Raw genomic sequence first — 57,671 nt, forward strand, 5'->3', positions numbered from 1 at the left:
GCACAGGAAAATGAAATTGCCCTAAATTGATCGAAATGACTGAACACAAAATATTCCTGCAAAATTTCCGAAATTTTTGAAAAAACCAGTGAAATACAGTTGGATAACTGCAAGAGTTGTGAAAGCGGTTTCATAAATTCTGCGAATTTAGCAATTTGTTGTCTTTTGAAAACGCATGAAAAATATGGAACCGCTTACACAAACTTGTATGGAGTAGAAAGCGAGATCAAAATAAATTAGGCAAGATGCACAAACCGAAAACCAATGACAAATTTGGGTAAAAAACCGAGTATAGGCTATTTTTGTTGTTGACATTCACAAAAGAGGGTGATAAAATCACAAATGCAAACAAAATGATATACCGTGTTTTTGTAAGATGCACCAAATACAAAGCAAATCGTTTAACTTGTTTTGTTCGTGTCTCTTTTTCTATGGCAGCGGTTCCACAGAAAAGGGGACAAGTTTCGGTATGTTTCAGCGTCACGGGGGAAACCTGTTATTCGGATGTTGCCTCGGGCAAAAACAGCCTTGTGCTTTCTTATTGAAAGCGCGGTCATCACAATATTTTTAGGAGGTTATACCGTATGGCAGCAGCAGCTAAACCGGCAAAGCCGGCGTATGAGCTGAGCGGCTGGGAGCGCTTTAAAAAAGATGTTGTCCGCGACAAGTGGCTGTATCTTCTGATTCTTCCCGGCATGCTTTTCATGCTCATCTTCCGCTATATCCCGATCTTCGGCAATGTGATTGCTTTTATGGACTTCAACCCCTACAACATGTGGAACAGCACATGGGTAGGCTTTGACCAGTTCATCAAGCTTTTCAATAAGCCGGCGTTCATGCAGACTTTCTACAACACCCTCTACATCTCCATTTTGAAGATGGTATGTGGCTTCCCGATTCCGATCATCCTCGCTTTGATGATGAACGAGATGCGCAACATGCAGTTTAAGAAAGTGGCGCAGACACTCCTTTATCTGCCGCACTTCATTTCTTGGGTTGTTATGGCCGGTCTCATCATGAATTTCCTCGATCCGTCCACGGGCCTCGTTACCGCGCTCCTCAAGAGCATCACGGGCAAGGACCTGCAGGTGCTTACCGACAAGGCACTCTTCGTCCCGATGCTGATTATCACCGACATCTATAAGACGATGGGCTGGGGCACGATTATTTACTTCGCGGCGCTGTCCGGTGTTGACCCGCAGCTTTACGAAGCAGCCGAGATTGACGGTGCACGCAAGTGGAAGCAGATGATCAACATTACGCTGCCGGCGATTACCCCGACGATTGTTATCATGCTGATCCTCAACTGCAACAACATCGTAAACGCAGGCTTCGACCAGATCTTCATGCTGTATTCCGCACTGGTTTATGACGTAGCCGATATCATCGATACGTATGTGTACCGTATCGGTATCCAGAAGGCAGACTACTCCTTCTCTACCGCAGCGGGCATGTTCAAATCCATCATCGCTCTCGTCATGATCCTCATCGTCAACTTTGTTGCCAAGAAGACCGGCAACGAGGGTATTTGGTAAGGAGGTTATGAACATGGAAAAGAACAAAATCAAAACCTCTACAGGCGAAAAGATCTTTACCGTATTCAACTACGCGTTCTTTACGCTGCTCTGCCTCGTCATGCTGTATCCGTTCTGGCATGAGATTATGCTTTCCTTCAGCTCCCTTGAAGCATCCATGAAGGGCGGCATCTTCCTCTGGCCGAAGGGCTTTAACCTGGATACTTATAAATCCGTATTTAAAAACCCGAACATCTACACGGGCTTCCGTACCACGATCATCGTCACGATTGCCGGTACGGCACTGGGCACGCTGCTCACCGCTATGACCGCTTATCCGCTTTCTAAGTCCAGACTGCGCGGCGGCAAAGTGTTGATGACGCTTGTCCTCTTCACCATGATTTTCTCCGCCGGTATGATTCCGAGCTTCCTGCTCATCCAGAATATCGGCCTTATGGATAATATCCTCGCGCTGATCCTGCCGGGTCTCGTAAGCGCATACAACTGCATCATCATGAAGAGCTTCTTCCTTTCCATTCCGGAAAGCCTTGAAGAATCTGCCCGCATCGACGGTGCAACCGACCTGCGCATCTTCTTCTCCATCATCCTGCCACTTTCCAAGGCGACCATCGCCACCATCGCGCTGTTCACGGCGGTTGGCTACTGGAACGACTACTTCTCCACGGTCCTTTATATCCGCTCCGTTGATAAGTGGGCTCTGCAGGCGGTTCTGCGCAACATGCTGACGAATACACAGCAGGCAATGCAGCAGGCAGGCGTCAACGTCATGGCGCAGACGAATACCAACGCACAGACGATCAAGGCCGGTACCATCGTGGTTTCCACGGTGCCGATCCTCATCGTGTACCCGTTCGTGCAGAAGTACTTCGTTAAGGGTGTTATGATCGGCGGCGTTAAGGGCTAAGCCCGCACTCTTTTGGGTTGTCCCGAAGCATGGCTTCGGAAAACTATATTATCATCATTTCCAAAGAAAGGATTTTAGTCATGAACATGAAGAAAATCGCATCCGTTGTTCTGGCACTTGCACTGAGCGTAAGCGTATTTGCAGCGTGCGGCAGCAACGGCAATTCTTCCGCAAGCTCTACGGCTTCCACCGAGAGCAGCACTGCTTCTACCGACAGCAGCGCAGCTTCTACCGACAGCAGCGCAGCTTCTACCGACAGCAGCGCAGCTGCGACCGGCGATAAGATCGACGTTCTGAACCAGAGCGAAACGATGGACGTTTCCGTTGCAGTTATGACCGGCTTCACCGCAGCTGACAGCCGCGTTCAGAAGGAACTTGAGGAAAAGTACAACGTTAAGTTCAATCTCGTTGTTCTCCCGGGTTGGGCTGACGGCCAGTCCCAGATCTCCCTGCTGATGGCATCCAACGACATGCCGAACATCATGTGGTGGTGGACCATGGATACCGAGTACAACAAGTGGGTGAAGGCAGGTCTGTTGGACGATGTCTCCGCTTACATGGATAAGTACACCGTTATCCGCGACTACTACAACAAGATGGACCCGAAGACCCTCTTCTATGCATCTGAGGCCGACGGCTCCATTTACAGAATCCCGGGCGACGTTGCTGAACCGTCCTGCGAGAACCTCTGGATCCGCCAGGATTGGCTCGATAACCTGAATCTTAAGGCTCCGACCACGATCGAAGAGCTCAACGAAGTGCTCCGCGCTTTCACGGAGGACGATCCGGACGGCAACGGTCAGAACGACACCTACGGCCTCGGCGGCGACGGTTACGACTTCCGTTCCTTCTGGCCGTGGATTCAGTCCTATGACCAGACCCATTACAGCCGTTTCTGCGTAGATGACGACGGCGTTGTCACCTACGGCCCGGCTAACGAGGGCACCAAGAACTGGGTTAGCGACGTTGCTGATCTGTATGCAAAGGGCTACATCACCCCGAACATCACGCAGGATACCGACCGTGACGAGCAGATGGCAAACGGCGGCTTCGGCGTAACGTACAGCTGGTGCGCATGGAACAACCCGGACTCTGCTCCGATGATGTCCTTCTATGCTTCCAACCCGGATGCTAAGTGGGTACCGATCGACATGGTCAAGGGTTCCAACGGCAACCCGCAGGAAGACCCGGCTACAAGCGCTGCTTGGGCATATTTCGCAATCACCAACACAGCTTCCGATCCGGAAAGACTGTATGCAACTTGGGATGACATGTGCGATTCCGATAACTACATCGCACGCCGCTTCGGTATCGAAGGCACCGATTACAAGTACGACGAGAACGGCCAGTATGTCGCTATCGTTGGCCCGGACTCCGAGGAGAACACCTCTAAGAATATCGGCCTCAAGCTGTTCGATAACCTCATGAACCGTAAGGACGAGTGCAACATCTCCAATACTCCGGAGACTACCGCTCTGTTCAACAAGTCCGGCGAAAACAGCCGCTATGCTGCTGCTCACCTCGTTGAGTGGAAGGATCCGGCTTCCTTCGAGTCCTGGACCGAGTGCAGCGCTGACATCGAGGATGAGAAGGATCAGTACCTCTGGGGTGTCATCGCCGGTCAGGAATCCATCGACGATTGGGACAACTATGTTGCAACGCTGAACAGCCTCGGCCTCGAGGACGTTCTTGCTGAAGCAAACGAGGACTATGCAGAGCTCAGCGCTCAGATGGAAGAGTACCTCGCTGCTCACGGCGAAGCGTAATCGACTGATCGGATCTCGATTAAAATGTATACAGATGGGGGAAGCTTTCGGGCTTCTCCCATTTTGTTTCTTATGCAAAAATAATCCGCGAAAAAACTGTGCATGTTTACAAGAAAATGTGCGTTTTTTTCTCTATATGAAATTTGCAAAAAGCTATTGAATTCTCGCTTTGCATCGGCTACAATGCAAAGAAAGGCAAATATACGCCTATGCAAATCCCCCGAAGGAGTTGTAAAAAAATGAGCAAACTGTCTCTTGCCGGCGCGTGGAAGCTGCGCGGCGAATTTATGGACGTTACGGCAGAGCGCTACAACGAAGTGCTGCGTAAAATGGACGCAGCCCCCGTGCGCGCAACGCTGCCGGCATTCTTAAAGCTTGAAGACCTTTCCGAAGAAGAACAGGCAGAGTTCTTAAAAGACCCGAACCCGCATTTTCACGTGATGACGGATAAATCAAATCATGCGTTCCCTTCTAAATACGGCTTTATCCCCATGACCGTGCCGGGCGACGTCACCACCGCCCTCATCGAAAACGGCATCGCAGAAGAACCTTTTTTGAAGGAAAACACAAAGAAAAACCAGTGGATCAAGGATCTTTCCTGGTGGCTCGTCCGCGATTTTGACGTCACAGAGGAGATGCTGAACGAAGATATCGTGCGCCTCAACATTGAAATGCTCGACTTCAACGCGGATATCATCGTAAACGGCATGCCCGCCGCGCACCACGAAAACGCGTTCTGCGCGTTCAGCGAAGACATCAAGCGCTTTTTGCACGTCGGCAAAAACCAGCTCGTTATTCGCCTCACCTCCGGCATGGAGCTGCACTACCCGCGCGACGCCGTTTCGTTCTACTGCGCAAGTGAAAACGCCATCTGTGACCAGCGTGTCTACACCCGCAAGCCGCAGTTTACCTACGGCTGGGACTGGTGCCAGCCCGTGCCCACCTGCGGCATCGGCCGCTCCATCGAGATTGAAGCGTTCAGCGGTGCGCAGGTCATCGCGTCCCGCGTCGATACGTTAAAACTCGACGGCGATGACGCCGAAGTGGAGTTCCACTTCGAAATCGAAAAATCCGACATGGTCTCAAGCGCCGAGTGCGAGCTCACCTATACGCTCGAATTTGAGGGTAAAACCGTTTATACCGGCAAAAAAACGCTCATGCTCGTCGGCGGCGTGAACTTCGCCGAGGAACGCGTCACAATCAAAAACGCGAAACTCTGGTGGCCGAACGGCTACGGTGCGCAGAACCTCTATACCTTTAAAGCCTGCTGCGTCACAAAAGGCATCCTGCACGAGATGCAGCCGAAGAAGATCGGCATCCGTACCTTGGAGCTCGATACCTCTAAGCTTGAAGACGGCAGCCGCAACTTCTTCTTTAAGGTGAACGGCGTGCGCATCTTCTGCAAGGGCGGCAACTGGGTGCCGACGGATTCCCTTTATCTGCGCACCCCGAAGGAAAGCTACGAGACCCTCGTGCGCGAGGGCGCGGCGGCGCACTTCACCATGTTCCGCATGTGGGGCGGCGGCACGTATGAGCCGGACTGCTTCTATGAATATTGCTCGGAGTACGGCATTTTGCTGATGCATGACTTTATGTACGCCTGCGCGTTCTACCCCGACCACAAAAACGATTTCCTCTTTGAGGCGGAGCGCGAAGCCGAGTACCAGACAAAGCGCCTTGCACATTATCCCTGCATGGCCATCTGGACAGGCAACAACGAGATTGCGGAATCCTACACCGATTGGTTCCCGGCGCCCATCAAGCCGGAGCGCTTCTATGGCGAGAAGATATTCAACTATATTCAGCCGCGTGCCGTGCACCGCAACAGCCCGCTCGTTCCGTATATGCCGTCCTCGCCGTACTTCGGCGACCGCGCCAACGAGAGCGAACAGGGCGACGTACATGCATGGTCGTTCTTCGGCCGTCACCCGAAAACGAAGTTCAAGTTTGTCTATGAGCTTGAGGCGTTCGACCGCATCCCGGCGCGCTTCTCCAGTGAATACGGCTTCTTCGGCGCACAGATGGAAAGCACCGTTCGCCGTTACCTCGACGGCACCGAAATGCGCTTCGATAACCCCATCTGGAAGCACCACGGCGAGTTTGACCGCAAGCGCAGCAACATCGACGGCGCGATTGACCGCCATTTGACGGAGTTCAAAGCCCTCGATGAACACGGCTATCTGCTGTACAGCGGCATCATGCAGGGCCTTCTGTACGCCGAGCTTGCCGAAGCTATGCGCCGCAAGCCGTACGGCGCAGGCGATCTCATCTGGATGTACAACGATTGCTGGCCGGAGACAGGCTGGACGATCATCGATTATTACCTGACGAGAAAGATCTCGTTCTATTTCTTAAAGCGCGCGTTTGCAACGAAAAAGCTCATCATCCGCGCGTGTGAGGGCGGCGCAGAAGTGACTGTCATCAACGAAACGCCCGAAGCGTTCACGGCGGATATTCACTGCGGCTACATGACCTTTACCGGCGAGACCGACAGTCTCTGCACAAAGACGCTCAAGGTTGCTCCGCACTCCATGCAGCAGTTCCACATTTCCGTCTGCAATGATTTGAAGCGCGGCTTCTTCTTTGCAAGCGCCGAGGGCTTCGACACCGCCGACAGCCTGCGTGCGTATTATCGCGATTACGTCTTCCCGGAAAGCGACGCAAAGATTGAAAAGGTGGAGCAGGACGGCAACGATCTGCTCGTGACGATCCGCGCGAGCGTGTACACGCCGTTTGCGTACCTCATGACGAGCGACGACCGCGTGCATTATGATGATAACTACGTTACGCTCTACCCGAACGAGCCGAAGACGCTCCGTGTGGAAAACTGCACGGAAACGCCTGTGCTGCACGTTGCCGCACCCGCCCCGAGCGAAGAAACGAAAAAAGCCAGCTATACGGATTCCTGGTTCTGATACGTACTGAAATGCTGCCGCATAGAGCCCCGCTTTGTGCGGCATGCTTTCTATAAAATAACGAGTTTTGAAAGGAGTTTCGCATGAAATACCGTTTTCAAGATAACACCCTGCCGTTTGAAGAGCGCGCAAAAGACCTGCTCTCCCGCTTAACGCGCGAAGAAAAGGTCGGCATGATCACGTCGCAGCTCGATGCTATTCCGCGCCTCGGCATTCAAAAGACGCATATCGGCACCGAGATCGCGCGCGGCGTTGTAAACCGCGACCAAAAGCGCGAGACCACCATTCTGCCGCAGCCGTGGGGCATGGCGGCCATGTTCGACGATGCCCTCATGGAGCAGCTTGGCGACATGGCAGGCGACGAAACGCGCATCACGCACGATATGGAAGAAAGGCCGTCCTCTCTGGAGCTTTTCGGACCCACCATCGATATGGAGCGCGACCCGCGCTGGGGCAGAAACGAAGAAGCCTATGGCGAAGACCCGTGCCTTACGGGTAAAATGAGCGCCGCCTACTGCCGCGGCCTTACGGGCAAGGACGAGAAATATTTGAAGACCGCGCCTTTGCTCAAGCATTTCTACGCCAACAACTACGAAAATGAACGCCAGACGACGAACGCGAACATCACCCCGCGCTTAAAGCACGAGTATTACTTAAAAGCGTTTGAGCCCGCCGTGCGCGAAGGCCGCGCGCCGGGCCTTATGACGGCGTACAACTGCATCAACGGCGTAGAGGGCGTCAACAACCCGGACGTTTCGGAAATCTGTAAAAAAGAGTGGGGCATGACGTTCGCTGTCAGCGACGGCGGCGATTTCGGCCAGAACGTCGCCGCGCACCGTACATATGAACACCACGCGCAGTCTATGGGCGACATCCTCGGCGTCGGCGCGGATATGATGCTCGACAGCCGCTCCATGGTTGACCCTGCCGTGCGCGAAGCGCTCGAAAAAGGCTACCTCACCGAAGAAAACCTCGATAAAGCCGTGTATTCCACGTTATTGCTGCGCTTTAAGCTCGGCGATTTCGATGAAGACCACCCCTATGCGCACATTGACCCCGCAAAGCTCGCAAGCCCCGCGCACAAGGCGCTCGCCGTAAAAGCGGCAAAGGAGTCCGTCATCCTGCTTGAAAACCGTGGTATGCTGCCTTTAACCGACGACGGCAAGTGCACCGTCGCGGTCGTGGGCCCGCTCGCAAATGAGAACTACACCTGCTGGTACTGCGGCTATGCACCGAACCAAACGCCGGTCGTCAAGGGCTTCAGAGAAAAGCTCGGCGAAGACCGCGTACTGTTCGATGAAGGCTTTGACCGCGTGCGTATCCGCTCCGAAAAAACCGGCAAGTACCTGCGCATCGCCGAAAACGGCGCGGTATATGCCGATGCCGACGAGAACACCGCCGACCTCTTTGAGCGCGCGGATTGGGACTTCGGCGCATGGACGCTGCGCAGCGTGCGCACCGGCAAGTACCTCACCGAGGACAAAAATTTCTTCGACGAGACCCCGCAGGACGAAAACGCCGTCACCATCGACCCCGGCATGAACTGTACGGCAGACGTGGTGTTCGGCTGGTTCGTGAAAGAACTGCTGTATGCCAAGGAAGAAGACGGCGTTTTGTACCTCGATACCTGGCAGCACCGCGCTGTGGCCGTAAACGACGAAAATAAGCTCGTTGCAAAGGCCGGCTCCGGTGACTGCCCCTGCAAGCAGTTTACACTGGAAGTCGTTTCCTCCGGCGCAGAGCGTGTGGCAGAGCTCGCGCAACGCGCCGACCACGTCATCGTCTGCGCGGGTAACCAGCCGCTCATCAACGCGCGCGAGGAGTATGACCGTCCGGATATCCGCCTGCCGAAAGCCCAGACCGCGCTTCTGGACGCCGCAGCAGCTGCAAATGAGAGTACTCTGCTGTACCTCGTCACGGGCTATCCGTTCGCCATCAACAAGGAGAAGGACACCGCCAAAGCCGTGCTGTGCTCCACGCACCTCGGTCCGTGCCTCGGCCATGTTGCTGCTGCGACCGTCTTCGGTGAAAACAATCCCGCCGGCCGCACCCCGACCACGTGGTATCGTTCTGTTCGTGATCTCCCCGCGCTTGACGATTACGACATCGCGAAAAACCATGTGACGTACCTCTATTTTAGGGGCAAGCCGCTCTACGCGTTCGGCTACGGCCTCAGCTATACGACTTTTGCATACAGCAATCCGACTGTTAAGCAGGAAAACGGCGAAGTCATCGCGACTATAAACGTGCAGAACACCGGCGCTCTTGACGGCGACGAAGTGGTGCAGCTTTACATGAGCCTGCCGAGCTCCCTGCGTGTGCGTCCCATCCATGCACTCAAAGCTTTCAAGCGCGTGCACATCCAGGCGGGCGAGACCGTCACCGTTACGCTGAATTTCAAGATCGACGACCTTGCCATTTGGTGCAACGGCAGAAAGATCTACACGGTCGAAAGCGGCGTGTACAAAATGGAAGTCGGCGCGGCGAGCGACGATATTCGCCTTACCGCCGACGTGGAGATTGCAGGCGAAGCGTTCCCGGGTCGACCGGGCTTCTTCAAGCAGGAAGCCATCGATGCCGATGATTACAGCGGCGTCACGTTCCTCACGGATAAGCGCGACGGCGAAACGTATGTGGAAGCGAAGGATTTCCGCAGCTTCCTCGTGTATAAGAACATGGATCTCACCGGCTGCAATGCGTTCGAGTGCGCCATGAGCGCGCCCTCCGGCGACGTGGAGATCCTCCTTGCGGATAACAAGACCGGAAAAGTTCTCGGCAAAGCGGGCGGCACAGGTACCGGAAGCCTCACAAAGTTCACATCGTTTACGTGCGATGTCACCGCCGAAGCCGGCCTCACCGAGCTGCGCATTGTCTTCACGAAACAGACGTCCTTAAAATGGTTCCGCTTTTACACGGTGTGAGTTTTGAACCGATTTAAATTCAAAAGTTGAATACTCGAAAAGGGATAGCGCTGTGCTGTCCCTTTTTGCATGTGTGTCTTTCTAACGGTCGCTTTGCTTGCCGTTTGGGAGACCCGGTTTTTTCAGTTGCATTTGAAACCATACGAAAAAGGTATACTATGCCCGAAAAGCATGTGGTTCAATCCATTATAGGTATTTGACATTTTACCCCATCACGGGTATACTAAACTTCAAGTAAAGTACAGGGCGTATATTTATATTGAAATTCGTTTTCAGAAAGAGGGAAGAACAAAAGCTATGTTCAGCGGACGTTTATGGGAGCTTTTTATAGACTCCTTTCCGAAAATTCTCATCCCCGGCCTGACGGTCACCATTCCGCTCACTGTCATTTCGTTCACCTTTGCACTCATTATCGCGGTCATTATGGCGCTGGTGCAGTTCGCAAATGTGAAGGTCTTAAAGCAGATCGCGCGTTTTTACATTTGGATCTTCCGCGGTACGCCGCTGCTCGTGCAGCTGTTCGTTGTGTTCTTCGGCCTTTCCCGCGTCGGCATTTTGCTTGATCCGTTTCCGGCGGCAGTTATCGTGTTTTCCCTGAATGAGGGCGCGTATTGTGCCGAGACCATCCGCGCTGCGCTTGAATCCGTGCCGAAGGGTCAGCTTGAAGCCGGTCAGTGCGTGGGGCTTACCTATCTCCAGACCATTTTCCGCATTGTGCTGCCGCAGGCCATGCGCACGGCGTTCCCGCCGCTTTCCAACTCGCTCATCTCCATGGTCAAGGACACCTCCCTTGCGGCGAACATCACCGTAACGGAAATGTTCATGGTCACACAGCGTATCGTGGCGCGCACGTATGAGCCGCTACTTTTATACCTTGAGGTCGGCCTTATATACCTCATTTTCTCTACGGTGCTCACTTGGGTGCAGCGCTTTGGCGAAAAGAAGCTCGCGTCTTACGGACACAAGGAGGGCTGAGTTATGCTGCAAATTCTGGACATTAAAAAATCCTTCGGCGAGCTGCATGTGCTGCGCGGCGTCGATCTCGACGTGGAGCAGGGCGATGTGGTCGCCATCATCGGCCCGTCCGGCTCCGGTAAAACAACCCTCCTGCGCTGCATAAACTTCCTCGAAAAAGCCGACAGCGGCACCTTGATTTTTGATAACGAAAAATTCGAATTCGATAAGATCACCAAAAAAGAGATTGCGCGCCTGCGCCGCAAAACGGCGTTCGTGTTCCAAAACTACAATCTGTTTTTAAACAAAACAGCGCTGCAGAACGTCACAGAGGGTCTCATCGTCGCCCGCAAAATGCACAAGGCGGAAGCCGTTGAGATCGGCAAAAAAGCGCTCGACAAGGTCGGTCTTTCCGACCGTTACGATTATTACCCCTCGCAGCTTTCCGGCGGCCAGCAGCAGCGCGTTGCCATTGCCCGCGCCATTGCGACAAACCCGGAGATTATCTTCTTCGACGAGCCGACGAGCGCGCTTGATCCGGAGCTCACCGGCGAAGTGCTTTCCGTCATGCGCGACCTCGCAAATGAGGGCATGACGATGCTCGTCGTCACACATGAAATGGGCTTTGCCCGCACGGTCTCAAACAAGGTCATCTTCATGGAAGACGGCGTTATCGTCGAGCAAGGCTCCTCGAAAGAATTTTTCGAGAACCCGAAGGAGGAACGCACAAAAGCGTTCCTGCGTACCATTCAGGGAGACATGGATTGATTTTTGTCAGTCCGTTATCCATATTTATCCTACTTAAGCAAAGGAGTAAGAGAACATGAAAAGAACACTTTCTTTACTTATGGCTGTGCTGATGCTCACGGCAGTCGTGCTTACGGGTTGCTCCTCGGGCGGCACAACGTCCGGTGCGGCAAGCAGCAGCGATGCTTCCTCTGCATCGAGCGAAGCAGAAAGCGAGTCTTCCGCAGCGGAAGAAAACGACCTGCTCGCGCAGATCAAGGAAAAGGGCACCATCACGGTCGCGATGGAAGGCACTTGGGCGCCGTGGACATACCACGATGCCGATGATAACCTTGTCGGCTATGACGTAGAAGTTGCGCAGAACATCGCAAAAAAGCTCGGCGTAGAGGTCAACTTTGTCGAGGGCGAGTGGGACGGCCTGCTTGCCGGTCTTGATGACGGCCGTTATGACATCATGGTCAACGGCGTAGGCGTCACCGAAGAGCGCGCGGAAAAGTACAACTTCTCTACCCCGTATGCATATAACCGCACCGCTGTTATCGTGCGCGGCGATTACGATGAGATCAACTCCATGGAAGATCTCGAGGGCAAAACGACCGCCAATACCATTTCCAGCACCTACGCAACGCAGGCAGAAGCCCACGGCGCAACGGTCACGGGCGTGGACGACCTCAACCAGACCATCGAGCTCCTGCTCTCCGGCCGTATCGATGCGACCCTGAACGCAGAAGTCGTATTCGCAGACTACGTAAAGGAGCACCCGGAAGCGAACATCAAGATTGCTACGTTCTCCGATGAAGTCGAAAAGGTCGCCATTCCGATCCGTAAGGGCGACGACACCGCAACGCTGCTCGCAGCCGTCAACGACGCGCTGAAGGAAATGAGTGAGGACGGCACCCTTACCGCTCTCTCCGAAAAATACTTCGGCACCGACATCTCCAAAGAGTAATTTAAAGTAAATTCAGCAAAACAAAGCTCCTACCCGCGTTTCTGAACAGAACCAGTAAAACAGGACAATAGACAAAATCCCCCCTGATGTAGGATAATAAGTACATCAGGGGGGATTCATTATGAGCAAACGAAGATACACCAATATGCAGGTTCTACTACCGACCATAGAAAAGATGTTAGAATCAGGGAAGAACCACAGGGAAATCGAAGCGGAACTTGGCTTGGAGGGAGACCGTCCGGTTCACAATCTGCTGAAGCGGCAACGCAAAAAAGCCGCCAAGGGTGCGCCGAAGTTTCGTGGCAGGAAGCCTGCAAAGACGCTGCAGGAATATAAGTATGAGAATAAGCGGCTCAAGATGGAAGTGAAATTACTGCAGGATTTTCTGCAGTCCACAGAAAGGAAGTGAGGCCAAAGGCAAAGTACGCCGTCATTCACCGTCACCGGGGAGAATACCCAATATCTGTTATGTGCAAATTCTTCGGGGTATCCAGAAGTGGTTACTACTGCTTTAAAAAGCGTCTGGGAGAGACGGATCGCGATGCTGTTGTGGCAAAGGAAATCGAGGAATGTCAGCGCAGGACAGATAAGACCTATGGCTATCGACGTGTATGGAAGTGGTTAAAAGGCAGAAATATTCAAAGAGATCCGAAGACTGTGCTCAGAATCATGAAAAAATATGGATTATTGTCTGAGGTTCGCCGACGCCGCCAATGGGTAAATCTTGGTCAGCAGGTACACAAATACGAAAATCTGTTGAACAGACAGTTCCGGGCGGTCAGGCCAAACGAGAAATGGGTCACGGACATTTCTTACATCCACACAAAAGAAGGCATTTTATATCTGTCCATGATCCGAGATCTGTATGACAACAGTATTGTGGCCTACAAGACTGCAAGTCGGCAGACTGTGAATCTTGTTCTGGACACGATTCGTCTGGCAATGAAGAAAGAGAAAGTCGCTGCGGAGTTGCAGCTCCACAGCGACCAAGGCTTTCAATACACATCGCAAGCATACTTCAAGCTAACACAATCTTACGGCATAACGCCGTCCATGTCAAGGAAAGGAAATCCTTATGACAATGCCATGGCAGAAAATTTCTTCTCCATTCTGAAAACAGAGTGCATCTACCGCCACAAGCCAAAGACGTTCCAAGAAGCAAACGAACTGATCGACAGGTATATTTACTTCTATAACCACGAACGCATCCAAACAAAAACGGGAGTGGCACCGCTGTCGCTGCGCCACTCTGCTTAAAACTCAATATCCTACATGGGGGCTTTTTGTGCTGTCCGCATAATCTGGTGCGGTTCATTCACTGCGGGCAGGGGCTTTTTGCATATTCACGATTGCTGCGGTCAACTTCGTTTATGTAATCAACAATGTCCATGAAAACCGCCTGTCCATGCTCAAAAACGAACAAAATTTCGATTACAAATCCGACATTTTTCGATAATCGGTAGAATATCCCCGAAACGCTTGACTTTTCGTCCTAAATTGCTTATGCTATATCCTGTTGCTGTACGCCCATTTGTGCAGCACGGTCAGTCGTGACATCCTGACCTTAAACAAAACTAGCGCGGCCGGGGCGGCTCCCGGACCGCGGAAAGGAATGCTGAAATGAATAAGAAAACCTCAAAAGTCCGCTTTCTGGCGCTCAGCGCCGTGATTGCGGCGCTGTATGCTGTCCTCACTTACGCCGCTGCCGCCATGAATCTGGCGTTTGGCGCGGTGCAGTTCCGCTTTTCGGAAGCCTTAACGGTGCTCCCGGCCTTTACGCCGGCCGCCATCCCCGGGCTTGCCGTCGGCTGCCTCATCTCGAACCTTGCAAGTCCGCTCGGCGTCGTAGACTGGGTGTTCGGCACGCTTGCAACGCTGCTCGCGGGCATTTTTTCTTACCTTGTACGCAACATTCGCTGGAAAGAGATCCCGGTTTTGGCGCCGCTGCCGCCGGTCATTTTCAACGCCCTCATTGTCGGCTTTGAAGTGGCTTGCCTTGCGGATAACGGCACGTTTGCTTTCGGCAATCTCTCCCTTGCAGGCTTCATCGCGGGTGCCGCTTCGGTCGGCATCGGCGAGCTCATCGTCTGCTATGTGCTCGGTGTGCCGCTGATGATGGCGTTGCGCCGCACAAAGATCAGCGAACTCATGTTGGCATAAATCTGTTCCGGGCGCGCCCGGAGAAAGTCGGTCGGAGTTTATGAAAACGAGCAGATTACAAAAAATAGTAAAGCGTACGTCACCCACGCGCATGTTCGTCGTCAGCTTTGTGATACTTATTTTTATCGGCACCGTGTTGCTCACGCTGCCGATCTCGGCGAAAAGCGGGCGGTTCACAAACCCTGTGGACGCGCTTTTCACGGCGACCTCCGCCGCGTGTGTCACGGGCCTTTCCGTGTATGACACGTTTACATACTGGTCGTATTTCGGGCAGGGCGTTCTGCTTGTGCTCATTCAGTGCGGCGGCCTCGGCCTTGCCGCGTTTGCAACGGGTCTCACGCTGCTCGTCCGCCGCCGCATCGGCATTCGCCACCTTGTACTCGCCCGCGAAAGCGCCGGCGGCAGCAATTTGGATGTCATCTCGCTGCTGCGCATCGTGGTCGCGTTTACGTTTGTGGTGGAAGCTCTCGGCGCGCTTTTACTCATGGTTCGCTTCGTGCCGCTCTATGGCGGGCTCGGCGCATGGGCCTCGGTGTTCGTCTCCGTCTCGGCGTTCTGCAACGCCGGCTTCGATATTTTAAGCTTCATCCCCGGCAATTCGAGTTTATCGGCCTTTAACGGCGACCCGCTCGTCACGCTGACGATTTCCATGCTCATCATCATCGGCTCCACGGGCTTTGTGGTGTTTCAGGATATTTACCGCAAGAAAGTCTCGACGCGCCTGCACCGGCAGCACGTGGAAAAGCTGAGCTTTCACGCGCAGGTCTGTCTGCGTGCATCTTTGACGCTTCTGGTTTTCGGCACGGTGATGCTGTTTATTCTTGAGTATAACAATACATACCGTGATTTGAACTTTTTTGAAAAGCTGAACGCGGCGTTTTTTCAGTCGGTGAACACGCGCACGGCGGGCTTTGCTTCCGTCAGCATTAAGCAGGAAACGGATGGTGCAAAGCTCCTCACGTCGTTCTTGATGTTCATCGGCGGCTGCCCGGGCTCCACGGCGGGCGGCATTAAGGTGACGACGCTTGTGGTGCTGTTTGCGGCGGTGAAATCCACTCTTTGCGGCGAAGACACCACTACGTTCCTGCGCCACCGTTTTGACCCCGGTATGGTGTACAAGTCCCTTACGGTCGTGGCGTTCGCCCTTGTGGTCTCCGTTTTGAACGTGAGCCTCATTTTAGCGCTGCACCACGGTGTTTCCATATTGGATGCGATAATTGAAGCCGTTTCCGCCTTTGCGACGGTCGGCCTCAGCGCAAGCCTGACCCCGACGCTGCATCCGCTTGCAAAGCTTGCCCTGACGCTGACGATGTTCATCGGCCGCGTAGGCCCTGTCTCATTCGGCGTGGCGATTTTAATGCGCAAAAAGAAAAGCGGTTCCGTTCTGCCGGAGGGCAGAATGCTGATCGGGTGATTTTGGATCCTCTGTGCGTTTTGCACAGGGGATCTTTGCTTTCATCGCGCACATTTTAAGCCCGTTTCCTTGCGAAACAGGGGGAAAGTATGGTATACTATTTTGTACGTATTTTGTGTGCTGTTCAGGCTTCCTAAATGCGTTTCAATGCGGCAATTTACGATTTTGATACAGGAGTGATTTCAATTTGTCTCAGAAGACGGAACAGAAAGGACAAAGCTTTTTAAAGGGTACCGCAATTTTGACGGCAGCGACGTTTATCGTCAAATTCATCAATATATTTTTCTCTATTCCGCTTGCGAATTTCCTCGATGATGAGGGCATGGGGCATTTCAACACAGCGTATGACATTTTCGTGTTTTTCAGTGTTTTGGCATCTTCCGGCACGCCGGTCGCCATTTCGCGCCTTGTCAGCGTGGCGTATGCACAGAACCGCAAGCGTGAAGCGGATAAAATTTTCCGCGTGGCATTCACACTGTTCTCCGGCATCGGTCTTGTCGGCTGCATCGTCATGGCGGTGTTTTCCCGTCAGTTTGCGATGCTCATGAACCAAAATGACCGCTCCATGTACGCCATTGCAGCCTTGGCGCCGATGTGCTTTTTCATGTCCGTTTCGTCGTGTCTGCGCGGCTATTTCCAAGGGCGTTCCAACATGACGCCGACGGCGGTCTCACAGGTTTTGGAGTCGCTCATTAAACTGTTTGTCGGTATTGCGCTGGCACTGTATTTCCTGAAGACCACCGGCTTGCCGGAGCTTGGCGCGGCAGGCGCAATCCTCGGCGTTTCCATCGGCTCGTTCTTCGCGGTTTTGTACATTCTTCTGTATTACTTCCGCAAATCGCGCGATACGCGCTATTCACCTTTTGAGCCGAAGGTTTCGAGCGTTAGTGAAATTTTGAAATCTATCCTGACCTTCGCGGTGCCGGTCATCATCGGCTCTGCGTTTTTGAGCGCGCTCGACATTGTGGATTCCTCCGTGATGATGTACCGTTTGCAGGGCGCTGCCGGTGTGGACGCGAACTCCGCCATCGCTATGAAGGGCTGGCTCGGCACGGCGCGCAAGTATTTCGACCTGCCGAACGCCGTTATCGTGCCCATCTCTACCATCGTGCTGCCGATGCTTTCCGGTGCGATCGCAAAAAAAGAAAAGCGCGAAATCAACCGTATTTCCACGCTCTCCCTGCGCATGACGCTCATGGTAGCCATCCCGTCTGCCGCGGGTTTGTGCATTTTTGCAAAACCCATTTGCGCCCTGTTGCTTTACAGCCGCCCGGAGTTTGCGGCAAATACCGCGCCGCTGCTCGCCGTTATGGCGCCGGCGGTCATCACGGCGAGCTTGCTTTACACTACGAACTCGATGATTCAGGCGGTCGGCAAGGTATACGTGCCGGTCATCAATATGATCGTCGGTACGGTGGTACGCATCGGCGTTGTGTATGTGCTGTGCGGTATCCCGGAGATTAACGCCATGGGCTCTGCTGTCGGTACGTTCGTTTCGTATCTTGTTATGATTATTCTGAACCTTATCGCGCTGCACCGTATGCTGCCGGAAATTCCGAGCGTGGTGCGCATGGGCATTCGCCCGCTCCTTGCTTCTGTCATTATGGGCGCGGTCTCGTACCCCGTATATCTGCTGCTCACGCGCTTTATGAGTGAGAAGTTCGCGGTCATTCCGGTTATTCTGCTTGCAATCCTCGTTTACCTCGTGGCGGCGGTGTTTACCAAAGCCATCACGCGCGAGGAGATCGTGCAGCTGCCGAAGGGCGAAAAACTGGCGGATAAACTGCATTTGAAGTAACTTCCTGTCTTGTAAAGGCCATGTGCCTGTGATAAAATAAAATTATAAGTTTTTGGGGAATTTCGCGGTGCGGAAAACGGTTTTGCGCCGATGAAAGAAAGGATGGGTATTGTGGAAGCAACTGTGACAAATAAGGGCAAAAAGGGTCTTATACGCCGTTTTGCGCCGTACTTTAAAAAGTATCTGTGGATTCTCATTTTCGACCTGTTCTGCGCGGCGCTGACGACCGTGTGTGAGCTGGCGCTGCCAATCATCGTGCAGCAGATCACAAACCGCGGCATCAATGACCTGGCGTCTTTGACGCTCAGCTACATTCTGCGCATCGGAGGGCTGTACATTTTCTTAAAGCTCGTCGACGTGGGCGCGACGTTCTTCATGGCGTCTATCGGCCACATCATGGGCACAAAGATCGAGACCGACATGCGCCGCGACATGTTCGCACACCTGCAGAAGCTCTCGTTCTCGTATTTTGACAACACGAAGATCGGTCAACTCATGTCCCGCATCACGACTGACCTGTTCGACATCACGGAGTTTGCGCACCACTGTCCGGAGGAATTTTTCATTGCGGGCATCAAGATCATCGGCGCATTTGTGATTTTGTGCACGATGAGTGTGCCGCTGACGCTGATTATCTTTGCGGTGCTGCCGTTTATGCTGGCGGCTGCCATGTTCTTCAATAAGAGAATGCAGGCGCAGTTCCGCAGCCAGCGCCAACAGCTCGGCGAGATTAACGCGCAGGTGGAAGACAGCCTGCTTGGTGTGCGCGTGGTGAAATCCTTCGCGAACGAGCCGCTTGAAGAAAAGAAGTTTGAAGAGGGCAACCAGCGCTTTTACAACATCAAGCGTCTGCGCTACATGTATATGGGCGGCTTTGAAGCCTCCAATAAATTCTTTGACGGTCTCATGTATATCGTGGTCGTCATTGCGGGCGCCATCTTCATGATGAACGGCGCCATCGACCCCTCGCAGCTTGTGGCGTACCTTTTGTATATCACAACGCTCATCAATTCCATTCACCGCATCGTGCAGTTTACGGAGCAGTTCCAAAGCGGCATGAGCGGCGTGGAGCGCTTCTTTCAGGTTATGGACGCGCCCATCGAGATCAGCGACGCGCCGGACGCCAAAGATATCGGCATTGTCAAGGGCGACGTGACGTTCGACCACGTAAGCTTCAAGTATAACGACGACGGCATCGAGGTGCTTTCTGACATCGACCTCGACGTAAAGGCGGGCGAGAACATCGCGCTTGTCGGCCCCTCGGGCGGCGGCAAAACGACGCTGTGCAACCTCATTCCGCGTTTTTACGATACGACTGCCGGCTCCATCCGCATCGACGGCAAGGACATCCGTACAGTGACGCTGAAATCCCTGCGCGACCGCATCGGCTTTGTGCAGCAGGACGTGTACCTGTTCTCCGGCTCGGTGTTTGAGAACATCCAGTACGGCAAGCCGGGCGCTTCAAGGGAAGAGGTCATCGTGGCCTCTAAAATGGCGGGCGCGCATGAATTTATCGAGGGGCTTTCAAACGGCTACGATACATACGTCGGCGAGCGCGGCGTGAAGCTTTCCGGCGGCCAGAAGCAACGCATTTCCATTGCGCGTGCGTTTTTAAAGAACCCGCCGATTTTGATTTTAGACGAAGCGACGAGTGCGCTCGATAACGAAAGCGAGCGTATCGTGCAGGCGTCGCTTGAAAAGCTTGCGAAGGGCAGAACGACGTTCACGATTGCGCACCGTTTGACGACCATCAAGAACGCGACGAAAATTCTGGTGCTGACGGATAAGGGCATTGAAGAAGCCGGTACGCATCAGGAGCTTATGAAGAAAAAGGGCATTTACTTTGACTTATATAAAAGCTATCAGGAAATGACGGCGGACACGGAATAAAGCCCAAAGGAAATTTTCGGGTATGTATATTTTGAAAGGACGGGAAAACTATGAAAACAGTGACACTCGGCAATACCGGCATCACGGTCAATCGCAACGGCTTCGGCGCGCTGCCCATTCAGCGCATTTCCGTTGAAGAAGCGGGCAAGCTGCTGCGCAAAGCATACGATAACGGCATCCGCTTTTTCGACACCGCACGCGCGTATTCGGATAGCGAATATAAGATCGGTCAGGCGCTTGCCGATGTGCGCGACGACATCATCATTGCGACGAAAACGGCCTCGACAACCGTTGAAGGCTTTTGGAAAGACCTCGAGACGAGCCTTTCTATGCTGAAGACCGACCACGTGGATATTTACCAGTTCCACACGCCGTCCTTCTGCCCGAAGCCCGGCGACGGCACAGGCCTTTATGAGGCGATGCTGGAAGCGAAAGCGCAGGGCAAGATCCGTCACATCGGCATCACGAATCATCGCCTGCATGTGGCGCGCGAAGCCGTGGAATCCGGCTTGTATGAAACGCTGCAGTTCCCGTTCTGCTACCTTGCGAGCGAAAAGGACATTGAGCTCGTGAACCTATGTAAGGAGAAGAACGTCGGCTTCATCTGCATGAAGGCGCTTTCCGGCGGTCTCATCACGCGCAGCGATGCGGCGTATGCGTACCTTGCGCAGTATGAGAACACGTTGCCCATTTGGGGTGTACAGCGCGAGAAAGAGCTTGACGAGTTTCTTTCCTACAATGATAACCCGCCGGTGATGACGGACGAGCTTGCGGCGTTCATCGAAAAAGAGCACGAGTCCCTCGCGGGCGATTTCTGCCGCGGCTGCGGCTACTGCATGCCATGTCCCGCCGGTATTGAGATCAACCAGTGCGCGCGCATGTCGCTTATGCTGCGCCGCGCTCCGTCCGCCGCATGGCTGACGCCCGAGTGGCAGGCGAAAATGGAGCTGATTGAAAACTGCAAGCACTGCGGCCAGTGCGTGAAGAAATGTCCGTATACCTTAAACACCCCCGAATTGCTCCGCAAGAATCTGGAGGATTACCGCACCTTTTTAAAATAAAGGAGAAAGTTCCGAATTATGACAGCAAACGAATTTTACGCGTCTCTTTCCGGCAAGCGCATCACGTTTGTCGGCGTTGGACGCTCCAACCTGCCGCTCATTGAGCAGTTTAAAGCCCACGGTGCAGCCGTTTCGGTGCGCGATAAGCGCAGCGAAGCGGCGCTGGGCGAAGACGGCGAAGCGCTGAAAAAGCTCGGCGCAAAGCTCATCTGCGGCGAAGACTACCTTGAAAGTATCGACGAAGACATGCTGTTCCGCGCGCCCGGCGTGCCGTATCTGCTGCCCGAGCTGCAAAAGGCCCGTGCAAACGGTGTTGCCGTGACGAGCGAAATGGAAGTCTTTTTCGACCTGTGTCCGTGCAAAATTTACGCCGTGACGGGCAGCGACGGCAAGACGACCACAACGTCCGTCATTGCCGAAATGCTGAAAGCGGCGGGCAAGACCGTGCACCTCGGCGGCAACATCGGCCGCCCGCTTCTGCCGGAGATCCGTGATGTAAAGCCTGAGGATGTGGCGGTGGTGGAGCTTTCGAGCTTCCAGCTTATCTCCATGCGCCGCAGCCCGAATGTCGCGGTCATTACGAATCTGTCGCCGAACCACCTCGACGTGCACAAGGATATGGACGAGTACGTGAACGCGAAGAAGAACGTACTTTTGCACCAGAATGCGTTCGGCCGCACGGTTTTGAACGCGGATAACGCCCTGACGGCGGCCTGTGCCGCTGACACGCGCGGCATGACGTACATGTTCTCCCGCAGAGAGAAGACGAACGGCGCGTGGTGCAGCGCGGACGGCAAAATCTACTTCGGCGACGAATATATTATGGAGGAAAGCGACATTCGCATTCCCGGCAAGCACAACGTCGAAAACTACCTTGCGGCGATTTCTGCCGTGTGGGGCGATGTCTCGAAAGAGGTTATCAGGACTGTCGCGAAAGAATTCAACGGCGTCGAGCACCGCATGGAGTTCGTGCGCGAGCTGGACGGCGTGAGATGGTATAACGACTCCATCGCAACGAGTCCGTCCCGCGCAATGATCGGCACGCTTTCGCTGTATGATTTCAAGATCGTTATGATTGCGGGCGGTGCGGACAAAAAGGTGCCGTTTGACGAGCTGGGCAAGGTCATTTGTGATAAGGTGAAGACACTCGTGCTGCTCGCGCCCGAAAAACCGCTTGAGGGTTTTAAAACGCCGGCCGCGGGGAAGATCGAAGCTGCGGTGCGCGGTGCCGAAAACTACAAGGACGGCGCGCCGGTGATTCTGCACGCAAACAACATGAAGGATGCCGTGCGCCTTGCAAGAGAAAGCGCAGAGCCGGGTGACGTGGTGTCTCTGTGCCCCGCCGCAACGGGCTTTGATATGTACAAGAGCTTTGCCGTGCGCGGTGATATTTACAGAGAAGAAGTGAAAGCACTGAAGTAAGCACAAGCTGACGTGAAAGCGGACGCAAAAGTCTTTGATTAAACTTTCTTCAGAAAGTTTAATCAGATTCCAAAGGTGAAACCTTTGGTCGAGCTCCGAGGAAATCGACTTAGGGCGCTGACCTAATAAACCCAACCGAACGCAAGCGTTCGCTTTCAAGTTTTCTCGAAGAAAACTTGACTAAAGACTTTATTCGTTTTAAGACGAAAGAACAGGGAAACAACAAAACAAGAAATTTGCGCACTCGGCGCCGCTTCGCCGTAGACCGGGCGGGGCGTGATTGTGGAAGATTGGATAGGTATAATGAAACAGTATAACAAGGGAAATGACAGAAACAAGGGCTTTCAGGGCAGAAACGGTCGTTCCGACCGCCGCCGTGACATTCGCGACACGCCCCTGAACCGCATGGAAGAGACGATTTTGGCGACCATGCGCAGCGAGGAAATTCACGACTGGAGCGCACGCCAGCTTTTGAAAAAGGCAGGTGTGCTCGACAAGCTTGCTTTTTACGATGCACTGCGTTCTTTAAAAGACCGCCGCATGATTTTACTTGACCGCGAGCACAATGCGAAGCTTATTCCGGTCGGCGAAGACGTGGAAGCGACGCTCGTTTCGCTCTCGAAGAACTTCGGCTTTGCGCGCCCCGATAGCGGCGGTGACGACATTTTTATTCACGGCAGCGCTTTGCAGGGTGCGCTCGTCGGCGACAAGATCATCGTCGGCGACATTCGCAAGGACGACCGCGGCCCCTCCGGCCGTGTGCGCCGCATCGTAGAGCACAAGCCCGCGCAGACGACCGGCACGGTGAGTATCACCGATGAGGGCATTGAGCTCATCCCGGACAATGCCATTCGCTATAATTTACGTATGCGCGAGCGCGATTTAAACGGCGCGAAAAACGGCGACAAGGTCATGGCATCTTTGGAGCAGGATTACCGCGGTGACTGGGCATATGCAAGCGTGAAGAAGGTCTTCGGCAGCGGCCGCACGGCGCGTGTCTGCGCCGATGCCATTGTAGAGCAGTACGGCATTCCGCATGTTTTCCCGCAGGAAGTGCTCGATGAAGCCGAGCGCGTCGGCAACGAGCCCATCAGCGACGAAGAATACGCAAAGCGCCTTGACCTGCGCGGCGAGCCGATCTTCACCATCGACAGCAAGGACGCAAAGGACCTCGACGACGCCATCTCCGTGAAGCGCACGGACTTCGGTTACACGCTGGGCGTGCATATTGCGGATGTTTCCCACTATGTGAAAGAGGGCTCTGCCATCGATGAAGAGGCTATCAACCGCGGCACGTCTGTGTATTTTGCCGACCGCGTGATTCCGATGCTGCCGGAGGTGCTTTCAAACGGCGCGTGCTCCCTGAACGCGGGCACGGACAAGCTGGCCTTCTCCGCGCTTATCGAGCTCGACAAAGAGGGCCACATCACAAAGTACGATTTTAAAAAGACGATCATCAATTCCAAGGTGCGCGGTGTGTACAGCGAGGTCAACGAAATTCTGGACGGCACGGCATCGGAGGAGATTTTGAACAAATACGCGCCCGTCATGGAGTCCTTGATGTCGGCGAAGGAACTTGCCGATATTTTGAAGGCGAACTCCGCAGCCCGCGGCACCATGGAGCTGGACAGCGGTGAATCGAAATTCATTCTTGATGAAAACGGCATTTGTATCGACATCATGCCGCGCGTTTCCGGCGAAGCGGAGCAGCTCATCGAGCAGATGATGGTGACGGCGAACATTGCGGCGGCGAAATTCTCGCTCGACCATAAATTGCCGTTCCTCTACCGTGTGCACGGCACCCCGGACCCGAAGCGCGTAGAGGAGCTTGTGACGCTGTTGCAGCTCGTGGGCGTTCCGTGCAAGGAGATCGTAAAGCCGAACCCCGAAACGCAGGATTTCGCCGCGATCCTCGACCGCGTGCGCGGCCTGCCGTGCGAGACGCTTGTTTCTCAGCGTTTGCTGCGCACGATGGAAAAAGCGAGATATTCGACGGAGGAGACCGGCCACTTCGGCCTCGCGCTTTCCGATTACAGCCACTACACTTCGCCGATCCGCCGTTACCCGGATACATCCATTCACCGCGTGCTTTCCGCGTTTGTGGAAGGCATGCCGGCAGAAGAGGTGCGCCGCCGCTACGCGCAGTTCTGCGAGACCTCTGCGACGGAATCCTCCCGCAATGAAATTCGCGCGCTCATCGCCGAGCGTGACGCCGAGGACTGCTACATGGCAGAGTACATGAGTCAGCACATCGGCGAGCACTTTGAAGGCACCGTGAGCGGTGTGACGATGCGCGGTGTGTTTGTGCGCCTCGAAAACAGCGTAGAGGGCTTTGTTTCGCTCGACGCGTTCGAGGGCGAGGATTTTGTGTACGACGGCCTTATCACACAGCGCAGTCCGAAGCGCGAATTGACCATCGGCACGCCGCTGCCGATTATCGTGGCTTCCGCCTACGTTGCGACCGGCAAGGTAGACTTCGTGCCGGATAAAGAGAAGCTCGACATTTAAGGTATGAAAAATTCCCTTGCATCATAAGCTTTTCCGACAAGATAAAAATGGGAGGAGAGCGTATGCGGGGAATCAAAAGGCTCATCGGCTCGGCAATGCTGGGCGTTCTGGCGCTGGCGGTTTTGTATTTTACGGCGCCGTACACCGGCGTGTATATTCCCGTCAGCCGGCTCAGCGTGGCGGTATCCGCTGTGCTTGGCGTGCCGGGCGTGACGCTGCTCGTTTTGCTGAGCCTGCTGTAAACGTATAGATGTATTGAAAAGAAAACTGCGGTTTTGCCGCAGCGGAGAGGAGTTTTTACCATGTTTCTGATCAACGCAAACGTACTGGACGACAAATTCTGCCTGCGCAAGGCGGATATCGAGATCGAAGACGGCAAGATCGTGCGCCTTGAGGATTCTTTGCCGTACAAAGAGGAAGACCTCGTTGTGGACTGCGCGGGCTACACCATTGTGCCGGGCTTTGTGGACGTTCACGTGCACGGCGGCGCGGGTGCAGATTCCAGCGACGGCGACGCAGAGGGTCTGCGCAATATGGCGAAGTTCCTGCTGACGAAGGGTGTCACGTCCTTCTGCCCGACCACGATGACCGTTTCCGATGCGGAGATCTTGAAAGCGCTTGAGACGATTCGCTCCTGCATGGACGACAAGGAAGGCGCGAAGATTGTCGGCGTGAACCTTGAGGGCCCGTTCATCTCGCCGAAGAAAAAGGGCGCGCAAGGCGACGAGTTCATTCAGGCGCCGGATTACGACGTGTTTAAGAAGTATTACGATTCCTGCGGCGGCATCATCAAGCTTGTGGACATTGCGCCCGAGTGCGACGTGCGCGGCGATTTTGTAGAGAAAGCCTCGAAGCTCTGCACCGTTTCCATTGCGCACACCGCAACGGATTACGACGGCGCGGTGGACGCGTTCAAAAAGGGCGTAACCCATGCGACGCACCTGTATAACGCGATGTCCGGCCTTGCACACCGTGCACCGGGTGTCGTGGGCGCGGTGTTCGACAACGAAAACGTCTGCGGTGAGCTCATCTGTGACGGCATCCACATTCACCCGGCTGTGGTGCGCACGACGTTTAAGCTCATGCCGGAGCGCGTGTGCGTCATCAGCGACGCGATGCGTTTGAGCGGCGTGGAAGACGGCGGCCAAGGCATGCTGGGTGTGAATATGGTCACCGTAAAGGACGGCAAGGCGACATTGCCGGACGGCACCATTGCAGGCTCTGTTACAAACCTGCACGCGGAACTCAAGAACCTCGTTTCCTGGGGCATTCCGCTGGAGACCGCCGTGCGCGCCATGACGCTGACCCCGGCGAAGGAGATCGGCATGGAAAACGAGATCGGCAGCCTTGCACCCGGCAAGTGCGCAGACCTTGTTGTGCTCGATGAGAACCTCGAGATTGTCGCGGTCTACCACTGATGCTTTTGCCTTTGCCGTGCGGCCTTGACGGCGGGGCATGAGGATAGAATTAGGGAAGAACAGAAAGGAAAGAAAATATGTATTGCACAAATTGCGGAAGAAAGCTACCCGAAGACGGCTCGCCGTGCGTTTGCCGGCAGCAGCCCGCACAGCCCGAGCAGCAGACGTACACACAGCCGGTGCAGCCGCAGCAAAACTACGGCGCACCCACGCAGAATTTTCAGATGCCGCCGCAGTATTACGCGCAGCCGCCGGTGCAATACCCGGTGCAGCGACCGATTACACCCGTGCACGGTGTGCTGAAAAGCTTTTTCGCGTCTCCGCTGTTCCTTATTACGGCGATTCTCTTTTCGGCGAATTTGCTGTTTCAGATCATCGCAAGCCTGTTCCCGCAGGATCCGGCGTATATCGTAAATCAGATTTACAGCAACCTGCCGTATGAAATGCAGTTTATTGTTTCGCCGGGCGACCTGTACAGTGCGCTTTCAGATGCGCAGAGCGGCACCACGGTCGGTACGGTCATCGGTATGCTTATTACAGGCGGCTTAATGGCTGCCGCGTACTGGATCACGTACATATCTGCGAAAAACCCGAGTGTTCCGGCGGCAAAAACGGCCGGCCTCACCATCATGAAGGTGTTCAGCATCATCAATCTTGTTGTGATGAGCTTTGCGGAGGTGCTGTGCGTTGTTCTTGCCGTAATCTTCGGTGTTGCCCTTGCCGGCAATGACTACGGCTACATGGATGAGATGATGAGCGTTATCTTTGGCATTCTCATTGCGGCCTGCATCATCGGCTTTGTCGTGCTCATTTTTGAGATCATTTACGAAGCAAAGATCATAAAGATGCTGAACAGCGCGAAGAACGCGATGCTGACGGGCATGGTTCCGAATAAGGCTTCCATGTTTGTGGCGGTCATCTGCTTTATTTCGGCGGCGGTGTCGTTCTTCTCTGTTTTCGGCGATGCGGTACTGTACGGCTGGATCCGTGTTCCGCTCGGCCTGACGAGCGTTGCGCTCAACGTGCTTTATGGTCTGCTTGTTCTGCAGTTTAATAAGATGCTGAAAAACGCAGGCATGGCTCGATAAAACAAAATAAGTGAACGCGACCTGCTCCCGGCCGCGGCAGGACGGTGTAGTTCCGCTGCGCGGGGGTGGGTTCTTTCTAAAAGGCTTCGATTTTCGGGCGTTTTTGTGCTACCGTTTAGCTTTTATGAACTTGCGCTGCAAGTTCATTGGGAGACCCCCTAATTGGGTCTCCCACACTTTAACAGTCCACCGGACTGTTAAAGTTCCCGTCCTGATTTTTTGAATGCAAAAAGATTTCGCCATTTGCGAATGGCGACTTAGGACGCTGCCCTAAGAACCCGCCGCCTTTGAAAAGGCGGGCGAAACTTTTAACCATGGTTACCGCAGGCTGCGAAAAATCTTTACAAATCTTTTTCCGTGCGCTACAATAGGGGAAAGATTGTTTTGAAATGGGGTTTTATAGATGGTGAAGATTCCCGAAAATTACACGCCGAGCCTTGGCCTTTACGAGACGCAGAAGGCAATCGGTCTGATCAAGAACGTATTTCTCGTCAAAATTTGTGCGGCGCTGCATCTAAAGCGCGTCACCGCGCCGCTGTTCGTCGACCCCTCCACGGGTCTGAATGACGACTTAAACGGTGTGGAGCGCCCGGTCGAGTTTGACATTCCGGCAGTCGGCGGCAACGCGCAGGTGGTGCATTCCCTTGCAAAGTGGAAGCGCCTTGCGTTGCATGATTACGGCTTTTACGTGGGCAACGGCCTTGTGGCGGACATGAACGCCATTCGCCGCGACGAGGAGCTCGACAATCTTCACTCCATCTATGTGGACCAGTGGGACTGGGAGAAGGTCATCGACCGTGACACGCGCAACATGGCGTACCTGGAAGACACGGTGCGCCGTATCGTCAGCGCCATCTGCGGCACGCTGGACGAATTAAAGTGGCAGTTCTCCGGCCTTTCCACCGAGCTTTGCCGCGACGTGTATTTCATCACGGCGCAGGAGCTTGAGGACCGCTACCCTGACCTCACCCCAAAGCAGCGCGAGAACGTCATCGTGCGCGAGCACCGCACGGTATTCATCGAGCAGATCGGCGGCGTGCTCAAAAGCGGCAAGCCGCACGACGGCCGCGCGCCGGACTACGATGACTGGAGCATGAACGGCGACCTGCTGTTCTGGCACGAGCCGCTTGGCATGGCGCTGGAAATCAGCAGCATGGGCATCCGCGTGGACGAAAATTCGCTTGCGGCGCAGCTTAAAATTGCGGGCTGCGAAGCGCGCGCGGAGCTGCCGTTCCACAAAATGCTTTTAAACGGCGAGCTGCCGCTCACCATCGGCGGTGGCATCGGGCAGTCGCGCCTTTGTATGCTTCTGCTCGGCAAAGTACATATCGGCGAGGTGCAAGCTTCCCTCTGGGACGAGGAGACCCGCCGCATCTGTGCCGAAAAGGGCGTTATCCTGCTGTAATTGTGCTTGAAGCTGAATAAAACGGAAGCCCTCTGCTGCGGTTCTTACTTTGCAGCAGGGGGCCTTTTCTATGCCGAAAAAATCTATAAAGACGGAAAAGTGTTTTAGCGTTCGCGGAGTTCAGCTGAATTTTTAACCGACAAAGAGGTATGCTCAGCACTTCGTCCACTTCATCAAAAGCGATTTTGGCAGGATATGCGCTAAGAAGCGGTAGAACTTATAAAATCCGCCCATGGTGCAGGCGCTTTTGCCTTTTAATCCGGCTTTCAGGGCGCAGGTCGCCATTTTTGCGGGCGACTGGTGCGGCAGCATGTCGAGCGTGCGGCTTTTATGCGCGGGGCGGTCGGCAACCTGCCAGAACTCCGTAATCATCGGGCCGGGGCACACGGCAAGGACGTTGATCTTTTTGGGCTTTAATTCCTCACGCAGCGCGCGGGAGAAGCTTTGCACGTACGCCTTTGTGGAGCAATACACTGCCATGCGCGGTGTGGGCGCAAACGACGCGATGGACGAGATGTTCAGGATAAGCCCGCCCGTTTTCATATACGGCAGGCTGTACCGCGTGACGGCGGTCAGTGCGCGGCAGTTCAAATCGATCATCGCGGTCTGGCTTTCGACGTCGCTTGTCGCAAAATCGCACAGCTTGCCAAAGCCCGCATTATTGATGAGCAGTGAAATTTCCGGCTTTTCGCGTTCAAGCAAAGCGTTAAATTGTTTTAATGCGGCGGAGTCGGTGAGGTCGAGCGCGATGGGGCGCAGATTTTTTTCCGGGAACTGCGGCTTTAATGCTTCCAAGCGGTCTTCGCGGCGAGCGATGAGCCAATAGGTGTCGATCTCCGGGCAAAGGGTGACAGCGGCGCGTAAAAACTCGATGCCAAGTCCTGAGGAAGCGCCTGTGATCACGGCGATTTTCATAGTGACTGTCCTTTCAAAATTTTCCGATGGTTGTGTCTCCATTCTACCGCCGCTTCAGCTGCCTGTCAAACGCCTTTTTGGACAATTTGTAAATTCGCGCGAAAAAAATGCAAAAAACGGTATAAATTTTCGTGAAAGTGTGGTACAATGGCAATAATTACTGTGATGCGTACGCACCGTGTACGCAGAAAGGACGCATACATGACAAATCAAAGAAAAAGCATGCGCTTTATAGGCTGTCTGCTGGCAGTTTTCATGCTGGCAGTTGTTTTTTGTCTGCCGGCTTTGGCGGACAGCGCATCATCGAACACATACACGATTCCGGACACGAACATGACCGTCACAATCCCCGAGGGCGCGACGGTGCTTTCCGTCGATACCCCGGCGGGCGATGCCGCGTGGAGCAAGGCAGGCATTTTGGACGCGAGCGAGAAGATCAAGGAAATGCAGAAAAACGGGACCACGGCGGAGATTGTTGCGGCAAACGGCGATACCATAGCCGTAGCGGCGAAGTCTTCCGATTACGCGAACTCCGTTTTTAACCTCAATAATCTGGATGAAAAGGGCAAGAAGGATTTTTTGAAATACATGGAGCCGTCTTCCATGGACGGCAGCACGACCGGCACCATCACGTGGTACGACCACGCACAGATTCCGTTCTTTATGATCGACATCTGTGCGGAGAATATCAAGGAGGAGGGACCCGTGTACGAGCGCCTCTATGGTACGCTGTACGACGGCAAGATTGTTTCGTTTGACCTCTTCGGCGATACGAAAGAAATCTCGGAGGAGACGGACGCATTCATGCGCGCCGTGGTCGATTCCGCCGTCATCTCTGCCTTTGCGGAAGCACCTACGATTGAAAACGGTTTGAGCAGACAGAGCGCTGTGACGCTCGGCGCAGTGGGTGTGCTCATTGTGCTGCTCATCGTTTACTTTGTGACGACGCACAGCCGCAACAAGCGTGAAAAGCAGCTTAGAAAAGAGACGGCGGATCGCCTTGCGGAATACCGCCGCTCGAAGCAGGACGACGAATCCGTCGGTACGGGCGCGTTGCGTTTTGTAAACGAGACCGACCACGACGACGCGGCCATCAAGACGTTCGCGAACTATCAGGCGTATCACTTGCAAATTTTCATGCCGGTGTTCACGGTCGTTTTGAGCGTCATCGCGCTGTACGTCGTGTGGCAGCTCGGCAATTTCGACAGCAACTGGTGGGTCATGCTACTGCTTATCGGCTTTGCGATTTACAGCCTTTATAAGCTTGCGACGGCTTCCACCAACACGGCAAAGGTGCTTATGCGCTCCTACGGTAAGCTGCGTAACCGCCGCGCCGCGTACTATTTCTACGATGGCGACTTCCGCATCACGGGTTTACAGGCTTCTAACCTGCACCCGTATTTCCAGATCAGCCGCATGTATGAGACGAATGAATATTTCTATATGTATTTTGGCGAGGGCAATACGTACTTTATCCGCAAGGACGGCTTTAAGCAGGGAGACGCCGATGCGTTCCGCACCTTTATGAAGGAAAAGCTCGGCAAGCGCTTTAAGTAAAAGCAACAAATAAACAACAAAATAATAGGAACGCGCAACAAATGAAAATCGACCGCGCGGGCTTTATGCGGTATAATAGGGGCGCTTTGAAAGCAGCCCCGAAAGAGAGGATTTCTTACATGATCGGTATTATCGGAGCGATGGAGATTGAGGTCGCGGGCATCACCGCGGCGCTGACAGACCATAAAACGGAAACGCTGTGCGGCGTTACGTTCCACACGGGCAAGCTGAACGGCACGGACGTTGTCGCCGCAAAATGCGGCGTGGGCAAAGTGAACGCGGCCATGTGCACGGCGGCGATGATCCTCAGCTACGCGCCGTCCGTCGTCATCAACACGGGCGTTGCGGGCGGCATCGGCGAGGGCGTGAAGATCGGCAATATGGTCGTTGCGTCCCACACCGTGCAGTACGATTACGACACCACCGCCATCGGCGAGCCGAAAGGCTTCGTAATGATCGGCAGTGAGGGTGTTGTGCAGCTGCCGACGAGCGCGAAGCACAATGCGGTGCTCGAAAAGTACGCCGAGAAGATCTACAACGGCGTGCACACGGGCGTCATTGCGACCGGCGACCGCTTTGTGGCGGATCCCGCCTTCTGTTTGCAGCTGAAAGCCGAGTTCGGCGCAATCTCCTGCGAGATGGAGACCGGCGCTGTGGCACAGGTGTGCGCGGTGAATAAAACGCCGTTCTGCGGTCTGCGTGCCATCTCCGATAACGCGAACGACGAGGGCAGCGTCGATTTTGAGACGTTTGCAAAATCCTCTGCGGAAAAGTGCATCGAGCTTTTGAAAGATGCTGTGGGTGAGCTGAACGAAGTGCAGTAAGACAGTTTGGTTTAGAGCGAAAGGAAAGAATGTATGCAGAACAAATATCTTGCCATGACCCCGCCAATGGGTTGGAATTCATGGAACACCTTTACATGGAACATCAACGAAGACCTCGTGTGCGGCGCAGCAGACGCTCTGTGCGCAAGCGGCCTTAAAGATAAAGGCTATGAGTACGTCGTCATCGACGATTGCTGGAGCCTCAAGCAGCGCGACGAAAACGGCCGCCTTGTGCCGGATCCGGAGAAGTTCCCGCACGGCATGAAGGCTGTGGCGGACTATGTGCACTCGAAGGGCCTCAAGTTCGGCATGTACTCCTGCTGCGGCACGCACACCTGCGCGGGCTACCCGGGCAGCTTTGAGCATGAGTTCGTAGATGCCGAGACGTTTGCTTCCTGGGGCGTCGATTACCTTAAGTACGACAACTGCTATAAACCGAAGCACATGGACGGCGAAGTGCTCTACAAGCGCATGTCCCTTGCGCTGCGCAACTGCGGCAGAGACATCGTGCTCTCCGCCTGCAACTGGGGCAACGAAGACGTGCACAGCTGGATCAGAAGCTCCGGCGCACAGCTGTTCCGCTCCACGGGCGATATTCAGGATAACTGGGAATCTGTAAAGAACCTGTTCCTCTCTCAGCTCGATAAGACGGCGTTCAGCGGCCCGTACTGCCACAACGACATTGACATGCTCATCGTCGGCATGCACGGCTCCAGCAACAACGAGTTCATCGGCAACATCGGCTCCTGCTCCGACCTCGAATACCGCTCGCACTTCGCACTGTGGGCCGTCATGGGCTCCCCGCTGATGATTGGCTGCGACGTGCGCAATATGACCGATGTGACGCTTGAAACGCTCGGCAACGAAGACCTCATCCGCATCAACCAGGATATCGAGTGCCGCGCGCCGTACTGCATCCGCCAGTGGAACAACCCGGAGAACGTCATGGCACTCGTAAAGCCCCTTTCCGACGGTTCTCTTGCCATCTGCTTCGTAAACTTCGGCGATAAAAAGAGCGAAATGTCCCTGCAGTTCTGGGATATGGGCATCTCTTATGCGGAGAACATCGGCCTCTCCTTCTACAACTGCTATACAAAGCAGGATGAGGGCAAGTTCGCCGAGCGCTACGTGGCGCAGGTGGAGCCGCATGACACCATGGTGTTCATTGCAAAGCCCGTGAAGCTGAAATAATGGCAAACTATAAAACCTGCCGCACCTGCGGCGCACCGCTCCACGATGACGACATCGCCATTTACCGCAAGCTCGTCTACCGCGGCGCGGAGGACTTTTTGTGCATACAGTGCCTTGCGGATTATTTCAAGTGCCCGAAAGAGGAAATCGAAAAGCGCATCCGCTATTACCGCGAAAGCGGCGTGTGCACGCTGTTCCGCTGATTCTATCCCGTAAATTAACACCGCCGGAGGATTTTTTTGCCTTCCGGCGGTTCGGCGTTTTCATTTATAAGAAATCCATTTCGCAAAAAGGAGATACCACTATGGCCGATACCATATCTGTCAGTATCATTATCACGTTTGCAGCAGAGCTGCTGTTTTCGCTTGCGCTGCCCATCCTTGCCCTTGTCATCTGGAAAAAGAAGGAGGGCACAGAGCTTCGCCCGGCGTGGATCGGCGCGGCGGCCTACTTTGTGTTCGGTATGGTGCTGGAGCAGCTCATCAATGCCGCTGTGCTCGGCACGGGCAGCTCCGCCGTTTCCGCGTTCCTGCTCGGCCACCCGTGGCTTTACGCCGTGTATGGCGGTCTTTCGGCTGGCATTCTGGAGGAGACCGCACGCTTTCTCGTATATAGAACGATGCTGAAGGACAGCGTGGGCCGCGAAAACGCTGTTACGTTCGGCGTCGGCTTCGGCGGGCTCGAGTGCATCATGGTGCTGGGTCTTACGGTGCTCTCTACGCTCATGATGTCCATCTCGTTCAATAACATGGGAGCAGAGGCGTTTGCCGCGCAGTATGCGAACTCGGAGTACCAGATCGTCCTTGAGACCATCGCGGAGATCAATGCCATCAGCCCTCTTGCCGGCGTGATGAACTGCGTGGAGCGCACTGCGGTGTTCGCACTGCAAATTGAGCTTTCCGTTTTGATGTTCGGCGTGGTGCGTTCGCAGAAATTCTGGCTGTACCCCGTCAGCATCCTGCTGCACGCGGTTGTTGGCTTCCTCGCAGCGCTGTATCAGACGAACGTGCTTACCTCCGTCTATCTTTTGGAGGTGCTGCTCGTTGTGTACGCCGTGGCGGTCTTCTTCCTCGCACGCAAGGTCTACGGTGAGCTGCCCATGGAAAAATCGCGCGAGCTTGACCATTTCGGCAGAGTGATTAAGCGCAAATGAGTTTAGAGGTTAAAGCCTGTGCCGCACTTACAGAGCCGGAGCGTGCAGAAATTCTCGCGCTGCAAAATGAAGTATACAGCGGCGAAAATCTAAAGAATACGGTCTGGCTGCAAACGGAAAGCCACTTTGACCGCACCGTACCGTGCTTTTATCTCGGTCGTGAAAACGATGCGCTCACTGCATTTTTGTCGCTGTTTCTGCCGACGCAGGAGGAGGCCGAGGTAACGGCGTTCACGAAGCAATCCGCGCGAAATTGCGGGCAATTCACGGCACTTTTGCACGCCGCCGCAAAGGAAATGCAGGTGCACGGCGTGCCTGATTTTTTGTTTGACCTCGAGCCGCAAAGCGAAACGGGAAAGGCGTACCTTAAAAAGCACTTTCCGAACGCCGTCCACAGCCACACGGAATATCGCATGACGTGCGAGCCGGCGGTTTTCCCACTGCCGGAAAACATAACCGTAAAGTGTGTGACGGGGGAGACGCTCGCGGACTATCTGTCCGTTTCCCTGCGCAAATATAAAAATTTTGAAGCCGCAAAAGAGATGCTCCTCGCCGAAAATCGCACGGCGTATGTGCTGTATGTAAACGGTGAGCCCATCGGCGTGTTTGACCTCGCGGGGGAAAAAACGGACGAAACGTTGTCCCTCTGCGGCGTGGCGGTAAAAGCCGGTGAGCGCGGCAGGGGCTACGGCAAACTCCTTATGCGCGCGGCGCTGACTGAAGCCAAAAACGCGGGCAAAGGCATCGAGCTCGACGTCGATTCCGAAAACCCGTCCGCCTTAAATTTATACCGCTCTTTCGGCTTTGCGCCGACTTTTGAAGTGGAATACTGGCGTGTGTCCGTGCACGATTGCCTGTAAAAAATGACCCCCGCACTCTCGTGTGTTAACGAGAATGCGGGGGCGTTTAAATTCAACTTATTGCACAAAAAGCCGCACTTTTCCCGTGATGCCACTCGCGGGCAGTGTCATATACGTCGAAAAGAAATCCTGCATACGCTGTGCAAGCGTGTTGCAGACGAACACTTCTACGTCGTTTTCGCCCGCTTTTACGGCTTCCGTAATATCCCAGCGGTACGGGCGGCAGATGCGCTGCCCCATGTCCTTTCCGTTTACGAACAGCCGTGCCGTTACGCCGACGTTTTCAAATTCAAGCTCTACGTGTGCCGTATCGTTTATGTTGAGCTTTGTCTTATACCGCATTTCGCCGGAGAACTCCGTTTCACCGTTTTTGCCCGTGATGTTAAAAAGCTTCGAGCTTTTACGGAACGGCCTGAATTCTGTCTCCTTGCCCGTCTCACGCAGGTCAATGTCCCACAGCGTCTCAATCTCCGCCATATGCAGACCCTCGGATTTCTCCGGAAAGCCTGCCCATTCATCTTCCGTAGCGCTGCCGAAAATGAGGATCACCGATTGCCCCGCTTCAAGTGCGAGCTCGACTGTGCCGTCTGCCGTCTCGCCACGCGTATAGACACCGTTTAACAGATCCGTCGCGATGTATTTGCCGCTGACGGGCAGCGAAAGCGTCTCCTGTACCGCGTTCGGCGCTTCGTTGAAGACAAAGAAGCTTGTCGCTTCGCCGCGCGTGAACTTTGCAATGCGCAGCAGGTGCTCCTTTGCGTTATATTCGTGCGCGAGGCCGCTTCCTTTGATGTGCGCTGCAAGCTTTTGAAGCGGCACGATCTCGTTTTCACTGATATTCACGCAGTCCGGTGCGTAATCGACAAAGAATACCGGCACGCCTGCGTTTTTGAGCGCTTCGCAGATTTTTGCAAAGCGCTCCGGCAGCTTTCTGCACGCCGGCACGACGAGGTATTTGTACCCGCGCCCAAAGCGTCCGTTGTTCTTTTCCGCCGTCTCCAGATAATCGAGCGGCACGATGTCGTAGAAAATTTGCGCGTCATAGCACGCTTTTGCAGGCTTTTGCGTCAACATGGCGCTTGATTTGTCCATCCACTCGGCTTCCGCGTGGTATAAAATTGCGCCGGAGGCTTCCATTTCCGCGCCGTACAGATAGTGCGCCGCACGGTTCACGTAGTGCATCAGCTGCGTGAAGCCCGCAAACTGCGGGTCGTTGCCGTCTGCGCCAAAGTGCGGCGGACAGTCGCGGTCGGGGAAGAAATCGTCAAATGCGTGCGGCACAAAGTGGTTTACTCCGCGCACAAGCAGGAAGTCCATCAACCATTTCATGACGTTCGCGCCTTCTGCCCAACCGTATGCGCCGAACACCTCGCACATGGCGCGACCATTCATGTTCGGATTTTGCCGCGCGTGCGAAGCCGCAAGCTGCCCCAAAACGTAGTGGAAGAATTCGCCGTCCACCATGCCGCCCGAGACGAGCGCCGCCGTTTTGTAGTCGGCCATGCCGGGCATTACCTGGTGCAGCACAATGTCTATGCCACTCATGTCCTGCCCGTCGAGCCCGCGGAAGTAATGTCCCGCACTGCACCCAAGACGCGCGTGCGCGTTCATGTCTTCAATCAAATGCCCAATGTATTGCACACCGTGCGCACGGCACCAATCGCCGAGCGGATAGGAGAAATTCTTTTTCCAAAGCAACGTCACGGCGTCCATGTACGCAAGGCGAATTTCCGCGGTCAGCTCGTCATGTGCATACCACAAAATCGGCAGATAGAGCGTCGGCTCGTCGATGCCGTCTTTTGCCATGCGCACGGCGACCGCGTCGCGCCATGGCAGCATCACGCCGGGTTGGCCAACCGAACGGTTATAGATACCGGTGTCGCACCCCGTCATGCCAAAATGCGGCGCGTCAAAGCCCGGCTCATCGGAGAAAAATCCCGCGAGCGTGTTGCCGAAATACTTTGCATAGTGGTCGTAATGCGGCTCGTACACGGCTTCAATGAGCTTGTGCACCGATTCTTTTGAGAGCATGTCGATATAGTACTTTTTGTTTTCTTCGCCGCTGAACGTCTCAAACACGAAAAATACGCGGTAAAGCCCCTCGGGCACACTGAAATATACGAATTTATCCTCCGGCTGCACGTCAAGCTCAATCGGTTCGCCGGTCAGCTCTTCATCTTTGCCCGTGCGGCGGAACAGCACGGCGGAAACGAGCTTTTCCTCCGGCGTGTGCATTGGCACCAAGACGGACGCTTCCGCCATGGGTCCCATCACGTCCACATGCGATTCCCGCAGGAATTTTCGACGCAGGTTCAGGTCTTCGTGCTCTAAAATACTGTTTGCGTAGCCCGTCGGGAAATGCTTATCGTCGAGAATCCACACGCGCATGCCGCGCTTTTCGGCTTCCGCCAAAATAATGTCCATCGTCTTCCACCACGCGTCCTCGCAGAAGTGTTCATACGGGCGCGATTCCACACAAAATGCGCGGCAACCGCTCTCATAGATCTTCTGTACGCGTGCGGGAATCTCCGCGTCGTGCCCGTCGTGCTGCCAGAAAAACGGCAGCAGGTAGTTTTCCGTTTTATTTTCCAGTATACTTTTCAAAATTGGTTCCATTTGAATTCCCCCAAAAGAGTTTTATAAATAAACCTGTATCGACGCCATCGCGTACACGGCGAGGTAATATAGGATCAGTGCACCGTTTTTCTGTGTGCCCGTAATGCCGCAGATGAAATCCCGCGCAACGAACAAGTCCGAAATGCAGAACGCCGCTGCACCCAACGCGAACAGTATCCACTGCGGCGAGACAGCAAACGGCAACGTGCCCGCCATAGCTGTCATGAACGAAAGCACGAGCGGGTACAGCACCATCGGGAGCAGCATAGAGCCGAGCGAATGCAGATATTGCCGAAAAATCAGTGCAATGATGCCGTAAATAATCAAAGCTGCAACGACCGTGCCCCACCGAAACCCGCCGAGCTGTGCAATATACCCGATAAGCACAAGGTGCGCGAGTCCGAACGAGATTACGCCGAAGCGAAAATCGCGCTCAATGACAAAATCCGCGATGCAGCAGAATAAAAGCGCCAAAGCGAGCAGCCACGCGTTCGCCGGGCGATTAAACAACACGATGCCGAGCACCGCCGTGATGACCGCTACGAACGTTGCGCCGCACTTTGCGGCTGAGCGCCACATCGTGCTGCCGAACGAGCGCGTGGTATTATAGACGTAACAGAACGAGAGCATCATCGGCAATGAGATGAGTGGCCAAAGCACACGAAACACGCGCATAAAAATGCCTCCTTTTCCACAATTATAACAAATGTCCCCGTAAAATCAAGCAAAAGAAAAGCCACCGACAGAGGATCGGCAAAATCCACTGTCGGCGGCGTGTTGACTTGTTAAATATTACCCATGAAAGCCGTAGCTGATGCACCAGAAGACGCACACAACGGCAAGCACGATGCACTGCACGATGAGCAAAGCACGGGAAATGGTGCGCTTATTGATGCCGGAGTTCGGGGAGAAGCTCCAAACGGCAGCCATGATAAGTCCCAAAACCGGAACGAGCTGGATGAGGAACATCATCACGCACTCGGAAACGGAAAGCGCAATGGTGTTTTCCGGCAGATATTCCACGGCGCGGCCGGGTCTGGAGGAAGCCTGCACAGCGTTATCATACAAAACCGGTGTTACGCCCTGGTTATAAACCGTTGCGCAGGGGGTCTCGATATCGGAACGAATTCTTTCCGGGTCCCTCGGCTGTATATTTTTTGTATAGGTTTCATTGAGCATCATAAAAGGTCTCCTCCTTATAAAACGGACGGTTCAAGTAAAAAGTGTTTTTATCTCGCGGACATATTTCCGCGTCTCTTCCTGTATACAGAATAACATGAAAAGGGCATTTTATCAAGTATTATCTAAAAAAAGGTAAAGTTTATTGCGCTGCTTACGCTTTAAATGCTTAAATTGTTCACAGCATATACGCAATTTGTCCGCGATACAAATACACTTTGCAACTTGATAAACCCGGTAATTCATGCTATTTTAAAATTGACCTTATTATACGGCAATTTTTGAGAAAGAAGGAAAAAATATGCAGCTTTGCAGTGTAAAAGCTCCATGCGAAGTCTGACCCCGGGCGGGTCCGCATGGAGCGTTTAGCCATGCCGAAAAGTTATGTGAAAGCGGAAAGCTTAGGAAGACGATGTCGATTGATTTAACGCCGGTCAGCGGCAAGGGAGCTTTCGTTCGAGACCCGTTAAGATACGGTGCGGTAGCAGTTTGTGAACAGCTTCGTATTAAAACTGCATAATCCTTTACGGGATAATTTGACAGGGATTCCAAAGTTGAGATTAAATATTGACAAAATGGTATGTCAGAATAGACAAGGGAAAATTAAGAAAAAAGGCAGCTTTACACGCAATCTCCCGCTGTATCTTTTGATGATTCCCGGTCTTCTTTATCTTATCATCAACAATTATCTGCCGATGTTCGGCTTGACCTTTGCATTTAAGAAAATCAACTATACAGTCGGTGTTTTTGAAAGCCCGTGGGTGGGTCTGGATAACTTCACCTATCTTTTTAAGACAAGTGACGCCTTTGTAATCTTCCGCAATACACTTTGCTATAATCTGGCATTTATCGTACTCGGTACGGTTTTGGCAATCGTTGTGGCGATTTTCCTTGAGCAGGTACGCACGAAAATGCTGCGTGTTTATCAGACGAGCATTCTGATTCCGTATCTTCTGTCCATTACGGTTGTCAGCTATCTGGCATTTGCATTTCTCAGCTCGGATAACGGTTTTATCAACAATTCAATCTTAAAGCTGCTTGGTATGGACGAGATCAGCTGGTATTCCTCGCCGAAATACTGGCCTTTTATCCTCACGTTCATTTATCTGTGGAAAAGCTTCGGCTATTCGTCTATCCTCTATTTTGCGACTCTGATCGGCATCGACGATTCTTATTATGAGGCGGCGGTTATTGATGGTGCTTCCACATGGCAGCAGATTCGTCACATCACGCTCCCGTGCCTCAAGACCACAATCATTACGTTGGTTATTATGCACATCGGCAGAATGTTCTATTCGGATTTTGGTCTGTTTTATCAGGTGCCGATGAACAACGGTCTTCTGTTCAGTGTAACAAACACAATTGATACGTATGTTTACCGCGGACTCCTGCAACTCAACGATGTTGGTCGTTCCTCGGCAGCCGGTTTCTTACAGTCTATTCTCGGTTTTGTTCTGGTTATGATTACGAATATGATTACGAGAAAGATCGATAAAGAAAGCGCGTTGTTCTGATTATACGGGAAAGGGATGATACTATGATTACCACAAGTAAGTCTGCTAAAATTATACCGCATATTGTTCTGATAATCTTAACGTTGGTGTGCTTGCTTCCGCTCTTGCTCCTGTTGATGGCATCCCTCACGGATGAACAAACACTTATGCTGAACGGTTATTCCTTCTTTCCGGAAAAATTCAGTGCGGATGCTTATACGTATATCTTTAAAACAGGAAAAACGGTTTTGCGCGCGTATGGCATTACCTTCTTTGTAACGGCAGTCGGTACAGTCTGCAATGTATGCATGACGGTATGCCTGTCTTATCCGCTTGCACGCCCGGGCCTCAAAGGTCGAAATGCGATCGCATTCTTTGTGTTTTTTACGATGCTCTTTAACGGCGGTCTCGTGCCGACGTACATTATGTATTCGCAGTTCTTTCATATTCGCGATACGATCTTTGCCCTTTTGATCCCGAGTTTTCTGATGAGTCCGTTTAACGTAATTCTAATGCGCAATTACTTTAAAACGAATATCCCGGATGCAATCATCGAAGCCGCAAAGCTGGACGGCGCAAGTGAACTGCGTACGCTCGTCAACGTCGTATTGCCTATGTCAACACCGATCATCGGAACGATTGGTCTGATGTCCGGTCTGGCTTACTGGAACGACTGGACGAACGGTCTGTACTACCTTGTAAAACGTACGGATCTGTACAGTATTCAGAACGTTCTGACGAATATGCTTAACAACATTCAGTTTCTCAAAACCGCAACGCAGCTGCAGGGCATCAATATTGAAATGGGTACACTTCCGAGCGTCAGCATCCGTATGGCAATCGCAGTTGTGGCTGTTATCCCGGTCATGATCGTGTATCCGTTTATTCAGAAATCTTTCGTCAAAGGCATCGTCATTGGCGGCGTCAAGGGTTGATAAAAAGGGGAAAGAGCATGTCTGACTGGAAAAAATATATGGAACAAAGTGATGCTTACGCAGCGTCGCTCTGTAAAAAATCGCATAAAGTCTACGATGTAGATCCTTATGTTATGGTTTTTGAAGATGAAGATGTGCCCGGTATTTTTCATATCTATTATGATGCACACAGCAAGGGCGCAAGTGCGTGGATGCACCTGATTGTCGGACATGCGACGATCGTTTATACAAATGATCGTATTTAACGCGTTTTAAAAAACTGCTTATTTTGGAGGTAAAAGTATGGCACAAATCCATTGCAATTTCTTTTCGTATTCACTTTGTCACGGCGTTGATATCGAAGTGACGCTTCCGTCTTTTACATCCTGCAATATGGATGATCCGCATACACACAGCTTGCCGGGGAAGTTCCCGGTTGTATATTTGCTGCATGGTAAGGGAAACGACTATATGTCTTGGCTCCGCTATACAAGCGTTGAGAGATATGCAGAAGAAAAAAGGATTGCTATCGTTACATTCTCTGTCGGAAACAAGGCGTATATGAATGATGATATGGGCGACAATTACTACGATTTCCTGAATCAGGAACTTCCTGAATTTGTTGAAGCCTATTTCCCGATTTCCGACAGTCCGAAGGATCGCTATATTGCGGGCCTTTCCATGGGTGGCTACGGCGCGTTGCTGCACGGCATTGAGAATCCGGACCGGTACAGCGCGATTGGTGCCCTTTCGCCGGCCGTATTCTCGAAAAAGGATATGGAAAGCAAAAAGACGAAGGGGCCGCAGTGGGTGGATCTTTACGCTGCGACAGAAAAAGCTGTGGCAGAGGGTAAGAAGCTGCCGGATCTCTTTCTGAGCATCGGCGACAGAGATTTCCTTTATAAGAATGTGCAGGAATACCATAAATTTGTTGAACCAATCTGGAAGAGCGGCCGGCTGCGCTATGATGACCTGCCCGGTTATGAGCACGAATTTGCCATTTGGGATCTTGAAATCAATAATTTCCTCGACTGGATCGACAGAGGGGATGTCTACAAGAAGATGGGTGCCAACAAAGTGTAAAGCAAAGGAAGACGGCAATGAAAATTTCAGAAATCATTGATAAATTAGAAGCATATCACGGACCGCTGGAGCCGGAGCGCAGAACGTGCGACATCGTGCAATACGGCGATCCGGATCAGGTCTGCACAGGAATCGTGTTGTCCTGTTGCCCAACGGCAGAGGTCATTCGTAAAGCTGCTGAGCTGGGGTGCAATTTAATCATCGGCCATGAGCCTCTTTTCTACGACGGATGGAACGAGACCGATTGGCTTCAGGATAACTGTGTGTATCAGGCAAAAAAACAACTTCTTGACCGTCTCGGTATCGTTGTATATCGCGATCACGATCATATCCACAATCATAGACCCGACGGTATCTTTTCCGGGTTGGCTAAAATGCTCGGCTGGGAACAGTATCAGGAGACGGAAAACTATTTTCCGGGAACTGCGTACCACTTGCCGCTCACTACGGTCCGCGCGGTGGCGGAGCATGTTGCGCATACCATGCAGATTGACGGAATTCGCATTATAGGAGACCCTGAAATGCCTGTGGAGCGCGTAGCTATCGTCGGACATTTTTTCGGAACGGACTGGGACAGGCAAAATATACAGCTCATTGAAAAAATGAATTGCGATTTGATCATTCCCGGTGAGGTGATCGATTGGACAATCGGCGAGTATGTGCAGGATGCAAATACTTTGGGAATCCGACGTGCGCTGCTGAATGTCGGGCACTTCAATTTGGAAGAACCCGGAATGCGGTATATGGCACAGTGGTTGCCGAAAGTGCTTGCGTGTGATCTTCCGATCCATTTTGTACAATCCGGTAACAGTTTTAGCTGGCTTTCGTTCAAAAAGGCAGAAGAAGGCAAGAGATTATAAAAATATGGAGGTAAGTAAACTTGACTGCAGATTTGATGTTGACGCTTGAAAAAGCCATGCAGGCATGGCAGCCCCCGGAAATTCCGGAAGATATTCCGCAGGGAGATACTCCGGGAGACAAAATATGGATTGGACCGCAGCAGAAAGAAAAAGCCGCAAAGATTTTTCCGGTAGTTTTACCTATGCTGCGCGAAGTTCTGGAAAAATCACCGGCAAAACGAGCGGTTATTACGGTGTGCGGTGGATCCGGCGTGGGAAAAACGGGTATTTCGTCCCTTTTAACATACTATTTTAATCAACTCGGAATCGGGTGCTATACGCTGTCCGGCGACAATTACCCTCGTCGTATTCCTTCTTTGAATGACGCGGAGCGTATGCGAATTTTCCGTTTAGCAGGCATACGCGGTATGCTGGAACAGAATGTTTATACCCCGGATGCTGCACGTGAACTTAAAGTACTGCAGGAAGCGGAAACGGACTCTGCGTCAAAAGAAGCAGACAGATACCCGTGGCTGACCGTATATCAAAAATCCGGTCGAAAGGCGTTGGCGGAATATCTCGGTTCCGAACAGGAACAGGAGTTTGATGAACTGTCCAAAACGCTGACACAGTTTAAAAGCGGTGCGGATAAGATATGGCTGAAAAGAATGGGCCGCACGGAGACGGAGCTTTGGTATGAAGAAAAGAATTTTCGGAATATTTCGGTGATTATTCTCGAATGGACGCACGGCAATTGCGGAAAGTTTGACGGTGTGGATATTCCGATCCTGCTGAACAGTACACCGGCTGAAACGAGAGAATACCGTCTGCTTCGTGCTCGAGATGCAAATACAGATACGCCGTTTATTGCTATGGTTTTGGAGATAGAGCAGGGTATGTTAGAAAACCGAGCACAAGCTGCAAAAATTATCTTGTCAAAATCCGGCGACTTTTTAACTTACGAACAGTTTAAGCGGCAAATGGACGCCGGCCGATAGGAGATATTGTATGTGTGACGGTGATTTCTGCCTTGGCCCGATGCTGAATGCTTATCCTGACAGCTTGGGCGGCACATTAAAGGAATGTATATCGTTTTTGGAACAGCCGGAAATGAAGGACGTATTTTCTTCGTTCTATATTCTTCCAAGCCTGTTCAACACCGATCTGGATCGCGGATTTTCTGTTATAGACTATCGACTCAATGACTTGCTGGCAGAACAAACGGATCTCGATGCGCTGCGCTCAATGGGAATTGACTTGAAGTTGGATTTTGTACTAAATCATGCTTCGGTGCTTTCCGAGCAATTTCAGGATATACTGAAAAACGGGGAACAATCCCTCTATCGTGACTTCTTTATAGATTGGAACAGATTTTGGGCAGGTCATGGAACGATGACCGAGGAGGGATATATCCGGCCGGACCCCGAACTGCTGCAAAATATGTTTTTCCGTAAACCCGGCTTGCCGATTTTAATGGTGAAGTTTCCTGACGACAGCAATGTTCCGTATTGGAATACTTTCTATCAGGAAGTTGTCTATTCCCATGTAGATGCGCAGGACTTTATGGCAATCACACACGGAAAATATGCTCCGGCAGTTCGGTTGGCTTCTTTGGTCAATGCGGCTGTCGAGCAGGGCAAATGGCCCGAGCAGACGGAACTTGGTCAATTGGAGGTGTATCGCGGTGCGGTGGTTGACTTCATGGAAAGAAATCGTCGATATTTGGGTCAGATGGATCTGAATATCCGTTCACCGCTCGTTTGGGAATTCTACAAAAATACGCTGCAAACACTTGCCGGTTACGGCGCAAAAATCGTTCGTCTGGACGCCTTTGCCTATGCACCGAAAGAGCCGGGTGCACGGAATTTCTTGAATGATCCGGGAACATGGGAGTTGCTCGGCAAGGTGACAGATTTGGCAAAACCGCTGGGTATCACGCTTTTGCCGGAGATACATGCCAGCTATGCGGAGGGAACATACCGCACGATTGCAGAAAAAGGGTATATGGTGTATGACTTTTTCCTACCCGGATTATTGCTGGATGCACTTGAACGAAGGTCCGGAGAAGTTCTTGTACAGTGGATACGGGAAATCTGTGACCGCAAAATGCTGACTGTTAATATGTTGGGCTGTCATGATGGTATTCCGTTGTTGGATTTAAAAGGGTTGCTTTCGGAAGAAAGAATCCAAAGCCTCATTGATACAGTGGTGTCCCGTGGTGGATATGTGAAAGATCTGCACGGCGCAAAAAACGTATACTATCAAGTAAATGCCACGTATTACAGCGCGCTGGGAGAAGATGACAAAAAAATGCTTCTGGCACGGGCAATACAGCTTTTCATGCCGGGCAAACCGCAGGTTTGGTATCTGGATCTGTTTGCCGGTCGTAATGATCATGCTGCCGTTCAAAGGGCGGGTGCCGGTGGGCATAAAGAAATCAACCGCACGAACCTGACATGCTCTGATATAGCTGCCGGAATGAAAAAGCCGATTGTGCAAAAACAAATCGAGCTTTTGCGGATGAGAAACCGGTTTCCTGTTTTTTCTGCAAATGCAAAAATCGTGGCTGAAGTGAACGGAACAAAAATGGATATTCGTTGGCAATCCGGCTCCGAAGAAGCGGTTCTCCAAACAGATTTCGGCGATTATTCCTTCTCTGTCTCCATTCGAGATACGTCTTCCGATACAGAATATTTCAAGTACGATTCGTAATGTGTATGGCGATTTAGCCGGAATTGAAAATAAGATGCACTGAGAGGTACGATTTTATCAAAAAAGTCTTGGCGACTGTTTGCAGCTCCTGCTGTGTCGCCAAGACTTTCTTTATGCTTTTAAAGCTTAATAATACCGAATGACCGCGATAACCTTGCCGAGAATGGTGATTTCATCGGAGATGATGGGCTCGAAATCCGGGTTTTCGGGCTGGAGACGGAACGTGCCCTTCTCCTTATAGAAGCGCTTCACGGTGGCTTCATCGCCGATCATGCCGACCACGATCTCGCCGTTTTCCGCCACGGGCGTTTTCTCTGCGATGACATAGTCGCCGTCCAGAATGCCGGCGTTGATCATGCTCAGGCCGTCCACGTGCAGCGCGAAAAGCTCCTTGCCGCTTTTGTCCGGGTAGGGAATATAGCCCTCAATGTCTTCCACGGCCAGAATGGGCAGACCGGCCGTCACCTTGCCGAGAATCGGCACCTGCTTTGCGGCAGATGCGCCCACAATGTGAATGGAGCGATTCAGGCCCGCATCGCGTGTGATATAGCCAAGCGCCTCCAAAGATTTCAAGTGGGAATGCACCGTAGAGGTGGAGCGCAAACCGGTCGCCGCGCAGATCTCACGCACAGAGGGCGGCACGGCACGTTCCGCCATGGTGGAGCAAAGATAGTCATATACAAGCTGCTGGCTTTTCGTTAAACTCGCCATATGCGATTCCTCCGTTTTAATACAATATCAGTCCCGTAGAAATGGGCAGTTCTTTAATTAAAACCATTGTATCATATATTTTCGAAAAATGCAAACGATTGTTTGCTTTTTCTGCGGATTTTCTCGAAAAAAGCGTTCATAAATGCGTTCCAAAATCTTTAACGTTTATTCATGGCTATTTAACAACTCTTTTTGAAACCGCGGTATAATATAAGCGTATTCAGAAGAAAAGGAACCGCACCTTTCTTGGATACATGTTCTACCCTCCTCAATATACCCCTCAAGCTAAAAGGAAGAAGGACCGAGCCGCATCGGTCCTTCTTCCTTTTGTATAATGGTATTTTCAGCGCGGAGAAGTGCCGATTTTGCACAGCATTGAAACTGAAAGTTTCCGTCTGCCGAAAATCCGCGGACTGAAGTATAGTTGCATATTTTTCTCAAACCCGCCCATACTACGGGTAAAGAAACCCAATGACGCTAAAAACAGGAGAGAAAAATATGGCTATGCACTTTAAAAAGCAGGAAAAAACCGAAGCGGAGCGCAAAAAGAGTACGGAGCGGCGCGGGTTTTACCTTGCGCTTGCCGTGTGTCTGACGGCCATCGGCATTGCGGCGTGGAGCACATACGATACCGTTTCCGGGTTCTTGGAGCCCACAGGGAGCGAGAGCAGTGCGTCTTCCGCCGCGTCCACACCGCGCCCCACGCCTGAAACATCCGTCCCCGTAGACGATGACCCGGAGAGCGCCGTTTCTGCGGGCCACGCGCAGGGCACTGTGCCGGAGGTCTCCGCAAGCACAGAAGCGGAGCCGCAGGAAGTGAACGCTCCTGCAGAAGAAACGCCCGTCGAAGAGACCGCTGCCGAGCCGACGTATACGGTCAGCGAAACGCTTACCCGACCGGTGCCGGGGGAGGTCATGACGGAGTTTTCCGATACGCCGGTATACTCCGAAACGATGCGCGACTACCGCGTACACGCGGGCACGGATTACACCGCGGCGCACGGCGAAACCGTGCACGCCTGCGCAAACGGAATTGTAAAAGAGACGCATACGGACATGCTGCGCGGGAATATGATTGTGATAGAGCACGGCGATTACGAAGTGCGCTATTGCGGACTCGGTGAAACGTTCCTCGTGCATGAGGGCGACGTCGTCACGGCCGGGCAGGACATCGGCAGCGTGACCGCCGCGCCGTTTGAGTCCGCGCTCGATTCCCACCTGCATATCGAAGTCACCAGAAACGACGAGCCAGTAGACCCGGAATCTGTTTTCGGTTAAAATTGAGCCAAACTGCCCCCGGCATCGTTTTAGGGGCGCGCAGCCTCGGTGTAAAAATGCACCGGGGCTGCTTTTTGCTGCTCAAAAATATTTTGCTGTTTACAATTTGTTACTTGATTTTTCTGGTTTCTCGTTCTATAATATAGTTCAAAATAGAACGAAAGTAAGTGAGTATATGATCTTTTGGGAGCGGCAAAAATCTCTTACGGCGTTTTACGAAGCGTGCACAAAGCCGGTGCGTGATGCATACGACCTGACGCAGATGCAATTCAATATTTTAATGTTCCTGCACAATAACCCGCAGTTTGATACGGCGGGAGATTTAGTCAAAACGCGCCACCTCACAAAATCGCACGTTTCAACGGCGTTAAAGGAACTTGAAGCGCGCGGGTGGATTGAAGCGCATTACGCTGCGGGCAACCGCAAAAGTCAACATTTACGCATCACGAAAAGCGCCGAAGCCGTCATCGCGGCGGGAAAAGCGGCGCAGGAGGTGTTCGGCAAGCAGCTTTTTAAGGGCTTCACGCCGGGAGAAACCGAGCAGTACAAAGTGCTGTTTGACAAAATGTGCGAAAACGCCGCAGAAGGCTTAGCGGAAACGGAAAGGATGAACTGATATGGAGCTTTTAGCCAAAATCCTCGTCTGCTTTTTGGCGGGCGCGGGCGCAGGCATCGGCACAGGCTTTGCGGGCATGAGCGCCGCCGCGGTCATCGGGCCAATGCTTATGACGTTTCTCGGCGTCCCGGCGTATCAGGCGGTCGGCATCGGCCTTGCAAGCGATGTCTTGGCCAGCGCCACAAGCGCGTGGACATATAAGAAGCATAAAAATCTTGACGTCAAAAACAGCCTGCCGCTGCTCATCGGCGTGCTTGTTATGACATTAGTCGGCAGTTTTGTCGCAAGTCTCCTGCCGGAGCGCGCCATGAGCGGCACCATGCAGATCGCCATGATCTTCATCGGCTTGCGTTTCCTCCTAAAGCCGGTCAAAACGACCAAAGAGCAAATGGCTGCGGCCACGCCGAAGGAACGCCTCATCAAATCCATCGTCGGCGGTGTCCTCGTCGGGTTTATCTGTGGCTTCGTCGGCGCGGGCGGCGGCATGATGCTGCTGTTCGTTTTGACGTCGTTTCTCGGCTATGAGATGCACATGGCGGTTGGCACCAGTGTGTTCATCATGGCGTTCACTGCGCTGACCGGTGGCATCAGCCACTTCGCCATCGGCGGCATGCCGGATGTCACATGCCTCGTTCTCTGCGTCGTTTTCACGCTCCTTTGGGCGAAGATTGCCGCCGCCATCGCAAACCGCGCCAGCGCCGTCACTCTGAACCGCGTCGTCGGCATAGTCATGATCCTCACCGGCATCGTGATCTTGCTTGTGAATTATGTATTTTAATAAGTAATCTCCTCCATAAAAACGAGACCTCCGAAGCACGCTTTGGCACTTCGGGGGTCTCGTCTGTTTAAGCTTTAATACTCATAATGATGCGCTTCTTTCAGCATCATGTCTTTCACCTTCATCAGGCGGATCTGGGTGGAGCGCTCGTTTTCGTCAAGCTTCATCGTGATGTACTTGATGTTCGTCTGCAGCTCCGGGATCATGACGTGCTCCAGCGCGTTGACGCGACGGCGTGTCTTTTCAATCTCTGCCGCCATCAACTGGCAGGATTTTTCCACTTCCGCCAGCTTCAGCATTTTCGGGAAGACCTCGGAAAGCGAAAGGATCGCGTCGTCAAGGTCGCCGGTCGTAAAGGCGAAGCCGTAGGAGTACATGTCGTTCTGGTCCGGTGTACGCGTCTTAAAGTCAAAATCCGGAATCTCCACGCTCATCACGTTCTGCGTGCCGGCGGAAATCGTCAGTTCCTGCTTCGGCGCAAGCAGCGCGGTGTTCAGCATTTCGTCCGGCATACCGGCGCGCGCCAGCATGAAGTTCCGGTTAGCGGAGACGAGCGCCGTTTCCACTTCTTCGCGCAGCGCTTTGTTTTCGCGCACCTTATCGAGGAACTGGCGCATCAGCTCGTCGCGCTTATCCTTCAGAAGCTTGTGCCCGCGCACGGCGGTGACGAGCTTCTTTTTCAGCCGCGTCAGCTCCATTCTGGTGGGGTTTACCTGGGTGCCTGCCACCGCGCATCACACCTTTCCGTAATACTGGTCGAGGTACTTGTCGTCGATTCGCTTCAGTTCGCTTCTGGGCAGGATGGAAAGCAGCTTCCAACCGAGCTCCAGCGTGTCTTCAATGTCGCGGTTCGTGTTATAGCCCTGCGAAACATACTCGTTTTCAAAGGCGTCCGCAAACTTCGCGTACAGCTTATCGATGTCCGTCAGCGCGGCTTCGCCGAGGATGACCATGAGCTCCTTGGCTTCTTTGCCGCGTGCATAGGCGGCAAACAGCTGGTTCATGGTGCTCGCGTGGTCGGCACGAGTCTTGCCCTCGCCGATGCCCTTATCCTTCAAACGGGACAGCGACGGCAGAACGTCAATCGGCGGCGCGATATTCTTGCGGTACAGCTCACGGCTTAAGATAATCTGCCCCTCGGTGATGTAGCCCGTAAGGTCCGGGATCGGGTGGGTCTTGTCGTCTTCCGGCATTGTTAAAATCGGGATCAGTGTGATGGAACCCGTCTTGCCGTTCTGGCGGCCTGCGCGCTCGTACAGGGACGCTAAGTCCGTGTACATATAGCCCGGGTAGCCGCGACGGCCCGGCACTTCCTTACGTGCGGCAGAGACCTCACGCAGCGCGTCCGCGTAGTTTGTAATATCCGTCATGATGACGAGAACATGGTAGTTCTTTTCAAAAGCGAGGTATTCCGCAGCAGTCAGCGCCATGCGGGGTGTTGCGATACGCTCAATGGCCGGGTCGTTTGCAAGGTTTACAAACATGACCGTGCGGTCGATGGCGCCCGTCTCGCGGAAGCTTTCGATGAAGAAGTTTGATTCCTCGAACGTGATACCCATAGCCGCAAACACAACGACGAACGGGTCGTTCGTGCCGCGCACCTTAGCCTGACGTGCAATCTGTGCGGCAAGCTGGGCATGGGGCAGACCGGAAGCAGAGAAGATCGGCAGCTTCTGGCCGCGCACCAGCGTGTTCAGACCGTCGATGGCCGAAACACCGGTCTGGATGAATTCCTGCGGGTAGTTGCGGGCCGCCGGGTTCATCGGCAGACCGTTGATGTCGTCGCGGCGGTCGGGCAAAATCTCCGGGCCGTCGTCAATGGGGCGGCCGAGGCCGTCGAAAATACGACCCAGCATGTCTTCGCTTACGCCCAATTCCATCGTTCTGCCGAGGAAGCGCACGCGGCTGTTCGAAAGGTTGATGCCGGTGGAGCTTTCAAAAAGCTGCACCAGCGCGTTGCCCTCGTTAATTTCCAGCACCTTGCAGCGGCGCTTTTCACCGTTTGCAAGTTCAATTTCCGCCAGCTCGTCATACGTTACGTTTTCAACGCCCTTTACGAGCATCAGAGGACCTGCGACCTCCTGTATGGTTCTGTATTCCTTTGGCATCAGAAGTCCTCCTTGTTTTCAATGGCTTTGTCAATCTGCTGAGAGAGCTCTGCGCAGATCGCATCGTATTCCGCGGAGACCCGGTCGTTCGCCGTGTATTTAAAGCGGCCTATTTTTTCGCGAACAGGCAGCGCGATGAGGTCGTCCACCTTCGCGCCCTTGTCGAGCGCCGCAACGCACTGGTCGTAGAAGTGAACGACCAGCAGCATCATGTCGTGCTGCTTTTCAAGGCTTGTGTACGTGTCCGTCTCATGGAATGCGTTCTGGTGCAGGAAGTCTTCACGAATGGAGCGTGCAGCCTCCAGCTTCAAGCGGTCAGGCGCGGAAAGCGCGTCCATACCGACAAGCTTTACAATTTCCTCAAGCTCTGCTTCGTCCTGCAAAATGCGCATCAAACGCGCACGCAGATCCATCCAGTCCTCCGCTACGTTCGTGTTGAACCAGTTCGCCATCGTGTCCACATAAAGGGAGTAGGAGGTCAGCCAGTTCACGGCGGGGAAGTGGCGCTTATACGCAAGGTTTGCATCAAGGCCCCAGAAGACCTTGACAATACGCAGCGTCGCCTGTGAGACCGGCTCCGAAATATCGCCGCCCGGAGGGGAAACGGCGCCGATAACGGAAAGCGCACCCTCGCGGCTGTCGCTGCCGAGCGTAATGACGCGGCCGGCACGCTCGTAGAACTGTGCCAGACGGCTGCCGAGGTACGCCGGGTAGCCTTCTTCGCCCGGCATCTCTTCCAGACGGCCGGACATTTCACGCAGTGCCTCCGCCCAGCGGGAGGTGGAGTCTGCCATGAGGGCTACGGAATAGCCCATGTCACGGAAATACTCCGCAATGGTGATGCCGGTGTAAATGGACGCCTCACGCGCCGCAACCGGCATATCAGACGTGTTTGCGATGAGCACGGTGCGCTTCATCAGCGAATACCCGGTTTTCGGGTCAACGAGCTCCGGGAACTCGTTTAAAACGTCGGTCATCTCGTTGCCGCGTTCGCCGCAGCCGATGTACACAACGATGTCGGCTTCCGCCCACTTTGCAAGCTGATGCTGCACAACGGTCTTGCCGCTGCCGAACGGACCCGGTACGGCCGCTACGCCGCCCTTTGCAATCGGGAACAGCGTATCGATAACGCGCTGGCCGGTGATGAGCGGCATATCCGGCGAAAGCTTTTTCTGGTACGGTCTGCCGCGGCGGACAGGCCACTTCTGCATCAGCGATACGTTCACACTGCTGCCGTTCGGCGTGTCAATGACCGCCACGGTGTCCGTTACGGTGTATTCACCGGCAGAAATGGAGCGGATTGTGCCGCGCACGCCTGCCGGTACCATAATCTTGTGCAGCACGATCTCAGTCTCCTGTACGGTGCCGAGAATGTCGCCGCCTTCTACTTCGTCGCCTACCTGTTTAAGGGGCGTGAAGCTCCATTTTACATCGCGCTTTAAGGAGGGAACCTCCACGCCGCGCTTTAAGTTGTTGCCCGTCATTTCCATAATGGCGGTCAGCGGGCGCTGAATACCGTCGTAAATGGAGCTGATAAGGCCCGGCCCGAGTTCAACGCTCATCGGCTCGCCGGTGGATTCCACAGGCGCACCCGGCCCGAGACCGGAGGTCTCCTCGTAAACCTGAATGGAAGCCTCGTCTCCGTGAATTTCTATGATCTCGCCGATCAGTCGCTGGTCGCTGACGCGCACAACGTCGAACATGTTCGCGTCGCGCATACCGCCTGCAACTACGAGCGGACCGGCTACTTTTTTGATTGTGCCTTGGCTCATGTGCTTAGTCACCCGTTTCGTTAATCGTTGTCGTTAAAGATAATATCGGAGCCGACTGCCTGCTCCACGGATTTTTTAACCATTTTAATGCCCATGCCCGTGTTGCCCGTAACGCCGGGAATCGGGATGATGGCGGGCAGCGGCTGCAGGCGGAAGTGGTCTAGCTCGTGCTCCAGCTCGGCGGCAAGCGCTTCCGTAATGTAGATCACGGCGTATTCGCCCTCCGCTAAGCGGCGCAGCGTTTTGGAGCCCATCTCCGAATCCGTCACGGGAAAGACCTCCAGACCGAGCGCGGCAAAGCCGTAAATGCTGTCGCGGTCTCCGATGACTGCTGCTCTGTACATTTCGTTTCCCTCTTTCTTTACAGATCTCTCAAACGTGCACGGATGCGCTCATCCGGCAGGTTGTTCTGCTTGCCGGAAATAATAATGCGCACGGTAGAAATCTCGTTTTGGCGCGCCGTAACATACCCGAGCAGCGGCGCCACCGTAAAGTAATCCTGGCGGCTGATTTCTTTTACAAGCGCCGTCTGGCGGTCGTCACACCATTTTTCAAACGCGGAGAAGCCGTCCTTCAGCGCCTTTACGCCGTCGGCATAGTCCGTACGGGAAAGGTACGCGTAAAACGTGTCCGTGTCTTTCGACGCCGCGTCAATGAGCTCTTCCAAATCCAGCGTATCGCACGGGGCGAGGCTTTCTTCCAAAAACGCACGGCTTTTGCCGGTGTGCAAAGCGCGTGCCGCGATTTTAATGTCCGCCGCCGCCACCTTAAACTCGGAAAACGCCGTAATCAGCGCGTTTTTGCTCTCTTTACCGGTCTTGTGGATCGCTGTGAGGCATGCGCGGTCTAAAATGATGTCGCATCGCTGACCGTCGCGCGTGGTAAGCAGCGCGTCCGTCGCCTTCTTTGCGGCTTCCGCCATAAAGTCCGGCAGAAGGGAGAAGTCGTTTTCTCTGACCGCCTGCTGCATTTTTTCCGGCTCCACGGTGCCGCCGGACATAAACACGTTGTGCGGCTCCGCGTTTGTGACGGTGCACTTCACCGCCGCTTTCATATTGTTGAAGTCTATGGGATACAGCAGTACGCTGAACGGCGTGAGGTCGGGCAGCAGCTCGTGCATGAGCGCCCATGTTTTCTCCTCCTCGGCGGCAAAAATCGCCTCGGCAGAGGTTTCGCCGCCAGCGCCCCAGCCCTTATCGGCCAGTGCACGGAAGCACTCTGCCGGCGTTTTGCACGCCATCAGCCTGTCCAGATCCTGCTGCGTCAAAAGCGAAAGCTCCCGCGCTTTAATGCGCGCCACAGCATAGATGTATTCCTGTTCCATTCGTTAAACCACCTTTTCTGCCGGCGGCTCAGCGAAAGAGCATGCCGCCCGCAAGGTCCTGCAATGTGTCTCCGGCGGCCTCAAACAGCGAAGCGAACGTGCAGTTCACGTCGATGCCGCCGTAAACGAGCAGGAAACCGTCCGGGATATTGCACGGCGTGTTCGATACGGTGATGTTCGTCCCGGGCACAGCCATTTTCAGCTGCGCCGAAAAATCCTGCGGCATGCGCGCAAGGTCTTTTTCGTTTAACTGCATTTCAGCATCGCCCGGCAGCGCGTTTTTCTGCGCAAGCTTTAAAAGCACGCTGAAGTATTCGTCATCCGGCAGATCGTGCAGCTCTTTCTGTGCCGCCGCGATTACATCGCGAATGGCGTTTTGCTTTGCGGCAAGCACGGTGCGGCGGCGTGTGAATTCCGCGGTCGAAGCCGCACGGGCTTTAATGTCCGCGCCGACCTTTTCACTGTCCGCAAGCAGGACATTTGCTTTCTGCTCTGCCTCGGCGGTCGCGTCCGCAAGCGTCTTTTTTGCTTCTTCTTCCGCAGCGGCAACCTGTTCCGCCGCTTTCGCTTCGGCATCCGCAAGGATCTGTTCTATAATTCTGTCCAGTCCTGTTGCCATGGATCGATCCTCTTCCTTTCTTTTTTGGATTTTTGGGAGTGGATCATCAGATGGCGATGCCGCCGATGTTTGCAACAGCCAGCAGGGAAACGAGCAGAGCCAGAACCGCGTAGGTCTCAACCATGGCCGGGAAGATCATGGCTTTACCGAACTGATCCGGGCGCTTTGCAACGAGTGCGATGGAAGAAACGGCTGCCTTTGCCTGCTGCTTTGCGGAGATGAGACCGATCACGGCCATCGGCATGCAGGCTGCAAGATAGAGAAGGCCCTTTGCAAAGGAGATGTCTGCGCTACCGCCCAGAACGCCGATGTTCGTCAGCGTGAGGAAGGCGATGAGCAGGCCGTAGATGCCCTGCGTACCCGGCAGAAGCTGAAGAATAAGGACTTTACCGAACAGCGGGGGATTTTCCGAAACGACGCCTGCGGCTGCCTGACCGGTCATGCCTACGCCGATGGCGGAACCGATGCCGCCGAGAAGTGCTGCCAGAACTGCGCCGACAAGCGCGAGAACAATGCCGAGAGAGTTGATATCGAACTTATCCATGTTACTTTTCCTCCGTAATTTTGAAATATTTGGTTTTGGTGGTGAACGGTGCGAATTTGCGTCCGCCGCCCTCAAAGAATTTGCCGAAGAACTCAACAAACTGTAAGCGGTTCGTGTGCACATACGCGCCGAGCACATTGATGCCGATATTCAGCGTGTGTCCCACTACAAAGGCGAAAATAAAGATAATCACGCCGAGCGGGTTGTTGCCGGGCATGGCGCCCATCTGATTGAAGACCGAAGCGATAACGCCGGTTGCAAGGCCGAGAGCCAAAAGTCTCGAGTAAGAGAGAATATCGCTTAAATAGCTCGAAACACCGTACAGCCCGTAAAGACCTTTTAAGAAGCGCTTGCCGATGCTCTTGGAGCTGCGGCCCGAAGTGAGCACAATGCCTACCGCGCCGATGCCTGCCGCAATAATGCCCGCGGTGCCCACCGATGCCGGCAGCGTAAAGGAAAGCGCCACCATGTCGGCGAACATCTGCATGGAAAGCAGATAAATAATCGCGCCGCCGACGAGCAGATACCAGAACACAACGTCATAGATCGCGTCCAGCCACTTGCCCTGTTTTGCAAGCTGGTAGAACTGTGCGCCGAGGCCGGCGAACAGGTGGATGATGCCGACGAGGAACGAGAACAGCAACAGCCGCATCGGTTCATCGACCGGCGTGAACCACAAGGGTGGTATCACGATATCGGTGTTGAAGAATGTCTTTGCGATAACGGTGATCGCGTCACCGAAGAAGCTGCCGAATAAAATGCCCCAGAATATCGTGGAAATACCGCAATAGAGGAACATCGTCAGCGTCTTGCGCAGACCTTCTTCCATGTTTTTGAACTTGTGTAAGATGATGCCGCAGCCAAGGACCATCACAAGTCCGTAGCCCGCATCGGAAAGCATCATGCCGAAGAGAAAGTAATAGAAGACCGCCATGATGCCGCTTGGGTCGATTTCATGCTTGCCCGGCATGCTGTAGCTTTCCAGTACGCCCTCGACCGGGGCAGCAAACTTGTTGTTTTTGAGCTTCACGGGCACATCGTCCGCGTCACTCGGGTCGCACAGCTCCACGTAGGCTTCCTGCGTGGTCGTGAGCTCCGCCTTAAGCGCCTCGGCGTTCTCTGCCGGAATGTATCCCGTAATGAGAAACACGTGCGGGCTCTGCCATAAGCGGCCCAAAACATCGTATTTCTCGGTGCGCATCGTAAAGTAATCGATGGTGTAAAGCAGGTCTTCGCGTCGGTTTTTATGTGTGCGAATTTCCGCTTCGTTTTCATCGATCTCTTTTTGCAGCGCCGCAATGCGTCCGTTCAGGATGTCCACGCGCTCTGCGGGCGGTACCTTGCTCGGCTCCGCCGGATACGTAAACCCGATGGAACGCAGGTAGGTTTCAAGCTTTAATCCCTGCGAGATGTGGCACATCAAAAACGCGCATGTCTGCTGCGGGGAAGCGCTCAAAATCTCTACGACCACACCGTCCACGTCCGGCGCGCCTTCGGCGATTTTCGCCCGCAGCGTTTCTTCCGTGTATTCCACCGGGAACGACCCCGTGAACACGGAGGTTGTCGGCGTGCTGATGGTGCGCATGGAAATATCCAGCTTCATCCACGGCTCCAGCGCACGGATTTGTGTCTGCAAGCGGAGAATTTCCGCGCGGTTGTCCGCACACTTTTTCCACAGCGTGTTGATGCGCGAGGCAATTTTTAAAAGCTCGCCCGCACCGTCAGCCGTT

The 57,671-nt window shown here is 53.5% G+C and carries 50 protein-coding genes (1 of these 50 only partly in view); 37 read left to right on the plus strand and 13 right to left on the minus strand.

What is annotated here, in order from left to right; all coding sequences use genetic code 11:
* Positions 1-584 precede the first annotated feature (584 nt).
* The 21 genes from ACLTX1_RS05390 (at position 585) to asnA (ending at position 28,855) form a co-directional block, all read left to right on the plus strand.
* Positions 585-1,535 (plus strand): ABC transporter permease, encoded by a 951-nt coding sequence (locus tag ACLTX1_RS05390; RefSeq protein WP_395591552.1) that lies wholly within the window; start codon positions 585-587, stop codon positions 1,533-1,535.
* A gap of 13 nt (positions 1,536-1,548) precedes the next feature.
* Entirely contained in the window at positions 1,549-2,439 is an 891-nt protein-coding gene (locus tag ACLTX1_RS05395; RefSeq protein WP_308449815.1) for a carbohydrate ABC transporter permease, read from the plus strand.
* 80 nt (positions 2,440-2,519) lie between these two features.
* The gene (locus ACLTX1_RS05400; protein ID WP_412330582.1) at positions 2,520-4,205 is read left to right on the plus strand and encodes a hypothetical protein; all 1,686 of its coding nucleotides are present in this window, start codon (positions 2,520-2,522) and stop codon (positions 4,203-4,205) included.
* Positions 4,206-4,444: 239 nt separating this feature from the next.
* Entirely contained in the window at positions 4,445-7,120 is a 2,676-nt protein-coding gene (locus ACLTX1_RS05405) for a glycoside hydrolase family 2 protein (RefSeq protein WP_308449817.1), read from the plus strand.
* Between the two features lie 83 nt (positions 7,121-7,203).
* On the plus strand, positions 7,204-10,041 hold the full coding sequence (locus tag ACLTX1_RS05410) for a glycoside hydrolase family 3 C-terminal domain-containing protein (RefSeq protein WP_412330583.1): 2,838 nt from the start codon (positions 7,204-7,206) through the stop codon (positions 10,039-10,041).
* A 297-nt stretch (positions 10,042-10,338) separates the two neighbouring features.
* Positions 10,339-11,016 carry an amino acid ABC transporter permease gene (locus ACLTX1_RS05415; protein ID WP_343284755.1) on the plus strand — a complete coding sequence of 226 codons (678 nt, stop codon included), beginning with the start codon at positions 10,339-10,341 and terminating at the stop codon, positions 11,014-11,016.
* 3 nt (positions 11,017-11,019) lie between these two features.
* Positions 11,020-11,763, plus strand: coding sequence for an amino acid ABC transporter ATP-binding protein (locus tag ACLTX1_RS05420; RefSeq protein WP_308449819.1), 744 nt, complete (start codon positions 11,020-11,022; stop codon positions 11,761-11,763).
* 55 nt (positions 11,764-11,818) lie between these two features.
* Positions 11,819-12,691, plus strand: a complete 873-nt coding sequence (locus ACLTX1_RS05425) for a transporter substrate-binding domain-containing protein (RefSeq protein ID WP_308449820.1) — start codon at positions 11,819-11,821, stop codon at positions 12,689-12,691.
* Between the two features lie 121 nt (positions 12,692-12,812).
* Positions 12,813-13,100: an imidazolonepropionase gene (locus ACLTX1_RS05430; RefSeq protein WP_395507467.1), complete on the plus strand. Its 288-nt coding sequence runs from the start codon at positions 12,813-12,815 to the stop codon at positions 13,098-13,100.
* Entirely contained in the window at positions 13,097-13,948 is an 852-nt protein-coding gene (locus ACLTX1_RS05435) for an IS3 family transposase (RefSeq protein WP_395507468.1), read from the plus strand. Before ACLTX1_RS05430 ends, ACLTX1_RS05435 begins: the two co-directional genes overlap by 4 nt.
* 363 nt (positions 13,949-14,311) lie before the next feature.
* Positions 14,312-14,851 carry a QueT transporter family protein gene (locus ACLTX1_RS05440; RefSeq protein ID WP_412330584.1) on the plus strand — a complete coding sequence of 180 codons (540 nt, stop codon included), beginning with the start codon at positions 14,312-14,314 and terminating at the stop codon, positions 14,849-14,851.
* 40 nt (positions 14,852-14,891) lie between these two features.
* Entirely contained in the window at positions 14,892-16,265 is a 1,374-nt protein-coding gene (locus ACLTX1_RS05445; protein ID WP_308449898.1) for a TrkH family potassium uptake protein, read from the plus strand.
* A gap of 187 nt (positions 16,266-16,452) precedes the next feature.
* Positions 16,453-18,063 carry an oligosaccharide flippase family protein gene (locus ACLTX1_RS05450; RefSeq protein ID WP_412263223.1) on the plus strand — a complete coding sequence of 537 codons (1,611 nt, stop codon included), beginning with the start codon at positions 16,453-16,455 and terminating at the stop codon, positions 18,061-18,063.
* Positions 18,064-18,174: 111 nt separating this feature from the next.
* Positions 18,175-19,953: an ABC transporter ATP-binding protein gene (locus tag ACLTX1_RS05455; RefSeq protein ID WP_412263221.1), complete on the plus strand. Its 1,779-nt coding sequence runs from the start codon at positions 18,175-18,177 to the stop codon at positions 19,951-19,953.
* A 50-nt stretch (positions 19,954-20,003) separates the two neighbouring features.
* Positions 20,004-21,014: an aldo/keto reductase gene (locus ACLTX1_RS05460; RefSeq protein WP_316688505.1), complete on the plus strand. Its 1,011-nt coding sequence runs from the start codon at positions 20,004-20,006 to the stop codon at positions 21,012-21,014.
* 18 nt (positions 21,015-21,032) lie between these two features.
* Positions 21,033-22,436, plus strand: a complete 1,404-nt coding sequence (murD, locus tag ACLTX1_RS05465; protein ID WP_343284760.1) for a UDP-N-acetylmuramoyl-L-alanine--D-glutamate ligase — start codon at positions 21,033-21,035, stop codon at positions 22,434-22,436.
* A 303-nt stretch (positions 22,437-22,739) separates the two neighbouring features.
* Positions 22,740-24,944: a ribonuclease R gene (rnr, locus tag ACLTX1_RS05470; protein WP_412330585.1), complete on the plus strand. Its 2,205-nt coding sequence runs from the start codon at positions 22,740-22,742 to the stop codon at positions 24,942-24,944.
* A 62-nt stretch (positions 24,945-25,006) separates the two neighbouring features.
* A complete protein-coding gene (locus ACLTX1_RS05475; protein ID WP_308449893.1) occupies positions 25,007-25,186 on the plus strand; it encodes a pro-sigmaK processing inhibitor BofA family protein in 180 nt (59 codons plus the stop codon).
* A 60-nt stretch (positions 25,187-25,246) separates the two neighbouring features.
* A complete protein-coding gene (gene nagA, locus ACLTX1_RS05480) occupies positions 25,247-26,362 on the plus strand; it encodes an N-acetylglucosamine-6-phosphate deacetylase (protein WP_412330586.1) in 1,116 nt (371 codons plus the stop codon).
* A 77-nt stretch (positions 26,363-26,439) separates the two neighbouring features.
* Positions 26,440-27,450: a hypothetical protein gene (locus tag ACLTX1_RS05485; protein ID WP_412330587.1), complete on the plus strand. Its 1,011-nt coding sequence runs from the start codon at positions 26,440-26,442 to the stop codon at positions 27,448-27,450.
* Between the two features lie 403 nt (positions 27,451-27,853).
* Positions 27,854-28,855: an aspartate--ammonia ligase gene (gene asnA, locus ACLTX1_RS05490; protein ID WP_412330588.1), complete on the plus strand. Its 1,002-nt coding sequence runs from the start codon at positions 27,854-27,856 to the stop codon at positions 28,853-28,855.
* A gap of 153 nt (positions 28,856-29,008) precedes the next feature.
* Here the strand turns inward: asnA and ACLTX1_RS05495 are convergent, their stop codons facing one another.
* Positions 29,009-29,770 carry an SDR family NAD(P)-dependent oxidoreductase gene (locus ACLTX1_RS05495; RefSeq protein WP_316518040.1) on the minus strand — a complete coding sequence of 254 codons (762 nt, stop codon included), beginning with the start codon at positions 29,768-29,770 and terminating at the stop codon, positions 29,009-29,011.
* A 201-nt stretch (positions 29,771-29,971) separates the two neighbouring features.
* Between ACLTX1_RS05495 and ACLTX1_RS05500 the strand changes: the two genes are divergently transcribed.
* The 6 genes from ACLTX1_RS05500 (at position 29,972) to ACLTX1_RS05525 (ending at position 35,355) form a co-directional block, all read left to right on the plus strand.
* Positions 29,972-31,327 (plus strand): YcxB family protein, encoded by a 1,356-nt coding sequence (locus ACLTX1_RS05500; RefSeq protein ID WP_412330589.1) that lies wholly within the window; start codon positions 29,972-29,974, stop codon positions 31,325-31,327.
* Positions 31,328-31,446: 119 nt separating this feature from the next.
* Positions 31,447-32,151: a 5'-methylthioadenosine/adenosylhomocysteine nucleosidase gene (locus ACLTX1_RS05505; RefSeq protein ID WP_308449888.1), complete on the plus strand. Its 705-nt coding sequence runs from the start codon at positions 31,447-31,449 to the stop codon at positions 32,149-32,151.
* A 33-nt stretch (positions 32,152-32,184) separates the two neighbouring features.
* The gene (locus ACLTX1_RS05510; protein WP_176821126.1) at positions 32,185-33,342 is read left to right on the plus strand and encodes a glycoside hydrolase family 27 protein; all 1,158 of its coding nucleotides are present in this window, start codon (positions 32,185-32,187) and stop codon (positions 33,340-33,342) included.
* Positions 33,342-33,545 (plus strand): hypothetical protein, encoded by a 204-nt coding sequence (locus tag ACLTX1_RS05515; protein ID WP_308449887.1) that lies wholly within the window; start codon positions 33,342-33,344, stop codon positions 33,543-33,545. Before ACLTX1_RS05510 ends, ACLTX1_RS05515 begins: the two co-directional genes overlap by 1 nt.
* A 101-nt stretch (positions 33,546-33,646) precedes the next feature.
* Complete coding sequence (locus ACLTX1_RS05520) at positions 33,647-34,495, plus strand: YhfC family intramembrane metalloprotease (RefSeq protein WP_308449886.1); 849 nt, start codon at positions 33,647-33,649, stop codon at positions 34,493-34,495.
* The gene (locus tag ACLTX1_RS05525; RefSeq protein ID WP_412330590.1) at positions 34,492-35,355 is read left to right on the plus strand and encodes a GNAT family N-acetyltransferase; all 864 of its coding nucleotides are present in this window, start codon (positions 34,492-34,494) and stop codon (positions 35,353-35,355) included. Before ACLTX1_RS05520 ends, ACLTX1_RS05525 begins: the two co-directional genes overlap by 4 nt.
* A 57-nt stretch (positions 35,356-35,412) precedes the next feature.
* Here the strand turns inward: ACLTX1_RS05525 and ACLTX1_RS05530 are convergent, their stop codons facing one another.
* The 3 genes from ACLTX1_RS05530 to ACLTX1_RS05540 all read right to left on the minus strand — a co-directional run bounded on the left by ACLTX1_RS05530 (position 35,413) and on the right by ACLTX1_RS05540 (position 39,153).
* Positions 35,413-37,971 carry a hypothetical protein gene (locus tag ACLTX1_RS05530; RefSeq protein WP_412330591.1) on the minus strand — a complete coding sequence of 853 codons (2,559 nt, stop codon included), beginning with the start codon at positions 37,969-37,971 and terminating at the stop codon, positions 35,413-35,415.
* Between the two features lie 21 nt (positions 37,972-37,992).
* On the minus strand, positions 37,993-38,646 hold the full coding sequence (locus ACLTX1_RS05535) for a lysoplasmalogenase family protein (protein ID WP_395506660.1): 654 nt from the start codon (positions 38,644-38,646) through the stop codon (positions 37,993-37,995).
* A 117-nt stretch (positions 38,647-38,763) separates the two neighbouring features.
* Positions 38,764-39,153: a hypothetical protein gene (locus ACLTX1_RS05540; RefSeq protein WP_316518059.1), complete on the minus strand. Its 390-nt coding sequence runs from the start codon at positions 39,151-39,153 to the stop codon at positions 38,764-38,766.
* Positions 39,154-39,704: 551 nt separating this feature from the next.
* Between ACLTX1_RS05540 and ACLTX1_RS05545 the strand changes: the two genes are divergently transcribed.
* The 7 genes from ACLTX1_RS05545 (at position 39,705) to ACLTX1_RS05575 (ending at position 46,191) form a co-directional block, all read left to right on the plus strand.
* Positions 39,705-40,664: an ABC transporter permease gene (locus ACLTX1_RS05545; protein ID WP_412330592.1), complete on the plus strand. Its 960-nt coding sequence runs from the start codon at positions 39,705-39,707 to the stop codon at positions 40,662-40,664.
* Positions 40,665-40,810: 146 nt separating this feature from the next.
* Positions 40,811-41,578 (plus strand): carbohydrate ABC transporter permease, encoded by a 768-nt coding sequence (locus tag ACLTX1_RS05550; protein ID WP_308449877.1) that lies wholly within the window; start codon positions 40,811-40,813, stop codon positions 41,576-41,578.
* Positions 41,579-41,595: 17 nt separating this feature from the next.
* Entirely contained in the window at positions 41,596-41,823 is a 228-nt protein-coding gene (locus ACLTX1_RS05555; RefSeq protein ID WP_308449876.1) for a hypothetical protein, read from the plus strand.
* Between the two features lie 127 nt (positions 41,824-41,950).
* On the plus strand, positions 41,951-42,640 hold the full coding sequence (locus ACLTX1_RS05560) for an alpha/beta hydrolase (RefSeq protein WP_343284841.1): 690 nt from the start codon (positions 41,951-41,953) through the stop codon (positions 42,638-42,640).
* Between the two features lie 17 nt (positions 42,641-42,657).
* Positions 42,658-43,500, plus strand: a complete 843-nt coding sequence (locus tag ACLTX1_RS05565; RefSeq protein WP_308449874.1) for a Nif3-like dinuclear metal center hexameric protein — start codon at positions 42,658-42,660, stop codon at positions 43,498-43,500.
* 20 nt (positions 43,501-43,520) lie between these two features.
* Positions 43,521-44,477 carry an adenylylsulfate kinase gene (locus tag ACLTX1_RS05570; RefSeq protein WP_308449873.1) on the plus strand — a complete coding sequence of 319 codons (957 nt, stop codon included), beginning with the start codon at positions 43,521-43,523 and terminating at the stop codon, positions 44,475-44,477.
* Between the two features lie 10 nt (positions 44,478-44,487).
* Complete coding sequence (locus ACLTX1_RS05575) at positions 44,488-46,191, plus strand: glycosidase (RefSeq protein ID WP_343284767.1); 1,704 nt, start codon at positions 44,488-44,490, stop codon at positions 46,189-46,191.
* A 126-nt stretch (positions 46,192-46,317) separates the two neighbouring features.
* Here the strand turns inward: ACLTX1_RS05575 and lexA are convergent, their stop codons facing one another.
* On the minus strand, positions 46,318-46,902 hold the full coding sequence (gene lexA / locus ACLTX1_RS05580) for a transcriptional repressor LexA (protein ID WP_176821133.1): 585 nt from the start codon (positions 46,900-46,902) through the stop codon (positions 46,318-46,320).
* Between the two features lie 498 nt (positions 46,903-47,400).
* Here lexA and ACLTX1_RS05585 point away from each other — a divergent pair, with 498 nt between their 5' ends.
* From ACLTX1_RS05585 to ACLTX1_RS05595, 3 genes are all read left to right on the plus strand, one after another.
* Positions 47,401-48,180, plus strand: coding sequence for a peptidoglycan DD-metalloendopeptidase family protein (locus ACLTX1_RS05585; protein ID WP_412330593.1), 780 nt, complete (start codon positions 47,401-47,403; stop codon positions 48,178-48,180).
* A 175-nt stretch (positions 48,181-48,355) separates the two neighbouring features.
* Positions 48,356-48,796: a MarR family winged helix-turn-helix transcriptional regulator gene (locus ACLTX1_RS05590; RefSeq protein WP_308449870.1), complete on the plus strand. Its 441-nt coding sequence runs from the start codon at positions 48,356-48,358 to the stop codon at positions 48,794-48,796.
* 1 nt (position 48,797) lies between these two features.
* On the plus strand, positions 48,798-49,574 hold the full coding sequence (locus ACLTX1_RS05595) for a sulfite exporter TauE/SafE family protein (protein ID WP_343284770.1): 777 nt from the start codon (positions 48,798-48,800) through the stop codon (positions 49,572-49,574).
* Positions 49,575-49,648: 74 nt separating this feature from the next.
* Here the strand turns inward: ACLTX1_RS05595 and ACLTX1_RS05600 are convergent, their stop codons facing one another.
* The 8 genes in view from ACLTX1_RS05600 to ACLTX1_RS05635 are tightly spaced (at most 46 nt apart) and all read right to left on the minus strand, a layout consistent with a single transcriptional unit that may run on beyond the window.
* Positions 49,649-50,302 (minus strand): V-type ATP synthase subunit D, encoded by a 654-nt coding sequence (locus tag ACLTX1_RS05600; protein WP_395506659.1) that lies wholly within the window; start codon positions 50,300-50,302, stop codon positions 49,649-49,651.
* A 6-nt stretch (positions 50,303-50,308) separates the two neighbouring features.
* Positions 50,309-51,682: a V-type ATP synthase subunit B gene (locus ACLTX1_RS05605; protein WP_308449868.1), complete on the minus strand. Its 1,374-nt coding sequence runs from the start codon at positions 51,680-51,682 to the stop codon at positions 50,309-50,311.
* A complete protein-coding gene (locus ACLTX1_RS05610; protein ID WP_176821139.1) occupies positions 51,682-53,454 on the minus strand; it encodes a V-type ATP synthase subunit A in 1,773 nt (590 codons plus the stop codon). Before ACLTX1_RS05610 ends, ACLTX1_RS05605 begins: the two co-directional genes overlap by 1 nt.
* 20 nt (positions 53,455-53,474) lie before the next feature.
* A complete protein-coding gene (locus tag ACLTX1_RS05615; protein ID WP_176821140.1) occupies positions 53,475-53,798 on the minus strand; it encodes a V-type ATP synthase subunit F in 324 nt (107 codons plus the stop codon).
* Positions 53,799-53,815: 17 nt separating this feature from the next.
* Entirely contained in the window at positions 53,816-54,778 is a 963-nt protein-coding gene (locus ACLTX1_RS05620) for a V-type ATPase subunit (protein WP_176821141.1), read from the minus strand.
* 28 nt (positions 54,779-54,806) lie between these two features.
* A complete protein-coding gene (locus ACLTX1_RS05625; RefSeq protein WP_412330594.1) occupies positions 54,807-55,397 on the minus strand; it encodes a V-type ATP synthase subunit E in 591 nt (196 codons plus the stop codon).
* A gap of 46 nt (positions 55,398-55,443) precedes the next feature.
* Positions 55,444-55,941 carry a V-type ATP synthase subunit K gene (locus tag ACLTX1_RS05630; protein ID WP_176821143.1) on the minus strand — a complete coding sequence of 166 codons (498 nt, stop codon included), beginning with the start codon at positions 55,939-55,941 and terminating at the stop codon, positions 55,444-55,446.
* Between the two features lies 1 nt (position 55,942).
* Positions 55,943-57,671 carry the 3' portion of a V-type ATP synthase subunit I gene (locus ACLTX1_RS05635; protein WP_412330595.1) on the minus strand. 287 nt of this gene lie beyond the right edge of the window, so 1,729 of the gene's 2,016 nt are visible here — the last part of the coding sequence; its start codon lies beyond the right edge, outside the window; its stop codon occupies positions 55,943-55,945.

Source organism: Hominenteromicrobium sp. (assembly GCF_046974225.1).
GTDB classification, from domain to species: Bacteria; Bacillota; Clostridia; order Oscillospirales; family Acutalibacteraceae; genus Hominenteromicrobium; species Hominenteromicrobium mulieris.

Coding starts and splice junctions, on each gene's coding strand:
- ACLTX1_RS05440 (WP_412330584.1), top strand. CDS start 14,312: ATGAATAAGAAAACCTCAAAAGTCCGCTTTCTGGCGCTCAGCGCCGTG.
- ACLTX1_RS05610 (WP_176821139.1), bottom strand. CDS start 53,454: ATGAGCCAAGGCACAATCAAAAAAGTAGCCGGTCCGCTCGTAGTTGCA.
- ACLTX1_RS05445 (WP_308449898.1), top strand. CDS start 14,892: ATGAAAACGAGCAGATTACAAAAAATAGTAAAGCGTACGTCACCCACG.
- lexA (WP_176821133.1), bottom strand. CDS start 46,902: ATGGCGAGTTTAACGAAAAGCCAGCAGCTTGTATATGACTATCTTTGC.
- ACLTX1_RS05615 (WP_176821140.1), bottom strand. CDS start 53,798: ATGTACAGAGCAGCAGTCATCGGAGACCGCGACAGCATTTACGGCTTT.
- ACLTX1_RS05590 (WP_308449870.1), top strand. CDS start 48,356: ATGATCTTTTGGGAGCGGCAAAAATCTCTTACGGCGTTTTACGAAGCG.
- ACLTX1_RS05525 (WP_412330590.1), top strand. CDS start 34,492: ATGAGTTTAGAGGTTAAAGCCTGTGCCGCACTTACAGAGCCGGAGCGT.
- ACLTX1_RS05585 (WP_412330593.1), top strand. CDS start 47,401: ATGGCTATGCACTTTAAAAAGCAGGAAAAAACCGAAGCGGAGCGCAAA.
- ACLTX1_RS05555 (WP_308449876.1), top strand. CDS start 41,596: ATGTCTGACTGGAAAAAATATATGGAACAAAGTGATGCTTACGCAGCG.
- ACLTX1_RS05420 (WP_308449819.1), top strand. CDS start 11,020: ATGCTGCAAATTCTGGACATTAAAAAATCCTTCGGCGAGCTGCATGTG.
- ACLTX1_RS05390 (WP_395591552.1), top strand. CDS start 585: ATGGCAGCAGCAGCTAAACCGGCAAAGCCGGCGTATGAGCTGAGCGGC.
- ACLTX1_RS05515 (WP_308449887.1), top strand. CDS start 33,342: ATGGCAAACTATAAAACCTGCCGCACCTGCGGCGCACCGCTCCACGAT.
- rnr (WP_412330585.1), top strand. CDS start 22,740: ATGAAACAGTATAACAAGGGAAATGACAGAAACAAGGGCTTTCAGGGC.
- ACLTX1_RS05565 (WP_308449874.1), top strand. CDS start 42,658: ATGAAAATTTCAGAAATCATTGATAAATTAGAAGCATATCACGGACCG.
- ACLTX1_RS05425 (WP_308449820.1), top strand. CDS start 11,819: ATGAAAAGAACACTTTCTTTACTTATGGCTGTGCTGATGCTCACGGCA.
- ACLTX1_RS05395 (WP_308449815.1), top strand. CDS start 1,549: ATGGAAAAGAACAAAATCAAAACCTCTACAGGCGAAAAGATCTTTACC.
- ACLTX1_RS05400 (WP_412330582.1), top strand. CDS start 2,520: ATGAACATGAAGAAAATCGCATCCGTTGTTCTGGCACTTGCACTGAGC.
- ACLTX1_RS05410 (WP_412330583.1), top strand. CDS start 7,204: ATGAAATACCGTTTTCAAGATAACACCCTGCCGTTTGAAGAGCGCGCA.
- ACLTX1_RS05575 (WP_343284767.1), top strand. CDS start 44,488: ATGTGTGACGGTGATTTCTGCCTTGGCCCGATGCTGAATGCTTATCCT.
- murD (WP_343284760.1), top strand. CDS start 21,033: ATGACAGCAAACGAATTTTACGCGTCTCTTTCCGGCAAGCGCATCACG.
- ACLTX1_RS05485 (WP_412330587.1), top strand. CDS start 26,440: ATGTATTGCACAAATTGCGGAAGAAAGCTACCCGAAGACGGCTCGCCG.
- ACLTX1_RS05535 (WP_395506660.1), bottom strand. CDS start 38,646: ATGCGCGTGTTTCGTGTGCTTTGGCCACTCATCTCATTGCCGATGATG.
- ACLTX1_RS05550 (WP_308449877.1), top strand. CDS start 40,811: ATGCTGAACGGTTATTCCTTCTTTCCGGAAAAATTCAGTGCGGATGCT.
- ACLTX1_RS05475 (WP_308449893.1), top strand. CDS start 25,007: ATGCGGGGAATCAAAAGGCTCATCGGCTCGGCAATGCTGGGCGTTCTG.
- ACLTX1_RS05605 (WP_308449868.1), bottom strand. CDS start 51,682: ATGCCAAAGGAATACAGAACCATACAGGAGGTCGCAGGTCCTCTGATG.
- nagA (WP_412330586.1), top strand. CDS start 25,247: ATGTTTCTGATCAACGCAAACGTACTGGACGACAAATTCTGCCTGCGC.
- ACLTX1_RS05510 (WP_176821126.1), top strand. CDS start 32,185: ATGCAGAACAAATATCTTGCCATGACCCCGCCAATGGGTTGGAATTCA.
- ACLTX1_RS05595 (WP_343284770.1), top strand. CDS start 48,798: ATGGAGCTTTTAGCCAAAATCCTCGTCTGCTTTTTGGCGGGCGCGGGC.
- ACLTX1_RS05405 (WP_308449817.1), top strand. CDS start 4,445: ATGAGCAAACTGTCTCTTGCCGGCGCGTGGAAGCTGCGCGGCGAATTT.
- ACLTX1_RS05520 (WP_308449886.1), top strand. CDS start 33,647: ATGGCCGATACCATATCTGTCAGTATCATTATCACGTTTGCAGCAGAG.
- ACLTX1_RS05620 (WP_176821141.1), bottom strand. CDS start 54,778: ATGGAACAGGAATACATCTATGCTGTGGCGCGCATTAAAGCGCGGGAG.
- ACLTX1_RS05460 (WP_316688505.1), top strand. CDS start 20,004: ATGAAAACAGTGACACTCGGCAATACCGGCATCACGGTCAATCGCAAC.
- ACLTX1_RS05415 (WP_343284755.1), top strand. CDS start 10,339: ATGTTCAGCGGACGTTTATGGGAGCTTTTTATAGACTCCTTTCCGAAA.
- ACLTX1_RS05530 (WP_412330591.1), bottom strand. CDS start 37,971: ATGGAACCAATTTTGAAAAGTATACTGGAAAATAAAACGGAAAACTAC.
- ACLTX1_RS05560 (WP_343284841.1), top strand. CDS start 41,951: ATGGATGATCCGCATACACACAGCTTGCCGGGGAAGTTCCCGGTTGTA.
- ACLTX1_RS05430 (WP_395507467.1), top strand. CDS start 12,813: ATGAGCAAACGAAGATACACCAATATGCAGGTTCTACTACCGACCATA.
- asnA (WP_412330588.1), top strand. CDS start 27,854: ATGGTGAAGATTCCCGAAAATTACACGCCGAGCCTTGGCCTTTACGAG.
- ACLTX1_RS05495 (WP_316518040.1), bottom strand. CDS start 29,770: ATGAAAATCGCCGTGATCACAGGCGCTTCCTCAGGACTTGGCATCGAG.
- ACLTX1_RS05540 (WP_316518059.1), bottom strand. CDS start 39,153: ATGATGCTCAATGAAACCTATACAAAAAATATACAGCCGAGGGACCCG.
- ACLTX1_RS05625 (WP_412330594.1), bottom strand. CDS start 55,397: ATGGCAACAGGACTGGACAGAATTATAGAACAGATCCTTGCGGATGCC.
- ACLTX1_RS05505 (WP_308449888.1), top strand. CDS start 31,447: ATGATCGGTATTATCGGAGCGATGGAGATTGAGGTCGCGGGCATCACC.
- ACLTX1_RS05500 (WP_412330589.1), top strand. CDS start 29,972: ATGACAAATCAAAGAAAAAGCATGCGCTTTATAGGCTGTCTGCTGGCA.
- ACLTX1_RS05630 (WP_176821143.1), bottom strand. CDS start 55,941: ATGGATAAGTTCGATATCAACTCTCTCGGCATTGTTCTCGCGCTTGTC.